Source organism: Kitasatospora sp. NPDC052896 (assembly GCF_044547075.1).
Classification (GTDB): domain Bacteria; phylum Actinomycetota; class Actinomycetes; order Streptomycetales; family Streptomycetaceae; genus Kitasatospora.
This window is the reverse complement of the sequence record NZ_JBITZU010000015.1, coordinates 115,051-161,375: the sequence shown is the minus strand read 5'-3', so window position 1 is coordinate 161,375 and position 46,325 is coordinate 115,051. Positions and strand designations below refer to the sequence as shown.

Below are 46,325 nucleotides of genomic sequence, written 5' to 3'. Positions count from 1 at the left end.
TGAACGCACATTGACGATGTCGGCCATGCCTCAATGTATCGAGCGGTCAGTCACCATCGGGCCCAAAGGGCGAACGTTGCCTGATGCGGCACTAGGTGACGACGCGTATCGGTCGTCCCGCCTGGAAGGCGGCGATGTCCTCGACCGCGTCGCGGTAGAAGACCTCGTAGAGCTCGCGGGTCACGTAGCCGATGTGCGGGGTGAGCACGGTGTTCGGCAGCGTGCGCAGCGGATGGTCGGAGGGCAGCGGCTCGACGTCGTAGACGTCGAGCGCCGCGCACCTGATGGCCCGGCGCCGCAGGGTGTCCAGCAGGGCGTCCTGATCGATGATCGGCCCCCGCGAGGTGTTCACCAGGATCGCGGACGGCTTCATCGCGGCGAGCTCCGCGCCGCCGACCAGTCCTCTGGTGCGGCCGCTGAGCACCAGGTGCACCGACAGCACGTCCGCGTCGGCGAACAGCTCCTGTCTGGTCACTGCCGTCACCCCGTGCTCGGCCGCACGTTCGGGCGTGAGGTTCTGACTCCAGGCGATGGTGTCCATGCCGAACGCCTGGCCGATCCTGGCCACGTTGCTGCCCAGGTTCCCCAGTCCGAGAAGGCCGAGGGTCCTTCCGTGCAGCCCGGTGCCGACCGTGCGCTGCCAGCCGCCGTCCCGCACGGCACGGTCCTCGACCGGGAGGTTGCGTGCGGCGGCGAGGATCAACGCCCAGGTGAGCTCGGCGGTGGACGCCCCGAAGTATCCGGTGTTGGAGACCAGGACGCCCTGCCGCGTGGCGGCCGCCACATCGATCGCCACGTTCCGCGGGCCGGTGCTGACCAGCAGCCTCAGATCGGGCAGCCGGCACAGGACCTCGGCGGTGAACCACGTGCGCTCGCGCATCGCGACGACCACCTCGAAGCCGGCGAGCCTGCGGACCAGTTCGTCCGCGTCCGCGATGTGCTCGGTGAACACCTCGACCTCGGCGTCCAGACGGCCCCAGTCGGCGCACTCGAGGGCGACCCCCTGGTAGTCGTCGAGAATCGCGACCTTCACTGCGGTCATGCTACGGCGCTCCTCGTGGTGGGGCGAGTCGGGTGTTGGCGGGGTACGGGAGGCACGGCCGATCGCGCCCCCGCCGCCCGTTCCCGGGGGTGCCGGGCGGCGCGGACGCGCGACCGTCCGGGTGGCGCCCCGCGGGGTGACGAACTGTGCCTCCGTGCCTGTCCTGGTGTGCCTTCAGCCATCACGTGACTCCTGTCGGGGACGGTCCGGCGGTGGGGACCGAGCACGGCTCGGGCGGGCGCGCGGAAGGGCGCCGCTAGTCCATGAAGACGCTCCAGGCCACGGTGTTGAGGTTGTCGGCGAGGAAGATGTCGTTCCCCCCGAGGCGCTGGTCCCAGGACGCGGGCATGAGCTCTGTCGCGCGGGCGACCACCGCGTCGATCCAGACCTTGAGCCGCGCCTGCTTGTTGTCGTCCGGCACGCCGGCAGCGCTGGCAGCCTCCCTCAGGTCGACCTCGCGCAGCGCCTGGGTGGCGGCGGTGCGCAGGTCACGGAGGTATTCCCGGTTCGTCCGCACGTCCTCGGGAGTACCGAACAGGGCCATGTGCCCGGATACGACGGTCTCGAAGTCGTACTCCAGCATCCGGTCCATGGCCTCGAAGTAGGTGGGCACGTGGGGGGTGAAGAGCAGCCGGAAGAACGGCGCGTTCCTGACGGTGAAGCTGTCGATCGCCGTCAGGACCTTCTGTTCCGGCAGGTGGATGAAGAGGTTGCCCGGCTGGTGCCAGTCCCCCGTGTACTCGAGGATGATCCGCTCACCGTCGACGCTCAGCTCCTTCCTCCCCCCGGGGAAGGTCTCGTTGGGCAGCGGACGCCTGTCGTCGCGTGCCTCCTGGATGAACCGGGCGGTGAGCTCGTGGGCGATGATCCGCAGGCCGTCCCGGGCCAACAGGTGGGCGGAGCCGATGTGGTCGGCGTGCGCGTGGCTGTAGATGAGGTGGGTGATCGGCTTCGGGGTGACCTCCCCGATGCCGACCAGCAGCGCTTCGCCCAGGTCCGGAGGGGCGTCCACCACCACGACGCCCTTCCTGGTCACCAGGAACATGGTGTTGACCATTCCGCTGGTGATTCCGTAGGCGCCGCCGCCCAGCTCCGTGACGTGGTAGCCGGACTCGGGGATCTCCGGCCCCAGGGCGAAATCGGGTACAGGTGCGAACTCCGCCATCGCTGCCTCCTCCGCACTCCGACCGTCGGCAGTACCGGTTCTGCCGACGGAGCACCTACGGCGCCGCCACACGAGCCATCGTGGCACTCTTCCACCGGCGCCGCTTCCGGTTCCTCCGCATGCGCGGCGGTACTCGCCCCCGGACCGTGGTACGGCCGTACTGCGGTCGCAGCAGGTCCACCCCGTCCTTGGCCACGGCGACGAGCCGCGACCGGCCGAGTGGGCTCCCTGCGAGGGCTGTCGGGGTCGCGGACATCTTCACCGGCCCCTCCTGTCTCGCCGTCGTCGACCCCGTCGCCTGGACCCTCGACGCCGCCGACCGTGCCACTCCGGGCGGGCGGATGCGATCCGTGACCGTCCTGCCGCGGCGGACGGCCGGGAGAGCGCGACGGGGGGGTGAACGGCCGAGCACACCTTCTCGGCCTTCGCGACCGAGAAGGTGACCGCACCCGCCTCCTCCCCGATCCCCGCTCCGAGCGGACGCGGAGGGGTGCGGAGTACTGTGAGCACGAGGGGGGTTTGTCCGCTATGTCGCCTCTGTCGTGGCAGGTGCGGGACCGTGACCCAGGAGCGAGCAGGAGGCGAAGTGGCGTCCACCGCAGCCGAAACCGGAGGCCCTTCCCAGCGCCCGGAGCTGAGCCTTGTGACCGCTCCGCGCGACACGCTGCAGGGCACGGAGGTACTGGCGCTGGCGCTCAAGGCCACCGAGTGCCTGGGGGGCCGGGGTGCCTTCCTGCACTGGTGCGATCCCGCCGCCCACCGGCTGCGCCTTGTCGCGGCCACCGGTCCGGCCGCGGAGAGCGCCGAGGTCTGGCGGGATCTCTCCGATGAGCAGGACGTGGCCCCCGTACGCGCCCTGCGGCGCGGTGGCTACGCCTGGGTGAGCGGGGACAGTCTGGGCGTCGGGGCGGCCGGCACCGCGTCCGTGCCGCTCCTCGGTGCCGAAGGTCCGATCGGTGTACTGTCCGTGATCACGGCGGGGGCCGGCCCGCCGGAAGAAGTGCAGCGGTCCTTCCTTCTCTCGGTAGCTGGATGGGCCGCTTCGCGCCTGGCGGAGCTGCCCGGCACGCCACCCGCTCCCCGTTCCGTGGCCGGCTCGGAGCGGACGGTCCGGATGGGCAAGCTGACCGCCGCGCTCGCCGAGGCCGTCACCTCCCGGGAGGTCGTGCGGGCCGTCGCGGAGCACGTCCTGCCCCCGTTCGGCGCCGACGGGCTCATAGTCTGGGTGTTCGAAAGCGGCCGGCAGCACGTGGTCGACTCGGCCGGGTACACGCGGGAACTCCTCGACCTGCTCGACGGCCTCGCCGTCACCGACTACCCGGTGGCCGCCGACGTGTTCGGGGCCTGCGCTCCCCAGTTCATCGAATCGGCCGCAGAGTACTGCCAACGCTATCCGACGCTGGCACACATACCGGCGAAGGCCCGGAAGAACGCGTGGGCGTTCCTGCCCATGATCGCCTCCGGGCACGCCATCGGCATGTGCCTGGTGGCCTTCACCCGGCAGCGCTCCTTCACCGACGAGGAGCGCACGCTGCTGACCGCCTTGAGCGGTCTGGTCGGCCAGTCGTTGGAGCGGGCCCGCTTGTACGACGTGGAGCACGCCCGGGCGCAGGAGCTGCAGAGTTCCTTGCTGCCCCAGACGCTGCCCCGCCTGCCCGCCGTCCGCGCCGCCGCACGCTACCTGCCCGCGGGCCGGGGCGAGCAGGTCGGTGGCGACTGGTACGACGTGATCCCGCTGTCCGCCGACCGGGTCGCCATGGTGATCGGCGACGTCATGGGACACGGCATCCACGAAGCGGCCACCATGGGCCAGCTGCGCACCACGGTACGCACCCTCGCCGACCTGGACATCCCCCCTGACGAGCTGCTCAGCCGTCTCAACGACCTGGTCGGCGACCTGGGCGAGGACTGCTACGCGACCTGCCTGTACACCGTCTTCGACCCGACCACCCGGGTGTGCTCGTTCGCCCTGGCCGGCCATCCCCCGCCGGTCGTCGTCCACCCCGATGGCGGCGTCCACCAGCCCGACCTGACCGCCGACCCGCCACTGGGGGCCGCCGAGCCACCGTTCGAAACGCACCAGATACACCTGCCCGAGGAGAGCCTGCTGGTCCTGTGCACCGACGGGCTCGTCGAATCCGCCACCCAGTTCATCGACCAAGGACTGGCCCGGCTGCGGCAGGTCCTCTCCCAGCAGGCGGCACCCGCCTTCACGGCGACGGACGAGGACGACGACCTCCAGCGCCTGGACGCCCTGTGCGACACCGTCGTCTCGGCCCTGCTGCCCGACCACGGCCGGACGCACGACGACGCGGCCCTGCTGATCGCCCACACCCGGGCCACCGACGCCCGCGATGTCGCCTCCTGCGTGCTCCCGGAGGATCCCCGCGCGGCCGGACAGGCCCGCGCATACGTCCGCAACCAGCTGGCAGCCTGGGGACTGGACGATCTGGCGACCACCACCGAGCTACTGGCCAGCGAGCTGGTCGGCAACGTGATCCGGCATGCCAAGGGCCCCGCCCACCTGCGCCTCCTCCGCAGCAGCTCCTTGACCTGTGAGGTCTACGACGGCAGCCTCAGCACCCCCCGCATCCGCCACGCCGCCTACACCGACGAGGGCGGTCGGGGACTCCAGCTCGTCGCCGCCCTCTCCAAGCGCTGGGGCGCCCGCTACCACCGCGACGGCAAGTGCATCTGGACCGAACAGGACATCCCGCGCCGCGCCGCCTGACGGCATCCTGGCCGCATCCGTGTCGCCGGACCGGGCGCGGTTCGCCGATCGCGCCCGGGAGCCGGACCCCAACCTCCGGAGCTGCCACCGGTCGGAGGTTCCGGCAGCCCCCGACATCCGGCGGAGGCGAGGGCAAGAACGCGTCAAGATCCGGAGTCCGCGCGTACGGAATGCGTCAAGATAGCCTGCAGCGGCAACCAGGTGGACCGGAACAACCGTCAGAGTCATGGAGATCGTTGATCCAGAACTCCGGCAGCGCGTCCTGTCGGCCCTGGGGTGCGGCACCATCGCAGGACGACGTCCCGCAGGCGCACCGTCCGCGACCGCGTCCGACCGACCATCACATGGGGGAACGTTCATGGCACAGCTGCTCATCGAAGAGAACTTCCAGCACCTCGACGGCCAGGACGTGGAGTCGCTGATCGAGGCGCTCGCCGAGCTCGGCCTCAGCGCGGAGCCCACTCAGCCCCGCACGGGGTCCCGGAACGGCGACTGGGCGCTCGTCCTGCACTGGCTCAGGGACGACATCGGGCGGATCACCGAGGACGCTGTGGCGGCAGCGCTCGTCATGGCCGTGACGGAGGTCCTGGGGCAGGTGCACCCGGTCGGGCCCGGCGGGACCAGCGTGCGGGGCCGCACGCTGCCGGTCCGCATCGACATCCGCGGGCGCTCGGGGGAACTGATCAAGTCCGTCGCGATGCCGGGTGCGGCGGCGAAGCCGGCGGCTGCGCCGTGGTGGCACGGACGGCACACGGCGGCCGCCGACGGCGCGCCGCGCCTGGTCACGTCGGTTCCCGTGACCGAGGCGTAGCGGCGGCCGACGAAGGCAGAACTACGTCCCGGAGACCGGCACCGGCCAGGCGGTGTCGGTCGGTCGTTCCGCCGGCTGTGTCGCCCGGCTTCGCCGTCGGCCTCGACCCGGGTCGGGCGGATGGGGGTTTCAGATCTCCGAGGTCGCCCAGTTGCCGTTGGTGTAGGGGATTCCGCTGACGGCCAGCATCAGCGCGAGGTAGCGTGCGGCATCTCCCCAACTGTAGAGCGTGCCAATGCCGTTGACCGACAGTGGCGGGGTTCCCGGGTTCTGGGTGATCAGTTGGCCCCAGTGCGACATCGCGTCCCAGGAGTTCTCCAGGTACTGCTGCTCGATCGGCAGCCCGTTGTAGACGGTTCCACTGTTGCCCATGACGGCCGACATGACGCCGAAGACGTCCCAGAACCGGGCCGACTCGGAGGTGTACTGGATCATGAGCATCAGGGAGCGGGCGGTGTTCTGCTGGTTGTTGCCGTAGGGGTTGGTCTGCTGCAGCAGGTTCAGGTAGGAGTACCACAGGTCGGTCCAGGAGATCGGCATGGACTCCCGACCGCGTCCGGCCGCCTGGGTCATGGAGTTGTAGTTGCTGCCGAAGGCCAGGGACTGACCACCGCCGTACTGGTTCCAGATCGAGCTCAGGTACGGGATGAAGCCCATCGGATTGCCGTAGGCGTTGTTCGGGCCCCAACCGCCGTAGGCGGTGTCGGAGAAGCCGTAGGTGATGCCGTTGCCCGCGGTGTAGCCCAGGACGTACATGTTCTGCGCCGCGATCCACAGCGTGAGCGTCCCGTCGGAGGTGCTGAGGGTGACCTGGACGAGTCCGTAGGGGTTGTACTGGGTCTGTTCGGTCGAGCCCCGGAAGGGGTGCCCGGAGGCGTTGCGCAGACTCTGGATGAAGCCGGTGTACTGGCTCTGGGCGGTGGGGCCGGTGCCGATCAGGTTGAGGTAGACGTGCGTGATCTGCCAGTCCGGCGTGTCGGCCCTGGCGCGTTCGGCGCCGACGGAGAGGGATCCGGTGAGCGCGGCCAGCGCCACGATCAAGGCCAGTACCAGCCTGCGCACTCGCCCGGGGCGCGTGCCGGCTGCCGTGGATGTCGTCACAGCGTGTTCCGTTCTACTCGAGCGGAGGTGCCCGCGGTGTACGCGTCGACTGAGCAACCCCCATCATTGAGGGTTCAACTAGTGACGCCCAGTCAACTCGTGGGCCCACCCGGTGTCCAAGACCTCTCGCCCGTGCCAGTGATAGCTTCCAGCTATGGATCTCGAGCCGCGCCTGCTCCGGTACTTCCTGGCCGTCGCCCAAGACCTCCACTTCGGCCGCGCCGCCGCGCGCCTGCACATCTCCCAGCCCTCGTTGAGCAACCAGATCCAGAACCTCGAACGCACGCTCCGCACCGACCTGTTCGTACGCACCAGCCGCAAGGTCGAACTCACCCCCGCGGGCCGGGCGCTGTGCGAGGAGGCGCCCTTGGCGCTCGCCGCGCTCGAGCGCGCCGCCGAGCGCACCCGCCTCGCCGGCGCCGGAGCCGGCGGGACGGTAAGGCTCGGCTACGCCCCGATGGCCGGGTACGGGACCCTGGGCGCGGTCCTGGCCCGCGTCGAGTACGACAGCCCGAACGTCACCGTCGTCGCCAGCGAGCACTTCAGCTCCGAGCTCCCCGGCCTCGTGCTCGCCGGCGACCTCGACGTCGGCATCGCCCTGTTCCCCGAGCCCATGAGGGGAGTGACCGGCACGCCGCTGCGACTGGAGTCGCTCGCGCTGCTGCTCGGCACGGACCATCCCCTGGCGGACACGGACCCCGTTCCGGTCAGCAGCCTCAGGAACGAGACGGTGCTGCTGTTCCCCCGCGAACTCGCACCCGGATACTACGACCGCGTCGTCGCCGCCTGCGAGCGCTCCGGCTTCCGACCCCGCATCCGGGCCTTCCCCGACCCGCCTCCCCGGGCGATGGTCGCCCGCCTGCGCGCGAGCCGCGAAGTCGGCCTGCCGCCCGCCTCGTTCGCCCACCACACCGCCGCCGCCGACCCCGGCTACGCGGCGCGCCGGGTCGTCGAGCCGGAGATCCACGTGGAGTGGTCGATCCTCCGGTCCGCGCGCACCCGGTCCGCCGCCGTCGCGCGATTCCTCGAAAGCGCTCGACGATGCGCGCAGGGGCACGGGTGGCTGCCGCCCGCACACACCACCACCAGCGCCGACACCCGGGCCCCGAACTGATCGCCCCCGTAGCGATCCGCGCTGCGCCGGCCGGGGTCCGCGGGACGCGTTCGCCGCCGGCCCCCGCACGGCCGGCGGCGAGCACGCGTGAGGCGCCCGAACGGTGGCCGCGGGCGGGTACGGACGCCGGGCTGGGCCGCCGTGTCGTTCCGGCGTCAGCCGGGTAGCGTTGTGTCGTGGACACGGGGCTTCCCGAGGTCGGGAAAACACTTTCCGTGGTGGCGGCGAACGTAGGGTCACGACTCCCCGACGTCAGCCGCGACATAGGGGAGCACGTGCTCGCCGAAATCCCGAAGCTCAGGGGCGACGAGCCCGTCCTCCAACTCCTGCGCGCGAGTGTCGCGGAGAATGTCGCAACGCTGCTGCACGTTCTCGAGAACGACATACCCCTGGACAATGTCGAAGGGCCCACGGCGGCTCTGGAGTACGCCAGGAGGCTGGCGCAGGGGGGTGTTCCCGTCAGTGCGCTGGTTCGGGCCTACCGGATCGGGCACTGGCGCTTCCTGCAGTGGTGTCTGGAGGAACTCCACGGTCAGGGGGTCGAGGAGGATCTCTCCGCCGCGACCGTCTGGCGCATGTTGACGGTGAGTTTCGGCTACATCGACCAGGTGACCGAACACGTCACCGAGCTCTACCAACTGGAGCGGGATCGCTGGTTGTTGAGCCGGACCGCGGGGCGCGCCGCGCGGGTGCGGGAGATCCTCGCCGAGCAGGAGGCCGACCTCGACTGGGCCGAGTCGGCGCTCGGTTACCGGCTCGGGCAGCTGCACCTCGGGCTGGTGGCCTGGCTGCCCGTGCTGACGCACGACGGCGGGGGGTTGGCCCGGCTCGACCGGCTCACCAGTGCCATCGCCGAAGAGATGAACTGTTCCGCCAGACCGTTGTTCATCCCTCGTGATGAGGCGTCGTGTTGGGCCTGGTTGCCGTTCGGCTCGGACGGCGAGGTCTCCTACGAACGGTTGTGTGGCGTGGTCGAGGACGGCGACCCGTCCACGTACGTCTGCGCCGGGCGGGTGGAGCCCGGTGTGGAGGGATTCCGCTGGACGCACCGGCAGGCGCTGCGCGCACAGGAGCTGGCCGCCGCGTCGAGTTCGGGGGCCCGGTTCACCGCCTACTCCCGTGTCGCTCCGATCGCCCTGATGTGTACGAACATCGACGACATGCGGATCTGGGTACGGAGCGTGCTCGGTCTGCTGGCCGTCGATGACGAGCCCTGCGCACGGTTGCGGGAGACCGTGCGGATCTTCCTGGACACCGGTTGCAGCTACACCGCCACGGCGAGCCGACAGATCCTGCACAAGAACACCGTGCAGTACCGCATCCGGAAGGCCGAGGAGGCCATCGGGCACACGGTCCATGAACAGCGCACCGATCTCGAGGTGGCGCTGCTCGCCGTGCAGTACCTCGGGCCGGCGCTCCTGACCCCCTCACGCTCCTGACCCCCTGATCTGACCTCCTGATCAGATGGCACCCGACTCCCTCCTGGGACAGCACCCGGTGCCTTCCGCCGGGTCAGCCCCCGCCGAGGGCGCGCATGACCCTGAGCTGTGCCTCGTCCCGCGCGCTCTCCAGTTCCTCGATGGTCGCGCCGAAGTCTGCTTGTCCGGAGAGGAGTTCGATGGTCGCCCCGTCGAGTGTCGGGGCACCGAGATCGCGCCACAGGTCTTCCAGGGCAGGGCCCAGGTGTTGCAGGAAGTGCGGCAGGCCGCCGGGCCCGCCGCCGAGGTGGAAGCTGAGGAAGGGGCCGGCGACGGCCCAGCGCAGGCCGAGGGAGGAGGTGACGATGTCGTCGAGTTCCCGCTCGGTCACCACGCCTTCGTGGACCAGGTTGACCGCCTCGCGGAAGAACGCGGCCTGCAGCCGGTTCGCGACGAATCCGGGCACCTCCTTGTGCAGCACCTGCGGCTTCTTGCCGAGGGCGGTGTAGAAGGCGACAGCGCGCGCCACGGTGTCCGGATCGGTCCGCTCGCCGGGGACCACCTCGACCAGCGGGACGAGGTGCGGCGGATTGAACGGATGGCCGATGACGAGCCGTCCCGGTTCCTTCATCGCCCGGGCCATCGCGGTGGCGCGAATGCCGGAGGTGGAGCTGAGCAGCAGGGTGTTCGGGTGCGCGGCCTGCTCGATCCGGGCGAAGAGGTCCTGTTTGAAGTCCAGGCGCTCCGGGCCGTTCTCCTGGACCACGTCGGCGTCCGCGAGCGCCCGACCGAGGTCGGCCTCGAAGCGCAGGGCACGGTCGAGATCGGCGGTGGGCAGGCCGAGTGCCCGTAGTGCCGGGAGGGCTTCCCGCAGTTGCTCGCGCGTGCGCTGGGCCACGTCGGGGAGCGGGTCGTTGACGGTGACGGTCAGGCCGTTGGCGAGGAACAGGGCGGTCCACGACGCTCCGATGACTCCGGCGCCGATGACGGTGACGTGCTGGAAGTCGTCCATGGTGCCGTCGGTGGCGGCGGGAGTGCCGTTCATGATGATTCCTGGTGTGCTGCCGTGAGGTAGTCGTGGACGACTTCGGGGGGCGGCAGGGTGAGGTCGGTCAGGACGTGGCCGGCGGAGAGGACCTCCAGGACGGGAAGGTCCGCCAGCGGCGCCAGGGCGTGCTGGAAGAGCTGCAGACGGGCAGGTCCGGTCCAGGCGCCCTTCACGGTGATGTCCTCGATCTGGAAGCGGACCAGTTCGCAGATGCGCGGCCGGCCGGTGTACCCGGGCAGGATCTTCAGCATGAACGTGGGACGGCAGATCTCCTCTCGTGCCCGGTCGGTGTCGAGCGGGGCGTGCTTGTAGCCCATGGTGGCGGTGGCGACGCGCAGGGAGCCGTAGTCGAGGGTGCCGACCAGGGTGTCGGAGTCGACGGTCAGACCCGGGGCGCCGAGCTTCTTCGGGTAGGCACTGATCTCGCGGCCGCTGGCGATGGCCGGCAGGCTGTCCACGTACATCGCCATGACGTACTCGCCGCGTTCGCCCCGGTACTCCACGGACAGCACCTGGCCGGACTCGGCGTAGTCACCCAGGCCGGTGGTGTCGGGCATCCGCATGACCTCGAAGCGCACCGTCGGCTCGGCGACCCGCAGGGGCGCGGGGACGAGGCGTTCCAGTGCTCGCTGGTCGGTGCGGTAGACGATGGTGAAGTACTCCCGGTCGGTGAACCGGTACGGGCCGCGGGGGTAGGCGGGAGCGTCCAGCGGGGTGGTGAGCTGTTGCGTCACGTCTTGGGTGCGCATGGTGTGACCTGGGATCTCGTCGGGGGCGGTGGGCCGGCTGTGCCCGGTGGCCCGGCGCTGGTCCGCCGCCGGTGCGGAAAGCCACCGGGACGGGGCCCGGGATCAGGCCCCGGTGTCCTATCCCTGACCCACAGTGCAAAGTAGCTGAGACTGATCATGGCTCCGGGGTGGCCGACGACGTCGCCCGCCTAGGCAGTGTCTCTCCGATCATCTGCTCGTTAGCTTTGTATGACTGGTCGCGGTGATCTGACGGACGCTGAGTGGGCTCGCCTGGAGCCGCTTCTACCGGTGAGCAATGGACGTTGTGGCAGGTGGCGGGATCACCGGCAGGTGATCAACGGGGTTCTACACCGGGTGCGAACCGGAGTGCAGTGGCGTGACCTGCCCGAGAGGTTCGGTCCGTGGAAGACCGTGCACAAGAGGCACCTGCAATGGTCGGCAGACGGCACCTGGGAGCGACCCTTGCAGCAGGTCCAGGCCGTCGCAGACGCCGAGGGATCCATCGACTGGGATGTCTCGGTTGACTCCACGGTGATGCGCGCCCATCAGCACGCCGCCGGCGCCCGCAAGGCTGCCCCGCCGCAGGTCGCCTCAAAGGGGGCGACCGTGACGGAACATCAGATCGATCCGGCGTGGACAGGCCTGGCAGGCCATCTGGAGGAGGTGGTGCTCCAGGTGAGGGCCTGGGCCGCTCGCGCGGCGGCTTCACCACCAAGGTCCACCTGAGCGCGGATGGCCGTTGCCGCCCGCTGTCGCTGCTGGTCACACCCGGACAGCGGGCGGACTGCACCCAGTTCGAGCCGGTCATGGAGAAGATCCGCGTGGGTGCCGGCGCGGTCGCCGGTGCCCGGCAGGTCCTTGGCGAGCCGGCCTGCGAGTGCGCTCACCGGGCATCGACCGGGTGAGGACGCCGAGTGTGAGCAGAGCGAGCGCCGGCAGCACGGCGACGATGATTCCCATCGGCAAGGCGTCGGTGGCGCCACCCGCGCCGGCCAGCGGAGCAAGTACCCCGCCGAACATGAACTGGCTGAAGCCGAGCAGAGCGGCGGCCGACCCGGCGTGTCCGCCGTGGTCGGCCAGGGCCTGGGCCGCGGCGTTCGGCATGACCAGGCCCACGCTGGAGACCAGGACGAACAGGCCGATCAGGAGCACGGGCAGGGGTGCCCGTGTCAGCACCGCGCCCAGGACCGTGGTGCCACCGGCTGTCGCGCCCAGCAGACCGGCGAGCAGCAGCACGCGGGCGCCGGCCCGGGCCACCAGCCGGCCGCTGATCTGGGCGGCCGCAATGAGTCCGGCGGCGTTGACGGCGAACACGGCGCTGTACTGCTGCGGTGACAGGCCGTGGATTTCCTGCAGGACGAACGGCGAGCCGGAGATGTAGGCGAACATCGCCGCGAAGACCAGGCCGTTGGCCAGGACGTACCCGGTGAAGACCCGGTCGCTGAGCAGCTGCCCGACGACAGCCAGCAGCGGCTGGCGTGACGCGGAGGGCCGGGTCTCCGGCAGTCCTGCGGCGGAGGCCGCCAGCATCACGGCGCCGAGTACGGCCAGGGCCACGAAGATTCCAGGCCAGGCCGTGACGCGCAGTAGCTGGCCGCCGAGGACCGGCGCGAACACCGGCGCCAGGCCGGTGATCAAGGTCAGTGCGGAGAAGAGACGTGCGGTGCGGGTTCCGGAGGTGCGGTCGCGGACCATGGCGTTGGCGATGACGATGCCGAACGCCCCGCCGATGCCCTGGACCAGGCGTAGGCCGACGAAGGTCCGGACGTCGGGTGCCACCGCGCAGAGCGCGCTGGCGATCGTGTAGAGGGCGAGGCCCGCCAGCAACGGACGCCGCCGGCCGTAGGTGTCGCTCAGCGGCCCGGCGATCAGCTGCCCGATGGCCAGCCCGGCCAGACAGGCGGTGATGGTGAGCTGGGTGGCCGCGGCGCTGGCGCGCAGGTCGCCGGCGAGGTCCGGCAGTCCGGGCAGGTAGCCGTCGATGGACAGTGGTCCCAGGGCCACGAGCGCTGCGAGCAGGACGATGACTCGGGTGTGCCGGCCGGCGGCGTCGTTGCTCATGGCTCAGTACGCCACGGTGATGCGGCGGCGGATCGCGGTGCCGCTCTCGATCGTGTCGGCCAAGGCGATCGCGTAGTCGGCGTACGAGATGCGGCTGTTGCCGTCGTCGTCGGTGAGCAGGGTGTCCCCGGCGCTGCGGTAGGCCCCGGTCCGCTCGCCCGCTCCGATGACCGCGGCGGGCGACACGCACGTCCAGTCGAGGTCGTGCACGCCGCGGTAGAGGTCGAGCGCTTCGGACTGGGCCTCGGCGTTGGCCTTCCACAGCGCGGGGAAGTCCGGGTCGTCCATGACCCGGGCGCCGGTCGGCGTGCGCAGGCTACCGGCGCCGCCGATGGTGACCAGGCGGGTGACGCCGGCTCGGCGGAGTCCGTCGATCAGCGCACGGGCGGCACCGACGATCGTGGCGCGGTCGTTCTCCTGGCCGATCCGGGGGCCGACGGCCGACAGTACGGCGTCGTGGGAGGCGGCGAGGCCGGCGACCGCGGCGGCGTCTGTGACGTCACCGGTGGTCACGGTCAGGGCCTTGTGCTTGAGTCCGTCAACGTGGCCGGCTCGGGTGACCGCGGTGACGGTGTGGCCGCGACGCAGGAGTTCCTCGGTGGTGGGCCGGCCGATGTTGCCGCTGGCACCGAACAGGACGATCTTCATGTGTTGCTCCTTGTTTCTGATGGTCACAGGACGGGCTGGCCGTCGGCGATGATGGCCGCGGTGATGCCGCGCTCGGCGGCGGCGTGCCGGAAGCGCTGCTCGATGTCGGGTTGTTCGGTGTAGAACGGCGGGTTGTGGAACAGGCCGTAGTGCATGGCGCAGACGGTGCCGGCGCCGAGTGCGACGGCGGCCTCGACGCCCTGCTCGGGGGTCATGGTCGCCGGGACGTTGGCCGCGTAGCCCTCGAAGTGGGCGATGACGCCGTTGACCGGGACGAACGCGACGTCGAACGGGCCGTGTTCGCGGGCGATCTGCCACCAGCTGCCGTGCCACTGGGTGTCGCCGCAGTGGATGACCCGCTGGCCGGCGCCTTCGACGACCCAGGCGACCTGGTCACAGTCGTTGCCGCGCCAGTCCAGCGAGGTCACCGGGGTGACGGTCAGCGCTCCGATGCGGCGTGACTGGCCCAGGTCCTGGGCAACGGGGGTGATGCCCACCTCGTGCAGCGCCGCCGCGCTCGGGGTGTGGCAGCCGATCGTGCCGGTGGCCGCGATCCGGGCAATCAGGTCGTGGTCGTAGTGGTCGGGGTGCAGGTGGGTGATGAGGGCGTGGGTGCCGGGCGGGGTATCGACCGGGTCGACCGGCCGGTGCGGCGGTCCCATCACCGGCGCCAGCGGAGCGACGTTCTCGAGCGGGTCGATCAGCAGGCGGGTGTCGCCGAGACGGATCTCGACGCCGGCCCAGGCCAGCCGACGCACGGAAAGGGTGGGGGTCATGGGCAGCGACGCTAGACCGACGTTGTTGAGAAAGTCAACAAGAGAGTTTTGAATCTCAACACCACGATGTAGGGTGGTGTCATGCGCACCTACGGGCAGTACTGCGGCATCGCGAAAGCACTGGACACCATCGGCGACCGATGGACCCTGCTGATCGTCCGTGAACTGCTCGCCCTGGGTCCGTGCCGGCACACCGACCTGCGCAATGGGCTGCCCGGGATCGCCAGCAACCTGCTGGTCGACCGGCTCCGCGAACTCGAGGAAGCCGGCCTGATCCACCGCGAGGCCGCCCCGCCGCCGGTGGCCACCACCCTGTTCTCCCTCACCGAGCGTGGCCGCGCGCTGGAGCCGGTGCTGCAGGAGCTGAGCCGGTGGGGCGTGCCGCTGTTGCGTGAGCCGGGCGGCAGCGACACCTTCCGCACCCACTGGCTGGACATGCCCGCCCGGGCACTGACCGACCACCGCCCCGACCAGCCCGCAATCGCCCTGCAACTGCACGCCGACGGCAACGAAGACCTGGTCATCGAAGTCAAGGACGGCTCGGTGCACACCCACGCCGGCCGGGTCGACCACCCCACCGCGTCCCTGACCGGACCGCCGCACCTGCTGGCCGCGACCCTGCTCGGCGACCTCGATCTGAGCGCCGCAGTACAGCAAGGCCTGCGGCTCAGCGGCGAACACGAGGCAGTACTGCGCATCCTGCCCCGCTGATCCGGGTGTGAGTAGTTGCCGTACAGAAAGTGCCGCTGAGATTGATCTTGCTCGTGCTGGGCTACTTCGCGGGGGCTTCGAGCTGGCGGGGGCCGGCGCCCGCGCGCAGTTCGCGTAGGTCGGGGATGTGGTTGTACAGGGTGCCCGGGGAGACGCCGAGCAGCTTGGCGATCGAGGTGATGGAGCGGCCGGGGTCGGGCAGCAGGTCGCGTGCGGCCCGGATGACTTCCTCGGTGGCGACTGTGGGGCGTCCGCCGACGCGGCCCCGGGCGCGGGCTGCGGCCAGGCCCTCGTTGGTGCCGATGACGATGAGTTCGCGGATGAACTCCGCGAGGGCGGCGAAGACGTGGAAGACGAGCCGGCCGCCGGGGGTGGTGGTGTCCAGGTTCTCGTGCAGCGAGGTGAAGCCGATCCCGCGCTCGCGCAGCTCGGCGACCATGTTGATGAGGTCCTGGAGGCTGCGGCCATAGCGGTCAAGCGAGGGGACCACGAGGGTGTCGCCGGGGTCGAGGAAGGCGTGGCACGCCTTCAGCTCGGGGCGCAGCGCGTTCTTGCCGGACTTCTTGTCCGCGAAGATCTTCCGGCACCCGGCGGCGGTGAGCGCGTCGATCTGCCGTTCGAGCTTCTGTCCGCCGGTGGAGACTCGGGCGTATCCGATCTTGATTTCGGTGCGGACGAGCGGTTCGGCGACGAGAAGGTCCGGCCCGTCGGCCGGTTCGAGGGCGGTCATGACCCCGGATCATGTCAGAAAACGGTGGTCCGGAGTTGTTGAATAATCCTGGTTTTTGAAGGGGTTTTTGAAGGCCCTGAACGGTCTGGGCGGCCCCGCAGGGTGATCTTCAGAAAACGAACGCTTCTTGAAGGCCCGGAGGGGCGGGACGGCGTCACGCGACGCTGTACGGGCGCGGCCGACCGCCGATCGCCTCGGTCGTCTGGGCGGCGTGTCGAGCATGTTCTGCACCCGCTTGCGGCTGAAGACGGCGAGGAGCAGGGCCAGGGTGTAGACGGCGAGGGTGTGGATGCGGTCGCGGACGTCCATGACGTCGATGACCTCCTGCATCTTCGCTTCGCCCCGGGCGAGGCGGCGGGCGGCGGTGGTGACCGCGAACTCGTGCTCGGCGGGTGCGAAGCGGGCCACAGTGTCGACCTCCCGCACGAGGGTGATCGGGTTGTGCGGGCGCCCGGTGTCCCGCAGAACCCCGCGGGTGTCGTTGTAGAAGTTCGCGACCACGCACCTGGCGAACTCCAGCTGGTCGTCCTCCAGGTGCGCGAGGTGTTCAACGATCGCAGCGCGGTCGCGTGCGGCGTAGGCCCGCAACAGATCGTGGGCCCGCCACGCGGCCTCGTTCATCCGGGGGGGGGCGGTGAGGTCCTGAAAGTCGTGGATCTGGCTCATCGCGTCTCCGTGGTCGTACGGGCGGGAGTGTCCGCCGGGGTGCGGGGGCGGGGCACGGCGGCGGCCGACACCAGGTCGAGCCGCTTGTCCATGTCCAGGCGGAAGGTGCCGTAGGGGTTGATGTTCGACCAGAACAGCGCCGTCAAGCCGCACCGGTCCTCGGCGCTCAGCTTGTTCGCCCACTTCGGCTCGGCCAGGACCTACTGGAGCAGCAGGGTGTTGACGTGCACGAGGCTGGACTGGAGCAGGTGCAGGGCGAGCATTGAGGTCTCGGCGTGCTCTTTGTCGGGGCCGGTCAGGGCTCCGTCCTTGCCGTAGTGGAGCACGGTGTTCGCGCTGTTCCAGTTCTCTACGACCTGGAGCCCGCCGTGGATCTCCCGGCGCAGGCCGGGGCTGGCGAGGTAGTCACAGGCGAAGACCGTACGAACTGCGCGGCCGAGTTCTTCGAGGGCTGCGTAGGTGGGGTGCTTGGGGCCGCCGCGGGTGAAGCGCCGCAGCACCTGTTCCGCCTCCGCCGTGCCGAGCCGGAGCGCGGTGGCGTACTTGACCATCTGGTCGTACTGCTGCTCGATCAGCTCCCAGCGGATCGGCCGGGTCAGCGAGCCGCCGAGCGCCGGCCAGCCCGGCGGGGCGTCGTCCGGGCGGTACAGGCGGATGCTGCCGATGTTCTTCAGCCTCGGCAGCAGCCTGAAGTTCAGCAGCTCGGTGAAGGCGAACCCGACCACCGAGGCGCCGTGGATGTCGACGTACTGGGACTCGATCTCGGCGTCCGTGCAGTGCCGCAGCAGGCCCTCGATCATCGCCGCAACCTCGGACGACGAACAGGACTTCAGCTGGGAGTAGATGCAGACGTTCTTCTTCTCGACGTGCCAGTAGATCATCACGCCGTTGCCGCCGTAGCGGGCGTGGTACTCGGTCATGAAGTTGCTGGACCAGGACCCGAACTTCTTCGAGTCCGACGCGCACGCGGTGCCCTGGCCCCACCAGTCGGCGTCGCGGGCCGCGAAGGTGCCGTTCACCAGCCGGGTGACGGCGGCGCGGAGGTTGTCGACGGTGATGAAGTGCCGGCGCACGTGGCGCAGGGCGGCTTCGGTCTCGCCGTGCTCGCCGGTCGCCACGATCGCCCGGATGCCCATATTGGTGCCCAGGGCGAACAGCGCGAGCAGCAGGCGCCGCTGGAGGGTCGCGCGGTCGATGCGCTCGTAGGCGGCGACCGAGGTGAACTCGTCGGTGAAGCCGGTGAGGAAGTCAGCGTTCTTCAGCACGTCCAGGAGGTCGAGCACGCCCCATCGTCGTACGACCTCGTCCTTGAGGGCCGCAAGTCCGGTGGGCTCGTCCAGCGGCTCCAGCTTGGGCACCGTGATCCACGGCTCGCCCTTGCGGGTGGTGACCTTCACCCCGCCCGCCGAGCCGTCCGCGAGCGCGGCCGACAGCCGGTCCAGGCCGTCCGTCATCCGCCGCTTCAGCCCGGCGATGAACTCCTTGGGGTCCTCGGGCTGCCGGATCGCGGCGTAGTGCACGGTGCGGGCCGACTCGAAGTCGCCGGGCAGGTCGTCCTCCGGGTCGCCCCACCGCCTGGCGCCCTTGATGTAGATCTCCCGGCGGCGGATCGCGTCCCGCAGTGCCACCAGGACGCACAGCTCGTACGGGATGCGCTCGACGCGGCTCTTGTCGTCGACGACCGCCTCGCGCCAGTCCTTGCGCACGACGTCGTCCAGCGGCACCACGTCGCCGGCGTCGTAGAAGCGGGTCTTGCCATCGACGTCGGCGTACCTGGCCAGCAGCGCGAGCGCGTCCATCACCGGCCGGTAGGCGGTGTTGTTGCACTGGAAGCCCAGCGTGTTCAGCAGCGGCGGCAGCATCTGCCGGTAGTACGAGCTGTACGAGGAGCGCAGGGTGGTGCGGACCTTGGCCTTGAAGACCTTCTCGTTCGCCTTCGCCTCGGCCACCAGCTCGCGCAGTGTCCTCTCCCCGACCACCGGGAACAGTGCCCGGCGTACGACCTCGTCGGGCTTGTCGACTGCGGCCGTCGCCAGCTTGAAGAGGATGCCCTCCTTGCCGCGGACCTTCTTCAACTCGGCGGTGAGCTGCTTCTCCACCCGCCGCTCGGCACGGGCGTTGATCTTGTGGACCAAGGCGACCAGCAGTTCCACCAGGGCATCGGTGATCTCACCCTGGCGGGACGCGCACAGCGCGGCCAGCAGCGTCGTCCGTACGTCCTCCCCCGCATCCCGGAAGTCCGAGGGGTACATCTTGATCGCCCGTGCCCGCCAGGCGGCCACCAGCTTCTCCGAGCAGTCCGCGAACAGTCCCTCCGGCAGACCCAGATGCCGGACGGCGGTCAGCTTGGTGATCTCCGTCAGGAGCGAGTCAAGCCCCACCGCGCCGGGGTCCCGCTTCAGCGCGGCCAGCAGCGCGGTGCCGTCCTCATTGCCCTCCGCCACCAGCTCCAGCAGGCGCCGGGCGCACACGTCACCCAGGCGTGCGACGGTCCTCGCGCAGAAGACCCGGTCCGCCCGCGCCCGCGCGGCGGCCACGATCCGCTCGATACGGCCCGGGGGCTCGATGCGGTCGCTGCGACACTGCACGAGCAGGGCCTCGCGCAGCCGGTCCTCGACCAGCTCGACGGGGCAGACCTCATCGGCGAGCCAGCCGGTCAGCCGTTCCTCGTCGGCGCGGGTCGACGGGCGGAAACCGAGGGCTTCACGGATCTGCGTACGGTGCCCCTTCGCGGACCGGGACGACAGGTCGTACTTCGCCAGGTCCCCTCCCGGCACCTTGACCACGTCGGCGACGTAGTCGACCGCGGCCGGGGGGAACTCCTCCAGGAACTGGGGGAACCGGCCCTCCAGCTCGAAATACTTCAGCATCAGGACGAAGCCGAGCCGGGTCGGGCCCGACTTGTTCGCGACCAGGTCCCAGTCACTCCCCACCGGCGTCCAACACGCCACCACGTCCTCGGGCGACCACTCCCGGCGCATGAACCCCTACCCTCCACCGACTACTCGTTCGGCCTAACGAACAGGCGGGGCCCGAAGCAACGGGAGGTCGGAGGTCAGCGGCAGCTACTTTGCACCGTGGGTCACGGATAGGACACCGGGGCCGATCAGCGGCGCTGCCAGTGCGGTGACCTCTTCTCCGCGAAGGCGCGAGCGCCTTCCTGGGCGTCCTGGGACGCCAGGACGGGCCCGACGATCTGGTCCTGCTCCCGGAAGGCGTCCTGGTCGCGGTAGGAGGTCCGCTGGTCGATGCAGCGTTTGACGGCTGCCACCGCCAGGGGGGCGTTGCGGGCGATGCGGGCTGCGAGGTCCAGGGCCTGGTCGAGTGCCTGGCCGGGTTCGGTGAGGTGGTTGACCAGGCCGAGCCGTTCGGCGCGCTCGGCGGGCAGGGGTTCGCCGGTGAGCAGGAGTTCCAGGGCGATGTTGCGGGGGATGCGTTCGGGCAGCCGGATCAGGCCTCCTTCGGGCGGGACGAGTCCGTAGTGGACCTCGGTCTGGCCGAAGGTGGCATCGCGGGCGGCCACGACCATGTCGCAGGCGAGGGCCATCTCGGTGCCGCCGCCCAGCGCGTAGCCTTCGACGGCGGCGATCAGGGGCGTGGTGATCTGGGCCCGGGTGACGCCGGCGAAGCCCCGGCCGGGGATGATCGGGATGTCGCCGGCGGCGAACGCCTTGAGGTCCATGCCGGCACTGAAGGTGCCGCCCGCGCCGGTGAGGATGCCGACCAGGAGGTCGTCGCGGGCGTCGAGTTGGTCGAGGGCGGCCGCCAGGGCCCGGGCGGTGGCACCGTCGATGGCGTTGCGTGCCTGCGGCCGGTCGATGGTGATCACGAGCGTGCCGTCGTGTTCCTCGGTGCGCACTGTCGGAGTGTCAGTGGCCTCGGTCATGGTGGGAACTCCCTTCTCCCCCCGTCTCCGCTCCGCCTCCAGGCGACGTGTGCCTCGGCTGCGCGCGGTGCGGCTCCGTACTCCCCCTCCGGGGCCGGGGCTTCAGGCGATCGCCTCCGCCTTGCGCAGGTCCTCGACCGCCGCGGCGTCGAAGCCCAGGTCACGCAGCACGGCTTCGGTGTGTTCACCGAGGTCCGGGGCCGGACGCGGCGGGACCTTCCGCTCCTGGTCCAGCCGGATCGGGCTGTCGATGGTCAGGGGCGGCTCGGAGCTGCCGTCCTCGATCGGCACGACGATCCGGTTGGCGACGAGTTGGGGGTCGTGGGCGCACTCCTCCAGCGTCTGGACGACCCCGTAGGTCAGACCTGCGGCGTCGAGCAGCTCACGCCACTCGGCCAGGGGACGGCTCGCGAAGGTCCTGTCCAGCAGGGCGACGATCTCGGTGGCGTTGGCGCGGCGGCTCGCGGTGTCGGCGTAGCGCGGATCCTCCGCCGCCTCGGGGCGACCGATGGCCTTCAGGAACAGCGGGACCTGCTTGTCCTCGTTGGCGAAGGCGAGCAGCACCCAGCGGTCGTCCGCCGTGCGGTACATGTTGGCCAGCGCGTTCGGCGGATGGACCCGGTCGACCGGGCGGGGGTTCTTCGCGCCGACCAGGATGGCCTGTAGCCACATGCTCGCCGACCAGGCGCCTTCGGCCAGCAGCGAGGCCGTGACCCGTGCGCCCCGGCCGGTCTTCTCCCGCCGGTACAGGGCGGTCATGATCCCGGCGAACAGGGTGACCGCGGTCGCGTGGTCGCCCGATCCGAAGATGTTCATCGCCGGCGGCGCGTCGCGCTGACGTGTGACGTCCATCAGGCCGCTGCGCGCCCAGTACGCCGTCACGTCGAAGCCGGGCAGGTGTGCGTCCGGGCCCGCCTCGCCGAAGCCGGTGACGTCGGCGTAGACCAGCCGTGGATTCAGCGGCGTCAGATCCTCGTACTCCAGGCCCAGCTTCGCCCGTGTGCGCGGTGGGAAGTTGGTCACCAGCACGTCGGCCCAGGCCACCAGCCGCTCGAGCACCGGCCGGGCCCCGGGCGACTTCAGGTTCAGGGCGATGCTGCGCTTGTTGCGGTTGTCCAGCTGCCAGGGGTAGTTGACCCCCTCGACCTGCGGATTCGGTGGCACGCGGCTGAGCGCGCGGTAGGTGTCGCCGACGTGCGGTGGTTCCACCTTGACGACGTCGGCTCCGAAGTCACCGAGCATGGTGGCCGCCGCCGGGGCGGCGATGAAGCTGGCGAGATCGACGACGTGCAGTCCCTCCAGCAGGGGCGCGTTGTCCATGGCTGCTCCCTTCCTCGCCGGTCAGCGGCCCGCGGCCACCGGGACGAAGGCGTTGTACCCGGTGATGTCCCGGCCGACGATCAGCGCCTGCACCGTGTCGGTGCCCTCGTAGGTGTCGATGGCCTCGATGTCGCACAGATGCCGGGCCACGTGGTAGTCGAGCACGATCCCGTTGCCGCCGAGCATGTCCCGGGCGTCCGCGAGGATGGCCCGCGCGCGTTCGGTGTAGTGCATCTTGGCCAGGGCCACCCGCGGCATCGAGAACCTGCCCTCGTCCATGAGCTGGCTGAGCCGGTACTGCATGCACACCATGTCGGTGATGTCCGCCAGCATCCGCGCCAACCGGTACTGGATGAGCTGGAAGGACGCCAGTGGCATCCCGAACTGGTGCCGCTGCTTGGCGTAGGCCAGGGCGGTCTCGTAGCCCGCGATGGCCGCTCCCACCGACTCCCAGGCCACGCAGAAGCGCGAGGCCAGGAGCACCTCCTCGGTGTCGCGGAAGGTGTGGCCACCGGCCAGCCGGTTCTCGGCGGGCACCCGGACGTCGGTGAGCGAGATCTGCGCGTTCTGCACGCACCGCAGAGCCGTCTTGCCCGTGATCACCTGGGCGTCGAACCCCGGCGTGCCCTTCTCCACCACATAGCCGCCGACGTGCCCGTCCTCCCCCCGGGCCCAGACGATCACGTAGTCGGCGAACGTGGCGTTGCCGATCCACCGCTTGTGGCCGTTGAGCACGTAGGAGTCACCGTCCCGGCGCGCGGTCGTCTCCAGCTTGACCACGTCCGAGCCGTGCGCCGGTTCGGTCAGGCCGAAGGCGCCGATCTTCTCCATGCGCGCCATCGGCGGCAGGAAACGCCGCTTCTGCTCTTCCGAGCCCAGCAGCCCGATCGAGGTCATGGCCAGCGCCGAGTGCACCCCCATGAAGGTGGAGACGCTCAGGTCCCCGCGGGCCAGCTCCAGGATCACCACGCCGGCCGTCACGTTGCTCATCCCCGGACAGCCGTCGCCGGAGAGCTGGAAGCCCGCGATACCCAGCCGCGCCAGCTTGGGGACCAGTTCGTGGGGGAACTCCGCGCGCTCCCAGTAGGGATTGATGATCGGGATGACCTCCCGGTCCATGAAGTCGCGGACCTGGTGACGAAGAGCCTGTTGCTCGTCCGTGAGCAGGTCCGCGAGCAGGTAGTAGTCGGACTCCTCGGGCCCGCCCAGCACCGGCGGTTCCACCACCGGATGCCCGTTCCCCTCCGGGATGCGCCGCCCCGGTCCAGCTGTGGTGCCGCGTGTCGCGTCCATGTCCCGCTCCTTCCGGTCCGCGGGGATCAGATCGCGTCCGTGCACCCGACGCTAGAAGCTGGTGGCCGAACGGCCACTGGGCGCGAAGCACCATCTTCACGCCGAAGTTCGTGCGGGTGCACCAAATCCCGTCAGCCCGGCAGCTCGATCGTCGCGGACCCGTCCTCACGGGCTTCCCGCATCGCCCGCACGGTGATCGCGTGCAGGTACTCGTCAGTTGCGGTCATCGCCGCGCCTCCTCAGCTTGACCTCGGCAGCGATGAGCCGCTCGGCGTGCTTCCTGTGAACGGCTTGGCGCGTCACACCGAGCGCCTCGGCGACCCGCGGCCGGCCCCAGCCCGCCCGCCTGGCCTGCTCGACCGCAGCGTCCTCCAGCTGATCGGCGAGTGCGCCGCAGTGCCGCGACAGCGACCAGGGCGTCAGCAGGGTCTTGCGGCACAGGGCTCTCGACGGCGGGCATGCGAGCGACTCCAGTTGACTTCCTGTCCGGATGTCGGCAACGGGCCGCGGGTCCGCACGAGGGAAGGGACCGTGGCGGCGAGGGGCCGTTCGGCCCACCGCTCTCCCCTTCCGGAGCCCCGAACGGCCCTGTCCCGGGCCCGGCCGGCGCGGGACGGTGTAGGAGGGAGCCGAGCAGCTCCCCCAGCGCCCCTGATTCCGCCGTCGCACACCGTTCACCGACCCCGAGGAGACCGCTGCGATGCCCCACACCGAGCCGCCGACCACCGCCACGCCCCTGGACGACTCCGAGCTGCACGCCCTGGACGCCCACTGGCGTGCCGCCAACTACCTTGCGGCGGGCCAGATCTACCTGCTCGCCAATCCGCTGCTGCGCGAGCCCCTGCTCCCCGGGCACATCAAGCCGCGGCTGCTCGGCCACTGGGGCACCTGCCCGGGCCTGAACCTGGTCCACACCCACCTCAACCGGCTGATCCGACAGCGCGGAACGGACACCGTCTGCGTCTGGGGGCCGGGCCACGGCGGACCGGCCGTGCTGGCCAACTCCTGGCTGGAGGGCAGCTACACCGAGACCTACCCGGACGTCACCCGGGACGAGGCCGGCATGGCCCGGCTCTTCCGCCAGTTCTCCTTCCCCGGCGGTGTTCCCAGCCACGTCGCCCCCGAGACCCCCGGCTCGATCCACGAGGGCGGCGAGCTCGGCTACTCCCTCGCCCACGCCTACGGCGCCGCCCTCGACAACCCCGGTCTGCTGGTCGCCTGCGTGATCGGCGACGGCGAGGCCGAGACCGGCCCGCTCGCCACCGCCTGGCACAGCACCAAGTTCCTCGACCCGGTGCACGACGGCGCCGTCCTGCCGATCCTGCACCTCAACGGCTACAAGATCGCCAACCCGACCGTGCTCGCCCGGATCCCCGAACCCGAACTCGACGCCCTGCTGCGCGGCTACGGTCACGACCCGCTCTACGTCACCGGTGACGACCCACTCACCATGCACCGGGCGATGGCCGCCGCCCTGGACACCGCCGTCGACCGGATCACCGCCTTCCAACAGGCCGCCCGCCACAACGGGGAGACCCACCGCCCGCACTGGCCGATGATCGTGCTGCGCACCCCCAAGGGCTGGACCGGCCCGGCCGAGGTCGACGGCCTGCCGGTGGAGGGCACCTGGCGTGCCCACCAGGTGCCGCTCAATCAGGTCCGCGAGAATCCCGCCCACCTGGCCCAGTTGGAGGCCTGGCTGCGCTCCTACCGTCCCGAGGAGCTCTTCGACGCGCACGGCCGCCCCACCGAGCAGGTGCTCTCCCGCGTCCCCGAGGGCGCGCGCAGGCTCGGCACCAACCCGCACGCCAACGGTGGCCTGCTCACCCGCGAACTGCCGCTCCCCGCACTGGAGGAGTACGCCGTCCCGGTCGACAAGCCCGGCGCCACCCTGCACGAACCCACCCGGGTGCTGGGCGAACTGCTCGCCCAGGTGATGGCCGACACCGCCGAGCGCCGCGACTTCCGCCTGGTCGGCCCCGACGAGACCGCCTCCAACCGCCTCCAGGCCGTCTACGCCGCCACCGGCAAGGCCTGGCAGGCGGAGGTGCTGCCCACCGACGAACACCTGGCCCGCGACGGCCGCGTGATGGAGATCCTCTCCGAACACACCTGCCAGGGCTGGCTGGAGGGCTACCTGCTCACCGGCCGACACGGCCTCTTCTCCTGCTACGAGGCCTTCGTGCACATCGTCGACTCGATGGTCAACCAACACATCAAATGGCTGCGCACCTCGCGCGCGCTGTCCTGGCGCGCCCCCATCCCCTCCCTCACCTACCTGCTCACCTCACACGTCTGGCGCCAGGACCACAACGGCTTCTCCCACCAGGACCCCGGCTTCGTCGACCACGTCCTCAGCAAGAGCCCCGAGGTCGTCCGGGTCTACTTCCCACCGGACACCAACACCCTGCTCGCCACGGCCGACCACGTGCTGCGCAGCCGGGACTACGTCAACGTGGTGGTCGCCGGCAAGCAGCCCTGCTTCGACTGGCTCACCCTGGAGGAGGCCCGCGAGCACTGCGCGCGAGGAGCGGGCATCTGGTCCTGGGCCGGCACCGACGACGCCAGCCGCGAACCGGACGTCGTGCTGGCCTGCGCCGGCGACGTGCCCACCTTGGAGGTGCTGGCCGCCGCCGGGCTGCTCCGCCAGCACCTGCCCGAAGTCGCCGTCCGGGTGGTCAACGTGGTCGACCTGGCCCGACTGATGCCGACCGAGGACCACCCGCACGGGATGCCGGACTTCGAGTTCGACGCGCTCTTCACCCGTGACAAGCCGGTGATCTTCGCCTACCACGGCTACCCCTGGCTGATCCACCGCCTCGCCTACCGCCGGACCGTCCACCCGCACCTGCACGTCCGCGGCTACAAGGAGTCCGGCACCACCACGACGCCCTTCGACATGGTCGTCCGCAACGACCTCGACCGCTACCGGCTGGTCATGGACGTCATCGACCGCACCCCCGGCCTCGCCGTCCGCGCCGCCGCCCTCCGCCAGCAGATGGCCGACCAACGCACCCGCCACCACGCCTGGATCCGCGCACACGGCACCGACCTCCCCGAAGTCGCGGACTGGACCTGGCAGGGCTGACCTCCGGAACGTGCCCGCTGGGCCTCCCGGCCGCCTGGGCGCGGTTCCGGCGGGGCCCGAGGCCGCACGGGCCTGAGCGGACGCCGTCGCCCGGAGGACCCCTGACCGCAGCAGCGGTACGTTGGTAGAGGCCACGGTCGGCCACGGGTGACTCCCGCCTGCCGTGTCCCTCGGCGAAAGACACCGGGAAGCGCGCGACACGCCCAAGGGCAGGTACGTCGACTTGACCGCGACCTTCGATCCTCCGGCCCCCGGGCCACCGTCACCACCGCTGGATCCGCGAGCTCGGCGACGCCGTACCAGCGACCGCCGACCGGGCCTCACCGTCGTGAAGACGGAGTCAGCGGGGCACGGTATGCGAGTACTGGTGGTCAACGCCGGCTCGTCCAGCCTGAAGCTGAGACTGCTCGACGGGAGTGACGACATCACAGCCGCTCTTGACCTCGACCAGTGGGCCGGCGCCCATGAGGCCGACCGGATCCGGGAGTTCCTCGCGGGCGCGGGACGAGTGGACGCCGTGGGCCATCGGATCGTGCACGGCGGCACCGCGTTCCGCGCCCCGGTCCGCATCGAGGGCACGGTCCGGGACCGGATCGCCGCACTCACCGAACTCGCCCCACTGCACCAGCCGCGCGGCGTGGCCGGGATCGACGCCCTGACCGGTCTACGGCCCGACCTGCCCGCGGTGGCATGCTTCGACACCGCTTTCCACGCGACGCTGCCGGACGCCGCCGCCACCTACGCGCTGCCGCAGGCCTGGAACCGGCGGTGGGGGCTGCGCAGATACGGCTTCCACGGCCTGTCCCACGCCTACGCCTCCCGACGCGTCGCCCAGCTGCTCGACCGTCCGCTCGCCGCTCTGCGGACCGTCACCTGCCACCTCGGCGCCGGCGCGTCGCTCGCGGCCGTGGCGGGCGGACGGTCGGTGGACACCACCATGGGCTTCACCCCGCTGGCCGGACTGGTGATGGCGACCCGCTCCGGCAGCGTCGACCCGGGTCTGGTGCTGTGGCTGCAACACCACGCCGGCGTCACCGCCGGCCGGCTCTCCCACGTGCTCGAACACGAATCGGGCCTTGCCGGGCTCGCGGGCGGCAGCGGTGACATGCGCGAGGTCCTGCGCGCCGCCGCCGGGGGCGCCCCCTCCGCCACCCTCGCGTTCGCGGTCTACGTCCACCGGTTGCGTCGCGAGATCGCCGCCATGACCGCGGCTCTCGGCGGCCTCGACGCCCTCGTCTTCACCGGAGGCGTCGGCGAGCACAGCCCCGAAGTACGCGATGCCGCCATCGGCGGCCTCTCCCACCTCGGTACCGTGCTCGACCCCCACCGCAATCGGAACGCCACCACCGACAGCGACATCAGCACCCCCGACGCCCCCGTGCGCACCTTCGTGATCACCGCACGCGAGGACCTCGAAATCGCGCGCCACACCCGGGCGACCCTGCGGACGTGACGGCCGCGCCCCGAGGCGCCGCGTCCCCGTACGGAAACGGCCCTGAACCGGGGTCGGCGGGTCACAGCAGGGCGGGCGCGGGCTCCTCCCGGGCCCGGTCCTCGGTGAGGTCACGGCCGCTGAAGTGGTGGGTCTCGCGGTGGCGGCGGGTCAGCACGGTGAACAGGACTCCCCCGGCGATCAGCGCGAGCAGGACGTAGTCGATGTCGGCGCCGATGTTGGCCGGGCCGTAGACGAAGAACAGGACGAGCGTCGTGCCGAACAGCAGGGTGGCCAGGGCCGAGAAGGCGAGCAGGGCCCGGTGGCGCTGCGGCGACCCGTCCGGCTCGGGCGCCCGGCGGTGCAGCCGGGTGAGGAAGACGGTGGCGGTCAGGGAGTCGAGGAAGAACTCCGCGACCAGGAAGAACCCGGCAGCGGAGAGCACCAGACCGAAGAAGCTGGAGACCGAGGGGAAGAGCAGTTCCACGGCGACCACGGCGAGGGCCGCGCCCAGGACGGTGACGGTGGCGGTGTGCGGGGCCCGTCGGCCGTTGACCCGGCCGAGGCGGCGGGGCAGCAGGCCCTCGCGCCCCATCGAGTACAGCGCTCGGCTGAGGATGTAGGTGGTCAGCCAGAGTCCGCCCGCGGTGGAGGCCAGGACGGGTATCAGGATCAGCCAGGGTGCGCCGGGCATCAACCGGTCGCCCCAGACGGCCATCGGATTGTCCGCGTTCGCCAGGTCCTTGAGCGGGGTCTCGGCGAACATCAGCGGGTAGAGCAGGGCGTAGAAGCCGAGCGCGAAGAAGACGCCGATGATCCCGCCGGTGCCGGGGTCGGTCCGTGGCCGGCGGGCCTCCTCGGAGGCGAAGCTGTCGATCTCCCAGCCGTCCAGGATGGTCGCGGCGACGACGCCGACCGTGATCATCCCGCCGATCGGCGCGGGCCCCCAGTGCACCGGAACGTGCAGGGCGGGCCAGCGGACGGCGCCGAGCACCACGAGCACGAGCACGGCAAGCAGTTCCAGCACGAGGAAGGCCTGCGTGATCCGCGCGGTGGGACGGGCCCCGGCGAGCAGCGGCACGAGCGCGAAACAGACCCAGCCCGCGCCGACCGCCAGCTGGACCCACTTCGACGGGTGGGCGGAGGGGTCCAGCAGGCTGGTGGTGTAGGTGGCCGCGGGGATGATGATCGGCGGGATCGAGGTGAAGTAGGCGAGGATCAGGATCCACGCCTGGAACCGGGACGCCGCGGGGCCCATGACCCGGGCGGACCAGTGGTAGGAGGCCCCGGCTTGCGGGAAGCGCCGGTTGAGCAGCCGGAAGACGTATGCGGCGATCACGAACGGCACGGTGATCACGAGGATGGCGGGCAGGGTCCACCAGCCCGCGAGGCCGGCCATCACCCCGCCGGTGGCGGCGATGCTGAACAGCGGTCCCACGCTGGAGACCGACAGGGCCACGAGGTCGCGAACGTGGTAGACCTGCGCCAGACCGCCCGGTTCGGCCCCCGTCCCCTCGGGACGGGACCGCCACGTCCCGAGGTCCCCCGACCGGAAACGACTCATCACCGACACGTCGACATCCCCATCCTCACGCCACCTGGTGTGGTGCTCGGGCAGCCACGACCGACGTTGCACCTACGGCAAAGGGCCGGTGGCCGCGCCGGTCCGCCAGGAGGGCGGGAAGCGGAGTGCCACAGGAACCGGCGGAACGCTATCCGCCATCAGGGTGTTGTTGCAAGCTTGCGTGTAGTTGCAACCTTGTGGCATTAGTGACTGGCCGTTGGCGATCGGCGAGCACGCGGGACTGCCCGGCCGTCCGGTCGTCGTGCCAGGTGACGCGGGTCAGGGTGAGGACGCGGCTCCCGGAAGGTCGCCGCGCTTCAGCGGCGGGTCCCGAGCCAGAAGCGGTCCCGAACTGCCGGTGCCCCGGCCCTCCGCGACAGAGGCCGGGGCACCCGCACGGGAGTCCGGGTCACACACCTCGGTGGGAGTGGAACCCGCGCCCGGTCTTGCGGCCGAGCAGGCCGGCCTCGACCATCCGGGAGAGCAGCGGCGGGGGCGCGTAGAGCGGTTCCTTGTACTCCTCGTACATCGAGGTGGCGATGGCCTGGACGGTGTCCAGGCCAATGAGGTCGGCGAGCTGCAGCGGGCCCATCGGGTGGGCACAGCCGTGGACCATGCCGGCGTCGATGTCCTCCGGAGTGGCGTTGCCCGCCTCGGCCATCCGGACCGCGGCCAGCAGGTAGGGCACCAGCAGCGCGTTGACCACGAAGCCGGCCCGGTCCCGGGAGCGGATCACGTGCTTGCCGAGAACCTCCTTGGCGAAGGTCTCCACCCGGTTCAGCACGGTCTGGTCGGTGTGCAGCGAGGAGACCAGTTCGACCAGTGGCATGACCGGCGCGGGGTTGAAGAAGTGCAGGCCCACGACCTGCGCGGCCCGGCCGGTGGTGATGCCGAGCCGGGTCACCGGGATGGCCGAGGTGTTGGTGGCCAGCACGGCGTCCCGGTCGACCAGCACCTTGTCCAGGGTGCCGAGCACCTCGGCCTTGACCCGCTCGTCCTCGACGACGGCCTCGACGACCAACTGGCGGTCGGCGAGCGCCTCCAGGTCCTCGGCGAAGATCAGGTGCGCCCATGCGTCGGTGCGCTGCTCCTCGCTCGTCCGGCCGCGCTCGACGGCGCGGTGCAGGGAGCGGTCGATGCGGTTGCGGGCGGCGCGCAGGGCCTCCCGACCGTTCTCGCAGACCACGGTGTCGAGCCCGGCGCGGGCGAAGACCTCGGCGATGCCGGCGCCCATCTGCCCGGCGCCGACGACGCCGACCCGGCGGATGTCGTTCATGCGAGTGCCCCTTTCGAGTGGATGCTGGTCGGGATGGGGTCAGGCGACCGGCGCGGTGGTGCGCACCAGATGGCGGGCGTAGGCCTCGGTGGTGAGGAAGGCCGGGAGGGTCGCGCCTAGGGAGGTCTCGTCCAGGATCCGCACGGCATTGTCGACCAGGGTCGGATCCGCACCCTCTTCGAGCAGGGTGGCCCGTTCGGTGTCGATCAACCGCCGCACCGTGCCCGGGGTGGCGAGCGAGCCACCGGTGAGCCGCGAGCAGTGGTGCTGCCACTGCCAGAGCTGGCAGCGGGCGATCTCGGCGGTGGCGACGTCCTCCATCAGACCGAAGACCGCGACCGCGCCGGAGCCACCGAGCCAGGCGACCAGGTAGCGCAGGGCGACGGCGACGTTGGACCGCAGGCCCTGCTCGGTCGGCAGGCCGACGGTGAGCCGGTGCACGGCGAGCAGGTCGTCGGCCGTGATCTCGACGTCCTCGCGGGTCCGGTCGAGCTGGCTCGACCGACCCTCGAACACTTCGTCGAAAGCGGTGCGGCAGGTGGCGACCAGGGCGGGGTGAGCGACCCAGGAGCCGTCGAAGCCGTCGTTCGCCTCGCGCTCCTTGTCGATCCGGACCTTGGTCAGGGCCACCTCGTTGGCCTCGGGGTCGCGCTGCGGGATGGCGGCGGCCATCCCGCCGATGGCGTGCGCGCCGCGGCGGTGGCAGGTGCGCACCAGGAGGTCGGTGTAGGCACGCATGAAGGGCTGGGTCATCGTGATGGCCGCGCGGTCGGGCAGGACGAAGCGCGGCCCGTGGTGGGCGAAGTTCTTGATCAGGCTGAACAGGTAGTCCCACCGTCCGGCGTTCAACCCGGCCGCGTGCTCGCGCAGTTCGTAGAGGATCTCGTCCATCTCGAAGGCGGCGGTGATGGTCTCGATCAGGACGGTGGCCCGGACCGTGCCGTGTGCGATGCCCAACTCGGCCTGGGCGAAGGTGAAGACGTCGTTCCAGAGCCGGGCTTCGAGGTGGTTCTCCAGCTTCGGCAGGTAGAAGTAGGGGCCGCTGCCGAGTTCGATCTGGCGCCGGCCGCAGTGGAAGAGGTAGAGGCCGAAGTCGACCAGGGCACCGATGGCCGGCCGGCCGTCGACCAGCAGGTGGGCCTCGTCCAGGTGCCAGCCGCGCGGGCGGACCACGATGGTGGCGGGGCTGTCGCCGATCCGGTACCGCTTGCCCTCCGGGGTGGTCTCGTCGATCCGGCCCTCGATCGCGTCCAGCAGGTTGAGCTGACCGGAGACGATGTTGTGCCAGGTCGGGGAGGTGGCGTCCTCGAAGTCGGCGAGCCAGACCTTGGCCCCGGAGTTGAGGGCGTTGACGGTCATCCGGCGCTCGGGCGGCCCGGTGATCTCCACCCGCCGGTCGTGCAGCCCCGGACCGGCCCCGGCGACCCGCCAGGAGCGGTCCTCCCGGACCTCGCGAGTCCCGGGCAGGAAGTCGAGCGTGCCACCGGCGGCGAGCGCGGCGGTCCGGCGCTCGCGCTCGGCCAACAGCTCGGTGCGACGGTCGGCGAAGGCCTGGTGCAGGCCGGCCACGAACTGCAGGGCCTCAGGGGTGAGGATCTCCTCGAAGCGGTCCTCGTACTCGCCGAGGATCTCGATGCGGCTGGTCGGGCTCATCCGGTTCTCCAGGAAGGTGGGGCCCGGGGGCCTCGTCCCTCAACGAGGCCCCCGGGCGGGGTGGTCGGCGGTCGCGGAGCTCCCCAGCTCCAGTGGGGGTCGACCGCCAGTGGCGGCCCGAACGGGGCCCGTCAACACCCGCCGGGCCGGGTCTGCTCAGTGGAACTGCTCGGCCTCGGTGGAGCCGGTGAGGGCGAGGGTCTCGGCGTTGGGGTTGACGGCGGTGGAGACCAGGTCGAAGTAGCCGGTGCCGACCTCGCGCTGGTGCTTCACCGCGGTGTAGCCGTCCGGCACGGCCGCGAACTCGGCCTCCTGCAGGTCGACGTAGGCGGTCATGCCGCTCTCCGCGTAGCCCTTGGCGAGCTGGAACATCGAGTGGTTGAGCGCGTGGAAACCGGCCAGCGTGATGAACTGGAAGCGGTAGCCCATCGCGCCCAACTCCCGCTGGAACTTGGCGATCTGGTCATCGTCCAGGGCCGCCTTCCAGTTGAAGGACGGCGAGCAGTTGTAGGCGAGCATCTTGTCCGGGTACTCGGCCTTGATCGCCTCGGCGAACTCGCGGGCCTGCGCCAGGTCCGGGGTGCCGGTCTCCACCCAGATCAGGTCGGCGTACGGAGCGAAGGCCAGCCCGCGCGAGATCACCGGCGCCATGCCGGGCTCGACCCGGTAGAAGCCCTCCGCGGTCCGCTCACCGGTGCAGAACCGCGCGTCGCGCTCGTCCACGTCGGTGGTCAGCAGGTTCGCGGCCAGCGCGTCGGTGCGGGCCACGATCAGCGTCGGCACATCCGCGATGTCGGCCGCCAGCCGGGCCGAGTTGAGGGTGCGCACGTGCTGGGCGGTGGGGACCAGCACCTTCCCGCCCAGGTGCCCGCACTTCTTCTCGGAGGCCAGCTGGTCCTCGTAGTGGATGCCCGCCGCACCGGCCGCGATCATGCCCTTGGTGAGCTCGAAGGCGTTCAACGGGCCACCGAACCCGGCCTCCGCGTCGGCGACGATCGGCACCAGCCAGTCCGGCCCGTCATTGCCCTCGGCCGCGTCGATCTCGTCGGCCCGCAGCAACGCGTTGTTGATCCGCCGCACCACCTGCGGCACCGAGTTCGCCGGGTACAGGCTCTGGTCGGGGTAGGTCTGCCCGGCCTGGTTGGCGTCGGCGGCCACCTGCCAGCCCGACAGGTAGATCGCCCGCAGCCCCGCCTTCACCATCTGCACGGCCTGACCACCGGTCAGCGCCCCGAGCGCGTGGATGTAGTCCTGCTCGTGCAGCTGCCGCCAGAGCCGCTCGGCCCCACGCCGGGCCAGCGTGTGCTCCTCGCGCACCGTGCCCGACAGGCGCACCACATCCGCGGCCGTGTAGCTGCGCTCGATACCCGCCCACCGCGGGTCGTCCGCCCACCGCGCGGCCAACTGCGCGGCACGCTGCTCCTGCTGCTGCCGAACCGACGTCGTCATGGTCTGCTCCCGGGGATGCTCGTTGCGAAGGCTGTGAGGACGCTCACTTCGCCAGGTGACAGTGCGGCCGGCCCTCCGGGCGGCGATGGAACACCGCGGGACGTGGTCGCCCGGACAGCAACGAAAGGCGGACGAGCTGGTTCTTCACTGCTGTCCTGCACGCCTCTCGGCCGCACCACAGACTCTGGCACTCCGTGCCACTGCCGTCACCACTGGAGCGATGCCAACTTCCGCGAAGCCTTCTCGGCAAATCTGCGAAGGTTGCGATGATTCTCTCGGGTCGCACCGGCTAGGCTGTGCCCCCGCCGGGCCAGCGAACCGACCGAACCGTGGAGCAGGGAGAACAGGACGATGGGGAAGGCCTTCGCCGGTGCTCGACTCCGCCGACTCAGGGAGGACCGTGGACTCAGCCAGGCCGCCATGGCCCGCCTGGTCGACCTGTCGCCCAGCTACCTCAACCAGCTGGAGCACGACGCACGCCCACTCACCGTGCCGGTCCTGCTACGGCTCACCGAGGCACTCGGTGTCGACGCCGGGTACTTCGCCCCGCCGGACACCGCCCGCCTCACCGCCGAACTGCGCGACGCCCTCGGCGAGGAGATCGCGGCCGGCCGCGTCACCCCGGGAGACCTCGACGAGGCCGCCTCCCGACTGCCCGCGGTAGCCCGGCTGTTGCTGGACCTGGGACGCGACCGTCGGGCCCTGGCCGAGCAACTCGCCGTCCTCGCCGGAGAACGGGGCCCGGCGACCGACCCGCGCACCCCGCACGAGCAGGTCCGCGAGTTCTTCTACCGCCACCAGAACTACTTCCACGAACTCGACACCGCTGCCGAGGAGTTGGCCACCGGCATCGGCCTGCGGCGCGGCGAGGTCAGAACCGTGCTCGCCGAACGGCTGGCGTCCCGGCACGGAGTCCGGATCGCCACCGGCGGCGACCAGTTGCACCGGTACGACCCGCGGACCCTGACCCTGACGCTGTCCGACCGGCTGCGCCCCGGCCAACAGGCCTTCCGGATGGCCACCCAACTCGCCTACCTGGAACACGACCCGCTGCTCTCCGACCTCGCCGCCCAGGACAGCCCGCCGGACTCCACCGCCTGGTCGCTCACCCGGATCGGCCTGGCCAACTACTTCGCCGCCGCGCTCGTACTGCCCTACACCGCCTTCCACGCCGAGGCGGGGGCGGCCCGCTACGACATCGAGCACCTCGCCGACCACTTCGCCGTCGGCTACGAGACCGTCTGCCACCGCCTCAGCACCCTGCAACGCCCCAGGCTGCGCGGCGTGCCGTTCTCCTTCGTCCGGGTCGACCGGGCCGGCAACGTCTCCAAACGCCAGTCCGCCACCGACTTCCACTTCTCGCGCACCGGCGGCACCTGCCCGCTCTGGAACGTCTACGAGGCCTTCGCCGCCCCCGGCCGGGTACACGTCCAGGTCGCCGCGATGCCCGACGGCCGCCGCTACCTGTGGACCGCCCGCGCCGTCACCCGCTCCCCCGGCGGCTGGGGGCGCCCCGGCAAGACCTTCGCCATCGGCCTCGGCTGCGAACTCCGGCACGCCGGACGGCTGGTCTACTCCGCCGGCCTCGACCTCGACGACCAGTCCGCCGCCACCCCGATCGGCCTCGGCTGCAAAGTCTGCGAACGCCCCGCCTGCCCCCAGCGCGCCGCCCCACCGATCGGCCGCCCGCTGACGATCGACCAGCACACCAGCAGCTTCGTCCCCTACCCCGTGCACACCCGTCCGGAAGGCCAGGGGCTGTCCGGCCGATCACGTGACTGGTAGTTGGTCGGGTCATCGTGGATTCGATGAGCTGGCGGACCTTCTTGAGCGTCGGCTGCTCGAGGAGTACGGCACAGTTCTGTCGCACGAGGAACACGCGAATTCACCCGTTGGTGGAATTCCTCGGCCGAGGTGGTTTCCCTACGATTGAGGCCCCCGTGGCCCGAGGGTAGGAAGTTGGTTCCCGTGACCGATCGCACCGCAGAGGACGACCGGTCGAAGCCGAGCATCGCCCGCATCTACGACTATCTGCTCGGCGGCAAGGACAACTACGCCGTCGACCGAGAGATCGGCGACATCTTCATCAGGGATCTGCCCGGGTCCCCGGCGATCGCGCTGGCCAATCGTCAGGCCCTGGTTCGCGCCGTGGGTGCCATCGCCCGCGACGGCATCTCCCAGTTCGTCGACCTGGGCAGCGGCCTGCCCACCGCCGACAACGTGCATCAGGTCGCCCGGCGGCACCGTGCCGATGCGCGCGTCGCCTACGTCGACCACGATCCGATGGTGGTTGCCCGCAGCCGTGCCCTGTTGGCCACCGACGACCGCGCCACGGTGGTCCAGGCGGACCTGCGCGAACCGGAGGCGATCTACCACGACCCCGACGTGCAGCGCCTGATCAACTTCGACGAGCCGGTGGGCGTCATCTTCAGCGGCGTCCTGCACCATCTCAACGACGCCGAGCGGCCCGCCGATCCCGTGCGCTGGTGGGCGGACCGGATGCCCTCGGGCAGTCGGTTCTACATCTCCCACTTCCGCTCCGGCGAGAACGGGGAGACCCGGGTCCTGGAGGAGAAGCTGCAGGGCAGTATCGGCCGCGGCCGCTGGCGCACCGACGAGGAGATCACCGACCTGTTCGGTGACCTCGAGCTGCTCGAACCGGGGCTGGCCCACTGCTCACTGTGGCGGCCGGACCCCGCGCCGGGCGACGGCGGCGCCGACAGCGTCATGGGCGGGCCCGATCTGACGGTGTGGGAGCAGCTGATTTCCTGCGCCCTGGCCCGCAAACCGTAATTGGCGGTCAATCCGTCCATGGATCCCTCCGCGATCCATTTTCGCCGTCAGCGCGACGACATGCTCCCTCGGGCATCAGGCCCGGTCTCCTCATCGGATGTGTCGTTGCCGCACGCGGTTTCAAAGGCCTTGCCCGCCATGCCGGCGGTGAGGGTGGTGCCGTCGGCCGGATCGATCAGCAGGAACGAACCGGTCCGGCGGTTGTCCGCGTAGGCGTCCAGTGCCAGCGGCTCGGCGGTGCGCAGCACCACGTGGCCGATGTCGTTGACGCCCAACCCCTCCTGGGCGGGGCGCTGTTCGAGAGTGTCGATGTCGATGCGGTAGGCGATGTCCTTGACCAGGGCGCGGACGGTGCGCGTGGTGTGCTTGAGCAGGACCTTGTCGCCGGTGCGCAGGGGGCGTTCGTTGAGGTGGCTGACGGTGGCCTCGATGTCCTTGCTGGGGACGGGGATCGTTCCGGCGGCGATGAGGTCGCCACGGGAGATGTCGAGGTCGTCGGTGAGGCGGATGGTGACGGACTGCGGGCCCCGGGCGATGTCCGTCTGACGGCCGAGGGCGTCGATGCCGGCGATGGTGGTGGTGTGCCCGGAGGGCAGGACGGTGACGGTGTCGCCGACGCGCAGGACACCGGAGGCGAGTTGGCCGGCGTAGCCGCGGTAGTCGGGGTGCTGTTCGGTCTGCGGGCGGATGACGTACTGGACGGGGAAACGGGCCGGTTCCAGGCTCGGGTCGGTGCCGACCGGAACGGTCTCCAGGTGTTCGAGCAGGGTCGGGCCGGCGTACCAGTCCATGTGGGCGGAGGGCTCGACGACGTTGTCGCCGGCGAGGGCGGAGATCGGGATCGCCACGACGTCGCGCACGCCGAGCGAGGCGGCGTAGGCGGTGAACTCGGCGGCGAGGGCGGCGAAGACGGGCTCGGCGTAGCCGACGAGGTCCATCTTGTTGACGGCCAGCACCACGTGCGGCACGCGCAGCAGGGCGGCGACGGCGGCGTGCCGGCGGGTCTGTTCGACGACGCCGCCCCGAGCGTCCACGAGGACGACGGCGAGTTCGGCGGTGGAGGCGCCGGTGACCATGTTGCGGGTGTACTGCACGTGCCCCGGGGTGTCGGCGAGGATGAACCGGCGTCTGGGGGTGGCGAAGTAGCGGTAGGCGACGTCGATGGTGATGCCCTGCTCGCGCTCGGCCCGCAGGCCGTCGGTGAGCAGCGCGAGGTCGGGTGCCTGCTGGCCGCGGTCGCGGGAGGCCTGTTCGACGGCTTCCAGCTGGTCGGCGAGCACGGACTTGGAGTCGTGCAGCAGGCGGCCCACCAGGGTGGACTTGCCGTCGTCGACCGAGCCGACGGTGGCGAAGCGCAGCAGCGGCGTGGCGGTTACCGTGGTCACGTCAGAAGTACCCCTCGCGCTTGCGGTCTTCCATCGCGGCCTCGGAGAGCTTGTCGTCGGCCCTGGTGGCGCCGCGCTCGGTCAGGCGGCTGGCGGCGATCTCGGCGATGACAGCGGCCACGTCGGCGGCGTTCGAGTCGACCGCTCCGGTGCAGGACATGTCGCCGACGGTGCGGTAGCGCACCCGGCGTCGCTCGACCGGTTCGCACTCCTTCGGCCCGCCCCACCGGCCCGCCGTCAGCCACATGCCGTCCCGGCGGAACACGTCGCGCTGGTGGGCGTAGTAGATCTCCGGGAGGGCGACGCACTCGCGCTCGATGTACTGCCAGACGTCCAGCTCGGTCCAGTTGGAGAGCGGGAAGACCCGGACGTGCTCGCCGACCGCGTGGCGGCCGTTGTAGAGCGACCACAGTTCGGGGCGCTGGCGGCGCGGGTCCCAGGCACCGAACTCGTCGCGCAGCGAGAAGACGCGCTCCTTGGCGCGGGCCTTCTCCTCGTCGCGCCGGCCGCCGCCGAAGACCGCGTCGAACTTCCCCCGCTCGATGGCGTCCAGCAGCGGCGCCGTCTGCAACGGGTTACGAGTGCCGTCCGAGCGCTCGCGCAGCCGGCCGTCGTCGATGAACTCCTGGACGGACGCGACGTGCAGGCGCAGGTCGTGCTCGGCCACCACGCGGTCCCGGTGGGCGATCACCTCGGGGAAGTTGTGCCCGGTGTCCACGTGCAGCAGCGCGAACGGCACCGGCGCGGGCCAGAACGCCTTCAGGGCCAGGTGCAGCATGACGATGGAGTCCTTGCCACCCGAGAACAGGATCACCGGCCGCTCGAACTCCCCCGCCACCTCACGGAAGATGTGCACCGACTCCGCCTCCAGCACCTCGATGTGGAGGAGGTCGTGACCACTCCCCGCACGCGTGGTCAGGGTGTCGGGAGTGGCGGTCACGCCAAGCCCCTCTCGATGAGCAGTGCGTGCACGGCGCGGGCCGACTCGGCGACCGTCTGCCGATGCGTGTCGAGGCGCAGCTCGGGCCGTTCCGGCGCCTCGTACGGGGCGTCCACGCCGGTGAGACCGGAGAGCTCACCGGCGGCCTGCTTGGCGTACAGCCCCTTCACGTCGCGCTGGGCGCAGACCTCCACCGGCGAGGCCACGTGGATCTCCAGGTAGGGAATGCGGCCGAGGTCGTGCCGCAGCCGGACGTTGTCCCGGCTGATGCGGTACGGGGCGATGACCGGCACCAGCACGATGACGCCGTTGCGCGCGAGCACCTCTGCGACCATGCCGATCCGCCGCACGTTGGTCTCCCGGTCCGCACGGGAGAAGCCGAGGTCGGCTGAGAGGAGGGTACGGATCTCGTCCCCGTCGAGGATCTCCACCCGTCGGCCGGACGCCCGCAGCCGAACGGAGAGTTCGGTGGCGACGCTGCTCTTCCCGGCGCTCGGCAGTCCGGTGAGCCAGACCGTGGCGCCGGGCGGCCCGGCCGGGGCGGACGCCGGGACGCCTCGCACCTCCTCGAGCTGCGAGGCGTCCCCGGCGGTCCCACGGAGGTTCCCGGGCCGGTCCGGCAGGCAACTCGTCTCCCCCACAGGAACGTTCAAGCGATCCTGGGGATCACCCACGGTGGGGGTGGCTCTCGAGGACCCCGCCCCCACCGCCGCGAGCTTGCGAGGTTCACGACCGCGTGTGCCGAGCATTTGCACCTCCGCAGGGATTCTCCATCAACTCGATGGGTTATATGACACCACACTCCGGCCGGACTGGATGTCCATCAAGTAGGCCTTCTGCAAGCCGAGTTGGCGAAATACTGACTCGCCGAGCCCTTGACTGTCCACGGGGAGTTGTCGAGCATGCGGGTCTCGACTCGGACGGACTGTGCGGTACGGGCCATGATGGAACTCGCGCGCACGCCGGACGCCCCCCAGAGGCGGAACGGCTGTCGGTCTCCCAGGGCATCCGCCTGCGTTTCCTGCTGGCAATCCCGCGCGAGCCGCGACAGCACGGGCTGGCGAAGAGCCCCCGCGACCCCGGGATGGTCACCAACTCGCCATACCAGCACGGGAGATCTCCATCACCGACGTCGTCCGAGCCGCGGCACCACGACCGGGCCCGGCTCGACATCCACGGCCCGGCCGCACGAGCCCCCACTTGGCGTGAACCACCACAGAGCACGTGCCGGCGCCCGCTCTCGTTTACAGCGCCACCCTGGCCCACGCCGGGCGGTGCCAGCTGCCGGGCGACCCGGGAGGGCCGTGCGGTCAGGCCTGGTCGACCTCGGCCCGAAGGACGTTGTAGTCGGCGAAGGCCGACTCGACGTCGTCGCGACTCAGGCCGTAGCGTGACAGGTCGTAACTGTGGGGGCGAGTGCCCTTGGGGCGAGCGATGACCTCGGGCAGCCGGACGGCATCGGCTTCGGTCCACCGGGCGCCGATGGACTCGTAGAGCTTCGGGGCCCCCGTGACCGGGTCGGACCCGAGCCAGGAGTACGGGACGTCCACCAGCGCCTGCCGGGGCATCGCGGCACGGGCCGCGAGGCCCCGTGCCATGGAGCGGCTCAGCAGTCCGAGCCAGGTGGCGCCGATGCCGTGCAGATCGAGAGGGCGGACGGTGATGGCCATGCCGTGCTCGACCAGGCTGCAGAACGACGCCACGACGTCGACCGGGTCGCGGTGGGTCCACACGATCGTGGCGTCGGGGAAGACGGTGCGCAGCGCGTCGAGGTTCTCGAGGTGCATGGGGGACTTCAGCACCCAGCGGTGGCGGGGACGGCCGTGCTGGAGCACTTGGAAGACCTGCTTGAGGTGGCGGTAGTCGGGGACGAAGTCCCGTTCGTAGTGCCAGGTCTGGTACCCGGGGAGGCGGGCCTGGGAGAGCGGCATGACGGTGTGCGGAAGGGCGAAGGTGCACTCGTCGGGGCCCTCGGCCTCGAGGGGGTGGATATCGCGGAAACGCGGGGCGAACAGGTTGATTCCGCCGACCATCCGACGCGCGGCGGTGATCGCCTTCTGTCGCTGCTCGGGCGGTACGTCCAGATCGGGTGTGAGCAACTCCCACAGCAGGGGGCAGCGGTGCTCGTCCGAGAGGGAGAGTACGCCGTGGGTGAGCGTGGTGGCCGTGCGCGGCAGGCCCACCACGAACACCGGCCGCTCGATGGGTTCCCGCTCGATGGCGGGGTGCTCGGCGATCAGCCGCCGGATCCGGGCCCGGTTGGCGAGATGCCTGCGGACGTGAGCCTGCGCGGACAGCCAACCGACCGGAGTGAGGTTCTCGTCCCCGGCCCACCGGCGCAGCAGGGACCGGAAGTCGTCGACGAACTGTTGGTCCCCGTCCGCCTGCCCGGTCGTGGCGACGAGCCGGTCGAAGGTCCGGTCGGGGACGCGGCGGGAGCCGAAGCCCGGCCGGAGCAGCAGATTGGCGAAGGTGAGGGCAAGGGGGGCGGAGGACACCGGAAGTCCCTTCGGAGGCAGGGTGGGCGGGGCACGCATCTCGTCGAACCGGCTTGCCGTGCGGAAGAGTTGCCGAAGACTTCCCACCTTGCCGCCCCGGCAATCCTCCCCACGGTCGGGACGGATGCCGTGCTCCTCCGAATCCGTCGTCTCCGACGGCGTCAGCTCGGCCATCTGCTCGCCAGCTCGCTGCGCCGGCGCACGCCGAGTTTCCGGTAGATCTTCCCCAGGTGGTACTCGACCGCCTTCACGCTGATCAGTAGCTTCTCGGAGACCTGGCGATTGGTCAGCCCGGTCGTGACCAGTTGCGCCACCATCGTCTCGCGCTCGGTCAGGACGGCGTCCTGGCCCGGCGACGGCCCTCGGGTGGCGGCGGCCCGGTCCTGCGCGCTGCTCCGGGCGAACGCGAGGGCGCCGAGCGCTGCGAAGTCGTCCTCGGCCCGCTCGAGCCACCCCAGGCCGGCCGCCGTCCGGCCGTGGGCGCACAGGAACCGGCCGTAGGCGTGGCGCAGTTGGGCGCGGTGCAGGGGTGGCGCCGGCGGGCCTGCCGCTACGGCCTGCAAGCCGGCCTGGTACGCGGCTTCCGCCGCGGCCAGGTCGTGCCGCTGCTCGGCCGCCCGGCCGGTGAGCCGATGGCACGTGACCGCCAGGTACGGGGTGCGTTCCGCGCACGCGCGCAGCTGCGCCAGGGCCGCCCCGGCGGCGGCGCCCGTCGCGACCTCGATCGCCGCCTCCGCGTACACCGGCAGCCACAGCGGCGCGAACTTGGCCGGCGCGTCGGCCAGTTCGGTGGCCCCGGCGGTCAGCCAGGTCATCGCCGCCAGGATGGCGGGGTGATGACGGTGCGCCAGCAGGGCGATCACGTCCGCCCAGGTGGCGATGGCGAGGCGGTCAGGGTCCGCCGAGCCGGGCGGGCGCCGGTTCGCCGACGCCCAGGCTCCGCGCCGCGGCGCCACGTCCGGGGCGCGGACGGCCGAGAACATCGCGCGCAGCGCCCGGCCCGCCGAGACGCCGCCGGCCGCGTCGAGGGCGTCGACGGCGGCATCGGCCTCCGGCCAGCTTCCGAGCAGGAAGTGCGCGATCGCCAGCCGTTCCAGCGCACGCAGCCGGTCCGGGTGGCCGGGCTGGATTTCGCGGCGTCGGGCGAGGTCGGCCAGATCGCCCGCGCCCCCCGTCAGATCGCCGGCCAGCACGCGGCATTCGCCCCGCACCAGCAACAGCCCCCCGGAACCAGCAAGGTACCCCGGGAGGGATCGCAGCACCTCGCGCGGGCCGTCGGCGTACGAGCGGCCGGTCAGCAGCAGACGCCGGGCCGTGCGCAGCTGCACGACGTCACGACTCGCGGCCTCCAGGGCCGCGGTCGCCGCCTCGACCGCGGCGCCGCCCCGTGCCGTGCGGCAGGCCAGCGCGGCTCGCACGGTCTCGACCGCCGCGGTGGCGCGGGCATCAGCGTGACCGGCGGCGAGCGAGCGGCGCGCCGCTCGCAGGTGGTCGGCTGCGGCGCCGAGCCGGTGTTCGAGCAGGGCCCGGCCGGCCAGCGCGCAGGACCGCAACGGCGAAGGGGGCAACGCCTCCACCCGTGCCCACAGATCAGCGTCGCCGAGCTCCTCGCCGTACACGTCGTGCAGCGCGGCCAGCAGCAGCCGGCGGTCCCGCTCGGCCCGGTCCGTGCTGAGGTCGGCCGCCCACACCAACAACTGCCGCGTCGGCACGCCGGTCTCGTCGTCGGGCGCGGGGGCGTCGACGGCGGCCCGCTCCAGTGCCGCGGCCAGGTCCGGGTCAGGGCGGTCGGCGGCCAGCGCCCGGTGGACCAACGCCGGACGCGGATCGAGTACTTCGGCGGCGGCACGGTGCAGGGCCCGCCATCTCGTCGGACTCAGCCGGGCACGCAGGAACCGGCCGTCGCTCTCCCGCGCGAGCGCGATCCGAGCGGGGCGCCGCGGGCCGTCGGCCGACACGACCAGGCCGAGGCCGCGCAGCAGGTCGAGCGCCCGGGCGGGTTCCGGCACACCGGCGACCCGGGCGACCACGGCCGGCGGCTGGTCCCCGGCCAGCACGGACAGCACCTCCAGGAGCGCGCGGCCGTCCGGGCAGAGGCGGTCGGCGGCGAGCAGGCGACGCTCGACGTCGTCGCCGGACGCGACCTGGTCGCCTGGTGCCCAGAACTCGCCGGATTCCCAGTACATGTGAGCGATTCTGCCGCAGCCGGACGCCGGCGCTGCGTCAAAGCGCAGCGGAACCTGCCACGCCCGCCGCTCCGGAGCGCACGAGGACCCTGCCCGGCACGCCCGAGACTGATCACCGTCGAGCCGGCTCCCGAGCCGGCAACTCAGCATTCGTATCCCGTGGTTCTGACGGAGGGACAGAAGGACAGTGCCGACCTACCATTCCCCCGGAGTCTATGTCGAGGAAGTCTCGTCGGGCTCCCGGCCCATCGAGGGCGTGGGAACCGCGGTGTGCGCCTTCGTGGGCTTCACCGAACGCGGGGTCCCCAACCAGCCGACGCTGGTGACCAATTGGACGCAGTACACCAAGGCCTTCGGCGGCTTCGTCGACGGTGCGCACCTTCCGCAGGCGGTCTACGGCTACTTCCTCAACGGCGGCGGGGCCGCGTACGTGGTGCGGGTCGGCGCCACCGACACGGGCGAGCCGGAACAGGCGTCCGGCGCCGGCCGGGCGGACCGGGACGCGACGCCGCCCGGCTCCGCCGCGCGGGGCGAACTGCCCGCGGCGGGCGACGGCGACCGTCCGGCGCTGCGGGCCAGGGCGCTGGCCTCCGGGGAGGCGGGCAACGAGCTGAGCGTCGAGATCGCCGACGCGAGCGAGCCCGGCGAGGATCTGTTCAAACTGATCGTCCGTCAGAACGGCAGCGAGACCGAGGCCTTCGACAACCTCACGCTTCGGCGCGGCCCCCGGCACGCCGCCACGGTCGTCAAGGAGTCCTCCCGGCTCATCGTCCTCGACGAGATCAAGGGAGCGTCGGCCCTGGTGCCGGCGAAGGGGGCGCCGGTCGTGCTGAGCGGCGGAGCGTCCTCGCCGGCGCCCGCCGTGGCCGAGGGGCCGTCCCCGGCCCGGATCGCCCCGTCCGACTACGTCGGGGACACCGCCGACCGCACCGGTTTCGCCGGTCTGGAGGCGATCGAGAACGTGACCATGCTCTGCGTCCCCGACCTGATGGCCGCCTACCAGCGCGGGGGCGTGGACCTCGACGGGGTCAAGGCCGTGCAGCTGGCGATGATCGCGCACTGCGAGCTGATGGCGGACCGGGTGGCGATCCTCGACCCGCCGCCGGGGCTCGGCGCCCAGCAGGTCCGGGACTGGCGGGTGGACGTCGCCGGGTACGACTCCAAGTACGCGGCGCTGTACTGGCCTTGGATCAAGGTGATGGACCCGGTCAAGGGCCGGCCGACGCTCGTCCCGCCCAGCGGTCACATCGCCGGGGTGTGGGCGCGCAGCGACGAGACCCGTGGCGTGCACAAGGCCCCGGCCAACGAGGTGGTGCGCGGCGTGGTCGAGCTGGAGACCAACATCACCCGCGGCGAGCACGACCTGCTCAACCCGGTGGCCGTGAACTGCATCCGGGCCTTCCCCGGCCAGGGCATCCGGGTGTGGGGCGCGCGGACGCTCTCCAGCGACCCCGAGTGGCGCTACCTGAACGTGCGCCGGCTCTTCAACTTCGTGGAGAAATCCATTCTCGACGGCACCAACTGGGTCGTCTTCGAACCCAACGACGGCTTCCTGTGGGGTTCGGTGCGCCGCACGATCATCATGTTCCTGCGTCGGGTCTGGCGCAGCGGGGCACTGTTCGGCCGCACGCCGGAGGAGGCGTTCTTCGTCAAGTGCGACGAGGAGAACAACCCTCCGGAGAACCGGGACGCCGGGATCCTCACCGTCGACATCGGGATCGCCCCGGTCAAGCCGGCGGAGTTCATCGTCTTCCGGGTCTCGCAGTACTCGCAGGGCGCGGCTCTGGAGGAGTAGCGGGTGCCAGTCCGAAACGGAGAAGGAACCGAGCGTCATGTCGCCCAAGCCCCAGCGGTTTTCCACCATCGCCTCCGCGCCGATCATCGTGATCACGTCGGACATCCAGATCAACGGCCATCACCTTCAGGACATCGCCTTCCAGGAGCTCGCCGGCATCAACAGCGAGATCGGCATCGAGCAGTACGTCTCGGTGGAACCGGGCGGGTTCATCAACCACAGCAAGCAGTTCGGCCTGACCAGGCCGCCGACGGTCACGCTCAAGCGCGGTAGTGACGAGAGCCTGGTGCTCTGGGGGTGGCACCAGATGGCCCTCCAGGGTGATCCCCGCGCCCGCGCGCCCTGGCTGGGCCTGGACATCTACGGCGGCGGGCTCGCCGCCAAGGCGGACCAGCCGCCGTTGATCAAGTACACCCTCATCAACGCCTGGTGCGCGAAGATCAACGTCTCCTCGGCCAGGGCCGGGGAGGGCTTCGTCACCGAGGACATCGTGATCGCCTGTGACGTGATCTCCCAGGGCGACGGTGACCGGGGCCACTGACGCGGTGCCACCCGGGCAGCGGGCGGACGGCACGGCAGGGTATTCGAACGGAGAGGAGTGACGGGCCAGATGGCGATAGCCAGTGGCAACCCGACGGTGATGAGCGCGTCGACCTTCGTGATCCAGGTGGACGGGATCCAGGTCGCCACGTTCAGCGAGCTGTCCGGAATCAACACCGAGGTCGAATCGGTGGAGTACATCTCCACCGGCCGCGACGGGATCGTGCACACCAAGCAGTACGGCAAGACCAAGCCGCCGACGGTCACGCTCAAGCGGGGCCTCGACACCCAGACGTACATGTGGTCCTGGCACCAGGCGGTGCTCCAGGGCGAGCCCACGGCCCGCAAGACCTGTTCGCTGCAGTTGTTCGGGGCGGCCCAGTCCCCGAAGTCGGGTCAGCCGATCATCACCTACCTGCTGGAGAACGCCTGGCCGTCGAAGCTGGAGATCGGCGG

General features: G+C 71.0%; 36 protein-coding genes and 2 pseudogenes (1 of these 38 running past the window's edge). 13 read left to right on the top strand and 25 right to left on the bottom strand.

The annotated features are described in order from the left end of the window. Positions 1-91: 91 nt before the first annotated feature. Both ACIGXM_RS26120 and ACIGXM_RS26115 read right to left on the bottom strand, forming a co-directional pair. Positions 92-1,042 (bottom strand): D-2-hydroxyacid dehydrogenase family protein, encoded by a 951-nt coding sequence (locus ACIGXM_RS26120; protein ID WP_396564879.1) that lies wholly within the window; start codon positions 1,040-1,042, stop codon positions 92-94. A 256-nt stretch (positions 1,043-1,298) separates the two neighbouring features. Then, complete coding sequence (locus ACIGXM_RS26115; RefSeq protein ID WP_396564877.1) at positions 1,299-2,207, bottom strand: MBL fold metallo-hydrolase; 909 nt, start codon at positions 2,205-2,207, stop codon at positions 1,299-1,301. Positions 2,208-2,850: 643 nt separating this feature from the next. Here ACIGXM_RS26115 and ACIGXM_RS26110 point away from each other — a divergent pair. Then, positions 2,851-4,938, top strand: a complete 2,088-nt coding sequence (locus ACIGXM_RS26110) for a SpoIIE family protein phosphatase (RefSeq protein WP_396564875.1) — start codon at positions 2,851-2,853, stop codon at positions 4,936-4,938. A gap of 358 nt (positions 4,939-5,296) precedes the next feature. Next, the gene (locus tag ACIGXM_RS26105; RefSeq protein ID WP_396564873.1) at positions 5,297-5,749 is read left to right on the top strand and encodes a hypothetical protein; all 453 of its coding nucleotides are present in this window, start codon (positions 5,297-5,299) and stop codon (positions 5,747-5,749) included. A 129-nt stretch (positions 5,750-5,878) separates the two neighbouring features. On the opposite strand, the gene ACIGXM_RS26100 is transcribed toward ACIGXM_RS26105, so the two are convergent. Then, complete coding sequence (locus tag ACIGXM_RS26100; RefSeq protein ID WP_396564871.1) at positions 5,879-6,850, bottom strand: ribosome-inactivating family protein; 972 nt, start codon at positions 6,848-6,850, stop codon at positions 5,879-5,881. Positions 6,851-7,004: 154 nt separating this feature from the next. Here ACIGXM_RS26100 and ACIGXM_RS26095 point away from each other — a divergent pair, with 154 nt between their 5' ends. Together ACIGXM_RS26095 and ACIGXM_RS26090 are read left to right on the top strand one after the other, a co-directional pair. Continuing rightward, on the top strand, positions 7,005-7,964 hold the full coding sequence (locus tag ACIGXM_RS26095) for a LysR substrate-binding domain-containing protein (protein WP_396564869.1): 960 nt from the start codon (positions 7,005-7,007) through the stop codon (positions 7,962-7,964). A 176-nt stretch (positions 7,965-8,140) separates the two neighbouring features. Then, the gene (locus ACIGXM_RS26090; RefSeq protein WP_396564867.1) at positions 8,141-9,403 is read left to right on the top strand and encodes a PucR family transcriptional regulator; all 1,263 of its coding nucleotides are present in this window, start codon (positions 8,141-8,143) and stop codon (positions 9,401-9,403) included. A 73-nt stretch (positions 9,404-9,476) separates the two neighbouring features. Here ACIGXM_RS26090 and ACIGXM_RS26085 read toward each other — a convergent pair whose 3' ends face one another. Together ACIGXM_RS26085 and ACIGXM_RS26080 are read right to left on the bottom strand one after the other, a co-directional pair. After that, on the bottom strand, positions 9,477-10,427 hold the full coding sequence (locus ACIGXM_RS26085) for a 3-hydroxyacyl-CoA dehydrogenase NAD-binding domain-containing protein (RefSeq protein WP_396564865.1): 951 nt from the start codon (positions 10,425-10,427) through the stop codon (positions 9,477-9,479). Beyond that, on the bottom strand, positions 10,424-11,179 hold the full coding sequence (locus ACIGXM_RS26080) for an acetoacetate decarboxylase (RefSeq protein ID WP_396564863.1): 756 nt from the start codon (positions 11,177-11,179) through the stop codon (positions 10,424-10,426). The genes ACIGXM_RS26085 and ACIGXM_RS26080 overlap by 4 nt, the downstream gene beginning before the upstream one ends. A gap of 228 nt (positions 11,180-11,407) precedes the next feature. On the opposite strand from ACIGXM_RS26080, the pseudogene ACIGXM_RS26075 reads away from it, so the two are divergent. Further along, a pseudogene (locus ACIGXM_RS26075) lies at positions 11,408-12,003 on the top strand (IS5 family transposase); the annotation flags it as partial. On the opposite strand, the gene ACIGXM_RS26070 reads toward ACIGXM_RS26075, so the two are convergent. From ACIGXM_RS26070 to ACIGXM_RS26060, 3 genes are read right to left on the bottom strand one after another with little or no spacing between them, the layout of a single operon-like run. Then, entirely contained in the window at positions 11,984-13,240 is a 1,257-nt protein-coding gene (locus ACIGXM_RS26070) for a multidrug effflux MFS transporter (RefSeq protein WP_396564862.1), read from the bottom strand. The pseudogene ACIGXM_RS26075 and the gene ACIGXM_RS26070 overlap by 20 nt on opposite strands. 3 nt (positions 13,241-13,243) lie before the next feature. Continuing rightward, positions 13,244-13,888 carry an NAD(P)-dependent oxidoreductase gene (locus tag ACIGXM_RS26065; protein ID WP_396564860.1) on the bottom strand — a complete coding sequence of 215 codons (645 nt, stop codon included), beginning with the start codon at positions 13,886-13,888 and terminating at the stop codon, positions 13,244-13,246. Positions 13,889-13,911: 23 nt separating this feature from the next. After that, positions 13,912-14,664 (bottom strand): MBL fold metallo-hydrolase, encoded by a 753-nt coding sequence (locus ACIGXM_RS26060; protein ID WP_396564858.1) that lies wholly within the window; start codon positions 14,662-14,664, stop codon positions 13,912-13,914. An 81-nt stretch (positions 14,665-14,745) separates the two neighbouring features. Between ACIGXM_RS26060 and ACIGXM_RS26055 the strand changes: the two genes are divergently transcribed. Further along, a complete protein-coding gene (locus ACIGXM_RS26055; protein WP_360268509.1) occupies positions 14,746-15,375 on the top strand; it encodes a helix-turn-helix domain-containing protein in 630 nt (209 codons plus the stop codon). Positions 15,376-15,436: 61 nt separating this feature from the next. Here the strand turns inward: ACIGXM_RS26055 and ACIGXM_RS26050 are convergent, their stop codons facing one another. The 8 genes and pseudogenes from ACIGXM_RS26050 to ACIGXM_RS26015 form a co-directional block, all read right to left on the bottom strand. Then, positions 15,437-16,105, bottom strand: coding sequence for a recombinase family protein (locus ACIGXM_RS26050; RefSeq protein WP_148647146.1), 669 nt, complete (start codon positions 16,103-16,105; stop codon positions 15,437-15,439). Between the two features lie 9 nt (positions 16,106-16,114). Then, complete coding sequence (locus ACIGXM_RS26045) at positions 16,115-16,771, bottom strand: hypothetical protein (RefSeq protein WP_396564855.1); 657 nt, start codon at positions 16,769-16,771, stop codon at positions 16,115-16,117. Then, positions 16,768-16,917 carry a hypothetical protein gene (locus ACIGXM_RS26040; RefSeq protein WP_396564854.1) on the bottom strand — a complete coding sequence of 50 codons (150 nt, stop codon included), beginning with the start codon at positions 16,915-16,917 and terminating at the stop codon, positions 16,768-16,770. The genes ACIGXM_RS26045 and ACIGXM_RS26040 overlap by 4 nt, the downstream gene beginning before the upstream one ends. Before the next feature lie 54 nt (positions 16,918-16,971). Further along, the gene (locus ACIGXM_RS26035) at positions 16,972-19,752 is read right to left on the bottom strand and encodes a Tn3 family transposase (protein WP_396564852.1); all 2,781 of its coding nucleotides are present in this window, start codon (positions 19,750-19,752) and stop codon (positions 16,972-16,974) included. 125 nt (positions 19,753-19,877) lie between these two features. Further along, positions 19,878-20,657: a crotonase/enoyl-CoA hydratase family protein gene (locus tag ACIGXM_RS26030; protein WP_396564850.1), complete on the bottom strand. Its 780-nt coding sequence runs from the start codon at positions 20,655-20,657 to the stop codon at positions 19,878-19,880. A gap of 102 nt (positions 20,658-20,759) precedes the next feature. Beyond that, positions 20,760-21,977 (bottom strand): CaiB/BaiF CoA transferase family protein, encoded by a 1,218-nt coding sequence (locus tag ACIGXM_RS26025; protein ID WP_396564848.1) that lies wholly within the window; start codon positions 21,975-21,977, stop codon positions 20,760-20,762. Positions 21,978-21,998: 21 nt separating this feature from the next. Next, on the bottom strand, positions 21,999-23,270 hold the full coding sequence (locus ACIGXM_RS26020) for an acyl-CoA dehydrogenase family protein (protein WP_396564846.1): 1,272 nt from the start codon (positions 23,268-23,270) through the stop codon (positions 21,999-22,001). A gap of 213 nt (positions 23,271-23,483) precedes the next feature. Continuing rightward, positions 23,484-23,730 (bottom strand): annotated as a pseudogene (locus ACIGXM_RS26015) (hypothetical protein). Between the two features lie 240 nt (positions 23,731-23,970). On the opposite strand from ACIGXM_RS26015, the gene ACIGXM_RS26010 reads away from it, so the two are divergent. Then, positions 23,971-26,358 carry a phosphoketolase gene (locus tag ACIGXM_RS26010; protein ID WP_396564844.1) on the top strand — a complete coding sequence of 796 codons (2,388 nt, stop codon included), beginning with the start codon at positions 23,971-23,973 and terminating at the stop codon, positions 26,356-26,358. 355 nt (positions 26,359-26,713) lie between these two features. Then, positions 26,714-27,811: an acetate/propionate family kinase gene (locus ACIGXM_RS26005; RefSeq protein ID WP_396564842.1), complete on the top strand. Its 1,098-nt coding sequence runs from the start codon at positions 26,714-26,716 to the stop codon at positions 27,809-27,811. A gap of 61 nt (positions 27,812-27,872) precedes the next feature. Here the strand turns inward: ACIGXM_RS26005 and ACIGXM_RS26000 are convergent, their stop codons facing one another. The 4 genes from ACIGXM_RS26000 to aceA all read right to left on the bottom strand — a co-directional run bounded on the left by ACIGXM_RS26000 (position 27,873) and on the right by aceA (position 33,732). Then, complete coding sequence (locus ACIGXM_RS26000) at positions 27,873-29,354, bottom strand: APC family permease (RefSeq protein ID WP_396564840.1); 1,482 nt, start codon at positions 29,352-29,354, stop codon at positions 27,873-27,875. Between the two features lie 409 nt (positions 29,355-29,763). Beyond that, entirely contained in the window at positions 29,764-30,630 is an 867-nt protein-coding gene (locus ACIGXM_RS25995; RefSeq protein WP_396564838.1) for a 3-hydroxybutyryl-CoA dehydrogenase, read from the bottom strand. Between the two features lie 39 nt (positions 30,631-30,669). Then, complete coding sequence (gene aceB, locus ACIGXM_RS25990; RefSeq protein ID WP_396564836.1) at positions 30,670-32,283, bottom strand: malate synthase A; 1,614 nt, start codon at positions 32,281-32,283, stop codon at positions 30,670-30,672. Positions 32,284-32,439: 156 nt separating this feature from the next. Beyond that, entirely contained in the window at positions 32,440-33,732 is a 1,293-nt protein-coding gene (aceA, locus tag ACIGXM_RS25985; RefSeq protein ID WP_396564834.1) for an isocitrate lyase, read from the bottom strand. 351 nt (positions 33,733-34,083) lie between these two features. Here aceA and ACIGXM_RS25980 point away from each other — a divergent pair, with 351 nt between their 5' ends. After that, positions 34,084-35,517, top strand: coding sequence for a short-chain fatty acyl-CoA regulator family protein (locus tag ACIGXM_RS25980; protein WP_396564832.1), 1,434 nt, complete (start codon positions 34,084-34,086; stop codon positions 35,515-35,517). 183 nt (positions 35,518-35,700) lie between these two features. Then, the gene (locus ACIGXM_RS25975) at positions 35,701-36,525 is read left to right on the top strand and encodes an SAM-dependent methyltransferase (RefSeq protein WP_396564830.1); all 825 of its coding nucleotides are present in this window, start codon (positions 35,701-35,703) and stop codon (positions 36,523-36,525) included. Between the two features lie 47 nt (positions 36,526-36,572). Here the strand turns inward: ACIGXM_RS25975 and ACIGXM_RS25970 are convergent, their stop codons facing one another. The 5 genes from ACIGXM_RS25970 to ACIGXM_RS25950 all read right to left on the bottom strand — a co-directional run bounded on the left by ACIGXM_RS25970 (position 36,573) and on the right by ACIGXM_RS25950 (position 43,534). Next, positions 36,573-37,910: a sulfate adenylyltransferase subunit 1 gene (locus ACIGXM_RS25970; RefSeq protein WP_396564828.1), complete on the bottom strand. Its 1,338-nt coding sequence runs from the start codon at positions 37,908-37,910 to the stop codon at positions 36,573-36,575. 1 nt (position 37,911) lies between these two features. Continuing rightward, entirely contained in the window at positions 37,912-38,850 is a 939-nt protein-coding gene (gene cysD / locus ACIGXM_RS25965) for a sulfate adenylyltransferase subunit CysD (RefSeq protein ID WP_396564826.1), read from the bottom strand. Continuing rightward, positions 38,847-39,413: an adenylyl-sulfate kinase gene (cysC, locus tag ACIGXM_RS25960; protein WP_396564824.1), complete on the bottom strand. Its 567-nt coding sequence runs from the start codon at positions 39,411-39,413 to the stop codon at positions 38,847-38,849. The genes cysD and cysC overlap by 4 nt, the downstream gene beginning before the upstream one ends. Positions 39,414-40,160: 747 nt before the next feature. After that, positions 40,161-41,348, bottom strand: a complete 1,188-nt coding sequence (locus ACIGXM_RS25955) for a sulfotransferase family protein (RefSeq protein ID WP_396564822.1) — start codon at positions 41,346-41,348, stop codon at positions 40,161-40,163. Between the two features lie 161 nt (positions 41,349-41,509). Beyond that, a complete protein-coding gene (locus ACIGXM_RS25950; protein ID WP_396564820.1) occupies positions 41,510-43,534 on the bottom strand; it encodes a LuxR C-terminal-related transcriptional regulator in 2,025 nt (674 codons plus the stop codon). A gap of 187 nt (positions 43,535-43,721) precedes the next feature. Here ACIGXM_RS25950 and ACIGXM_RS25945 point away from each other — a divergent pair, with 187 nt between their 5' ends. The 3 genes from ACIGXM_RS25945 to ACIGXM_RS25935 form a co-directional block, all read left to right on the top strand. Beyond that, a complete protein-coding gene (locus ACIGXM_RS25945) occupies positions 43,722-45,329 on the top strand; it encodes a phage tail sheath family protein (protein ID WP_396564818.1) in 1,608 nt (535 codons plus the stop codon). Between the two features lie 37 nt (positions 45,330-45,366). Next, the gene (locus tag ACIGXM_RS25940) at positions 45,367-45,870 is read left to right on the top strand and encodes a phage tail protein (RefSeq protein WP_396564816.1); all 504 of its coding nucleotides are present in this window, start codon (positions 45,367-45,369) and stop codon (positions 45,868-45,870) included. 69 nt (positions 45,871-45,939) lie between these two features. Then, on the top strand, positions 45,940-46,325 hold the 5' portion of the coding sequence (locus ACIGXM_RS25935) for a phage tail protein (RefSeq protein ID WP_396564814.1). Its footprint extends 82 nt past the window's final position; 386 of the gene's 468 nt are visible here — the first part of the coding sequence; its start codon is at positions 45,940-45,942; its stop codon lies beyond the right edge, outside the window.

Bases quoted from the DNA above. Each gene is read 5' to 3' on its own strand.
- ACIGXM_RS26010 (WP_396564844.1), top strand. From the start codon at position 23,971: ATGCCCCACACCGAGCCGCCGACCACCGCCACGCCCCTGGACGACTCC.
- ACIGXM_RS26045 (WP_396564855.1), bottom strand. From the start codon at position 16,771: ATGAGCCAGATCCACGACTTTCAGGACCTCACCGCCCCCCCCCGGATG.
- ACIGXM_RS26065 (WP_396564860.1), bottom strand. From the start codon at position 13,888: ATGAAGATCGTCCTGTTCGGTGCCAGCGGCAACATCGGCCGGCCCACC.
- ACIGXM_RS26060 (WP_396564858.1), bottom strand. From the start codon at position 14,664: ATGACCCCCACCCTTTCCGTGCGTCGGCTGGCCTGGGCCGGCGTCGAG.
- ACIGXM_RS25995 (WP_396564838.1), bottom strand. From the start codon at position 30,630: ATGAACGACATCCGCCGGGTCGGCGTCGTCGGCGCCGGGCAGATGGGC.
- ACIGXM_RS26080 (WP_396564863.1), bottom strand. From the start codon at position 11,179: ATGCGCACCCAAGACGTGACGCAACAGCTCACCACCCCGCTGGACGCT.
- ACIGXM_RS25940 (WP_396564816.1), top strand. From the start codon at position 45,367: ATGTCGCCCAAGCCCCAGCGGTTTTCCACCATCGCCTCCGCGCCGATC.
- ACIGXM_RS25950 (WP_396564820.1), bottom strand. From the start codon at position 43,534: ATGTACTGGGAATCCGGCGAGTTCTGGGCACCAGGCGACCAGGTCGCG.
- ACIGXM_RS26025 (WP_396564848.1), bottom strand. From the start codon at position 21,977: ATGGACAACGCGCCCCTGCTGGAGGGACTGCACGTCGTCGATCTCGCC.
- aceB (WP_396564836.1), bottom strand. From the start codon at position 32,283: ATGAGCCCGACCAGCCGCATCGAGATCCTCGGCGAGTACGAGGACCGC.
- ACIGXM_RS26030 (WP_396564850.1), bottom strand. From the start codon at position 20,657: ATGACCGAGGCCACTGACACTCCGACAGTGCGCACCGAGGAACACGAC.
- ACIGXM_RS26050 (WP_148647146.1), bottom strand. From the start codon at position 16,105: ATGACCGCCCTCGAACCGGCCGACGGGCCGGACCTTCTCGTCGCCGAA.
- aceA (WP_396564834.1), bottom strand. From the start codon at position 33,732: ATGACGACGTCGGTTCGGCAGCAGCAGGAGCAGCGTGCCGCGCAGTTG.
- ACIGXM_RS26070 (WP_396564862.1), bottom strand. From the start codon at position 13,240: ATGAGCAACGACGCCGCCGGCCGGCACACCCGAGTCATCGTCCTGCTC.
- ACIGXM_RS26105 (WP_396564873.1), top strand. From the start codon at position 5,297: ATGGCACAGCTGCTCATCGAAGAGAACTTCCAGCACCTCGACGGCCAG.
- ACIGXM_RS26055 (WP_360268509.1), top strand. From the start codon at position 14,746: ATGCGCACCTACGGGCAGTACTGCGGCATCGCGAAAGCACTGGACACC.
- ACIGXM_RS26005 (WP_396564842.1), top strand. From the start codon at position 26,714: ATGCGAGTACTGGTGGTCAACGCCGGCTCGTCCAGCCTGAAGCTGAGA.
- ACIGXM_RS26120 (WP_396564879.1), bottom strand. From the start codon at position 1,042: ATGACCGCAGTGAAGGTCGCGATTCTCGACGACTACCAGGGGGTCGCC.
- ACIGXM_RS26115 (WP_396564877.1), bottom strand. From the start codon at position 2,207: ATGGCGGAGTTCGCACCTGTACCCGATTTCGCCCTGGGGCCGGAGATC.
- ACIGXM_RS25980 (WP_396564832.1), top strand. From the start codon at position 34,084: ATGGGGAAGGCCTTCGCCGGTGCTCGACTCCGCCGACTCAGGGAGGAC.
- ACIGXM_RS26020 (WP_396564846.1), bottom strand. From the start codon at position 23,270: ATGGACGCGACACGCGGCACCACAGCTGGACCGGGGCGGCGCATCCCG.
- ACIGXM_RS26000 (WP_396564840.1), bottom strand. From the start codon at position 29,354: ATGAGTCGTTTCCGGTCGGGGGACCTCGGGACGTGGCGGTCCCGTCCC.
- ACIGXM_RS26085 (WP_396564865.1), bottom strand. From the start codon at position 10,427: ATGAACGGCACTCCCGCCGCCACCGACGGCACCATGGACGACTTCCAG.
- ACIGXM_RS26095 (WP_396564869.1), top strand. From the start codon at position 7,005: ATGGATCTCGAGCCGCGCCTGCTCCGGTACTTCCTGGCCGTCGCCCAA.
- ACIGXM_RS26035 (WP_396564852.1), bottom strand. From the start codon at position 19,752: ATGCGCCGGGAGTGGTCGCCCGAGGACGTGGTGGCGTGTTGGACGCCG.